The organism is Gordonia sp. NPDC062954 (genome assembly GCF_044543825.1).
In the GTDB taxonomy this organism is placed as follows: domain Bacteria; phylum Actinomycetota; class Actinomycetes; order Mycobacteriales; family Mycobacteriaceae; genus Gordonia; species Gordonia tangerina.
This window is the reverse complement of the sequence record NZ_JBITWL010000014.1, coordinates 56,316-113,986: the sequence shown is the minus strand read 5'-3', so window position 1 is coordinate 113,986 and position 57,671 is coordinate 56,316. Positions and strand designations below refer to the sequence as shown.

The window sequence follows — 57,671 nt, the reverse complement described above, 5'->3', positions numbered from 1 at the left end:
GCTACCTCGTGGCCACCCTCGTCGCGCTCGGGCGCATGGACGAGGCCGAGCGCGAGCTCGAGATCGCAGGTGACGGATGGCGGCCCGAGCACCCGGACCCGCAGGGCAATCCCGAGGTGATCGGGGCGATGATGCTCGGCTACGCGGAACTCGCCTTTGCCCGTGGCGACCACCAGGTTGCCGGTGAAATCTATTGCAGAGCAGCATTTCTCATCAAAAACAATCATCCGCTGGGTGCGCAGGATCCGGGGATGGTGCTGCTGTTGGGCACCGCGGTGGTCGGTATGGTCCGGGCCGGAGATGCCGCAGCCGCCGAGGAGTTCGTGGAACTCCTCGGCGACGGCATCAACCAGATGTTCGGCGCTGCGGGATGGCAGGATCAACCACAGGCCGGCGTGACCGCGATGGCTGCCGGGTATCTGCTGTGTGAAACCGGGCGGGCGGTTCCGGATGGGGCATGGCTACTCGCATTGGCGATGAGACTCGGTGCGCGCCAAGACTATCCGTCTCTTTACCAGGTGTACTCGACGATGGATGTGATCTCGGGCCGGACCTCCGGGGAGTGGCAGGCGCTCGTGGCCCGGGGTCGGACACTATCGCGGCGCCAGGCGGTGGACGAGGTCCGTTCCATCCTGGCGCCGCAACGTCGGTGATCGGGGGTTCGGTCAGGTGTTGCGCATGTAGGCGCGGACCGCGAGCGGGGCGAACACCAGGGTGATCACCGCCGCACCGAGCAGCGCCCACACCACATGGATGCCCACGTGGCCGTCCGCGGTCAGTTCCCGGACCGCGGTGACCAGGTGGCTGACCGGATTCACCTTCACGAAGCCCTGCAGCCAGCCGGGCATGGTGTCCACCGGCACGAAGGCATTCGACATGAACGTCAACGGAAACATGATGAGCATCGAGATGCCCTGCACCGCAGACGCCTTGCTCATCAGGCAGCCCATCAGGGCGAAGATCCACGAGACGGCGAAGCTGCAGATCATCACCAGAACCGCGGAGGCCACCACACCCCAGAAGTCGGGGCGCCAGCCCATGATGACGCCCATGATGATGGTGAGCACACTGGCGATCAGGTAGCGGATCACGTCGGCACCCAGCGCGCCCGCGAGCGGACTGATACGCGCGATCGGCAACGAGCGGAAGCGGTCGAAGACGCCCTTGTCCATGTCTTCGCGAAGCTGGGTTCCGGTCACGATCGAGGTCATCACCACCGTCTGCACCATGATGCCCGGGATGATGACCGGCAGGTAGGAGGTCACGTCACCGCTGATGGCCCCGCCGAAGATGTAGGTGAACATCAGCGTGAAGATGATGGGCTGGATGGTGACGTCGAAGAGTTGCTCCGGGTTGTGCCGGATCTTGAGCACCCCGCGGTAGGCCATGGACAACGACTGGCGGATCGTCTCGGCCAGTGACACCGATGTTTTCGCCTGCGGCCGAGCGAATGTGGTGGTGATCGCCGGGGATGTCCCGGATTCGATGGTGGTGGTCATCAGGCGAGCTCCTTGCGTTTTGCGGCGGACTCCGCGTCATCGGCGGGTTTGCCGGTGATGGTGAGAAAGACCTCGTCGAGACTGGGCTTCTGCACGGTGATCTCGTCGATGTCGATGCCGCGCTCGCGCAGCGCGATCAGCACATCGGGGACGAGGTCGGATCGGGTCAGGCCCGCCGATATGCGCGCGGCCTCGGGGCTGAGGATGGGCGTCTCGCCGAGCACCGATGCCACGATCTCGCAGGCGGAAGCCGCGTCTGCGCGGTCACTCGGAACGAGTTGCAGAGTGTTGGCGCCCACTGATCGCTTGAGTTCGTCGGCGGTGCCGTCGGCGATCACCACTCCATGGTCGATCACTGCGATGCGGTCTGCGAGCTGGTCGGCTTCGTCGAGGTACTGGGTGGTCAGCAGCACGGTCGACCCCTGGCTGACCAGGTTGCGGATGGTGGACCACATCTGGGCGCGGGTGCGCGGATCTAGTCCGGTGGTCGGCTCGTCGAGGAACAGCAGTGGGGGAGTGTCGATCAGACTTGCCGCGAGATCGAGTCGGCGACGCATGCCTCCGGAGAAGTTCTTCAGTGGCCGATTCGCGGCTTCGGTCAGGGAGAACTCTTCGAGCAGCTCGTCGGCGCGAGCGCGCGCGGCGGGGCGTGCGAAGCCCAGCAGGCGGGCGAAGAGGACGAGATTCTGTGCGGCGGTGAGATCTTCGTCGACCGAAGCGTACTGGCCGGTGACACCGACCAGGGAACGGACGGCGACGGCGTCGTCGACGACGTCGTAGCCGAAGACCTTCGCCGAGCCGGCGTCGGGGCGCAGCAAGGTGGCGAGCATGCTGACCGTGGTCGTCTTGCCGGCCCCGTTGGGCCCGAGCACGCCGTACACCGAGCCGGTGGGTACCGCCAGATCCACTCCGTTGACGGCGCGAGTTGCTCCGAAATGTTTGACCAGTCCGCGGGCGTCGATCGCCAGGCCGGTCGAGGTCGAGGTTGTCATGCCGACGAGAGTGCCCGCCGGCTCTTTCGTGCGACTTGCGTCGGCTTGCACGCCGGTCACGGCATGGTGGCGCCTGCTGTCGTGAGCTGTCGGGAAGCCGCGCTGCGCTGGGCGATGAAGGCCACGCCGAACAACATCATCGGGACCAACAGGTAGCCGAACCGACCCACCGGTGCGAGGAGGAAGAAGCAGGTGAATCCGGCTGCGGCGAAGGTGGCCGCCGAGGAGAACGAGCGCGGCGGACGCCTCAGCACACAGACCGCCAAGATGATCGCGCAGGCCACGAGCAGGATCATGTCGGCGTTGCGTCCGGCGGAGCCGAAGGAGGCCAACAAGACCCCGGGCATGGGGCTGTGTGCCGGTGTCGGGATGGGGCCGCGACCGGTCGGGAATTCGAGGACCTGGGCGATCGTGTCGGACACCGACAGGAAGGCCGGCAGTCCGAACACCGCGGTCGCCGTCGCGAACCATCCGGCGAATCTGAGGGTCACCGCGCGCGGAAAGCGAGTCACCAGCAGGGCGATGACGATCGGCACGCTCAGCAGCGCCACCCATTTGATGGCGACGGCGGCTGCGATGGCGATGGCGCCCATGCGTGGGCGTCGGGTGGCCACCGCAGCCAGCCCGAACAGCAGCAGGCCTGCCAGCGGCAGATCCACTCCGCTCGCACACATCTCCAGTGCGATGGTGGGCGACGCGATCAGCAGCACGGCGACGTGGCTCGCGCTTCGCGAGTCGACCCGGAGAAGGCGGATCGATCCCCAGATGCCCGCGATGGCGATGGCGGCACACCAGATCCTGGGGTCGCCGACGACCTGCCATGCGCTCTGTGGGTCCAGCCCGCTCCGGGTCAACACTGCTGCGGGCAGGCCGAACACGGCCATCACCGGCAGGTAGGGGTTGACGTCGGTCACCGAGGTCGCGTCGTGGACGTACGGGATGCCGTGGGTGAGCAGCAGGTTTCCCGAGCGGGAGACCACGGCGATCTCGTCCTGCATCTGATGATGACCGGTCAACAGTGTGACGAAGGGCACCAGGATGGCTCCGGTGACCGCGGCAACACGCGCCAGTCGTACCCGGGGTACCCGCATCGAGGCGGGCATCATCGAGAGTCCCGCAGCGGTGCCGTAGCCGATTGCGGCCGAATGCGCCCAGGTGATGTGGCTGTCCAGCCCGGAGACCCGGAACAGTATGTAGGCGGTCACCCCGAAGGCGAGATAGGCCAGTGCTTCGGGGCGGTGTCGGGCGGTTCGTCGCAGGAACTCGCCGCATCGGGGCCGGTGACGCCCGTCGGCCACCGATTCGATTGTTTCGGCCCGGTCCGGCCGGATGTCGTCCGCCACGTGAATCCCCCAGGGTTTACTCTGGGGTACCACTTAGTTGTACCTAGCAACAACCGCTGTTGGTCGAACGTTCACCGATGGGGAGGCCATGACCGCAACGGCGCAGGAGGACGTCACCACTGAGCGGTCGGCACCGGCCGGCCTGTGGTTTCGCCTGAATCCGACGCTGACCAGGGTTCGGGGATACCTGTCGCAGCCTCGCTGGTGGCTCGAGATCGCCCTCATCTGGGTGATCTATCAGACGTACTCGTTCGTGCGGAACCTCGGCGGCAAGGATTCCGCGCCTGCCTTCGCCAACGGAACGGCCATCGAGGACCTCGAGAAGCGCCTGTTCATCGGTATCGAGCAGCCGGTGAACCACTGGGTCAACGAGAATCGCTGGATCGCCGATCTCAGTGCGCTGCACTATCACACGCTGCATTGGTGGGTGACCATCGGCGTGGCGGTGTGGCTCTATTGGACCAACCGGCCGGGCTATCGGCGGGCGTCGCTTGTGCTCGCGTTGACCACCCTGATCGCGTTGGCCGGGTTCTATCTCATCCCGACCGCGCCGCCGCGCATGTACGACGGGTACCACGATGTGATGGCGCAGACGGCGACCTGGGGCTGGTGGGAGACATCGGGTTCGCCGGGGCCCGAGTCGATGACCAATCAGTTCGCGGCCATGCCGTCACTGCATTGCGGGTGGGCCATCTGGGCGGGTCTGATGATCGTGCTCTATGCACGACGGCCCTGGGTGCGGGTGCTCGGCGCCGTGTATCCGTTCACCACTTTCTTCGTCGTGGTGGGAACCGCGAACCACTACATCCTCGACATCGTCGCGGTGGCGGCGGTGATCGCGGTGGCGATGGTGATCGTCTACGCGCCCTGGCGTCAGGCGGCCGGCGCCGTACTGCGCAGGCCGGCGCCGGCGGACGCGCCGGCCCCGAACGCCCCGTCGGCCCCATCCATCCCGGCCGGCAGGTCAGAGGCGTAGCGGATCACCGCGCGCACCGGCCCGAGTCGGCGTTCGGTGGTCATGATCGCCCCGGCGAGTTGGTCGGGGTCATCGACGTCGGCGACGAGGGCCACCGTATGTCCGTTGTTGCCGAGCATGAACGGGACGACGGCAGAGTACTGACTGCCGACCACGCCGAAGGGGATGTCGTGGGCGAAGAGGGCTCGAGCGTGGTCGAGGACGGCCGGATCGTCGTCGACGACCACCAGTGCTACATCGGGACTGCGTGTGTTCTTCCTCATGATCCAAGGATGATGCCGCAGGTTGGAGACCAACTCTGCCGTTGCTGTGAGGTGGCTGTGGATGCCTCGGTGGCCTGTGGATGACGTCGCGGCGACGCCGGTGGATGGGGCTAGGTTTCCGGTCCATGGGACGCAACCGGAAATCAACACCGCATGGTTCGAATTCTGGTCCATAACTGGCGGCGCATCGGGGAGGGCGCAGCTCCCGCCGGACACACACCACAGCGGCCGGTGCCGAGACATCGTCTCGACACCGGCCGCCGTGGTATGGACCGGTACTGCGCCCGGTCAGCTGTGGTATGGCTCGGCGCTGAGCAGCGTCACCTTGACGACGGCGCCGCTGGGCACGGTGTACTCGCGTGTCTCGCCGACCTTGGCGTCGATCAGTGCAGCGCCCAGCGGGGAGCTCGGCGAGTAGGTCTCGATGGAGCCGTCCTTGGCGCTCTCCTCGCGGGTGGCGATCAGGAAGGTCTCGGTGTCGCTCTCGTCACCGTCGTAGTAGACCTTGACCACCGAACCCGGCAGCGCGACGCCCGACTGGGTCGGTGCCTCGCCGACCTTGGCGTTGTTCAGCAGTTCCTGGAGCTGGCGGATACGTGCTTCCTGCTGGCCCTGCTCTTCACGGGCCGCGTGGTACCCACCGTTCTCCTTGAGGTCGCCTTCTTCGCGACGCTCGTTGATCTCGGCAGCAATGACCGGTCGGTTGGCGATCAAGGAATCCAGCTCGCCCTTGAGGCGGTCATGCGACTCCTGGGTCAGCCACGTCACCTGTGTGTCGGTCATCGGTTACTCCTTTGTGTTGTCCGCGCCCTCAGCACATTTTTGACCTGGGCATATGGACTGCTCTAAATGCAGCAACACGACCCCTCGCGGAGCCGTGTATTTACCGAGGATACCAGTCGTTGAGAGCTAAAGCACATCCGAAGTTTGCGAACGTGCCTCGTTCAGCGCTTGCTGATAGCTCGGTTCGCGCTTCTTCAACCACCCCACGACGAGATAGGTCAGCGGCATGATGATGATCTCCACCAACGTCTTCCAGACGAATCCGACGATGGTGTAGTTGATGAAATCGCCCCAGGTGGAGATGCCCAGCGCGGTGGCCGCGATCGAACAGAACACCAGCGTGTCGGCGAACTCACCGACCACCGTGGAACCGAGCAGACGTGCCCACAGATGGCGTTCACCTGCCCGTTCCTTCATCTTGACCAGCACGAACGAATTGAGGAATTCCCCGGCGAGATAGCCCGCGAGGCCGGCGAGCAGGAACTGGGGTACCACTCCGGCCACCGTCCGGAACGCTTCCTGCCCCTCGTAGAACTCGGCGGCGGGCAGTTCGATGGTCAACCAGAAGCAGAGTGAGGCGATGGCCAGCACCACGAAGCCGGCCAGGATGGCCCGGCGCATCGCGCGGAAACCGTAGACCTCGCTGATGACGTCGCCGAGCACATACGCCAGTGGGAACAGATAGAACGCGCCGTCGGTGACCAGACCGTCCATCTGGATGGGGCCGAGCGAGACATGCAGCCAGTCGTCGAAGAGAATGACGCCCTTGGTGCCGGTGATGTTGCTGATCAGCATCACGCCGACGAACATCGCCAGCAGGTAGGCGTAGTACGGGCTCGACAGGGTGGCGAACACCGCCCGGTCGCGGAGCTTCTGCGTCACGGTGTCGAATCCGTGAGGTAGGCGGGTACATCCGCGGTGCAACCGAATACCTCGCCGATGACCGGTGGTTTGGAGGTGGTGACCTCGGTTCGCATCCCGACCTGAGTCTGCGTCCCACCCGGGATCAGGATCTCGCGGCGACCGGTCTCGTCACCATCGATCGAGCGACCACGCACCACGCACGCCACGGGACTTCCCGGATCGGCGCGGGTCACCGTGAACTGGACCGCGACCGTGGACTCGTCGATGAGGTCGTATCCGGTGGCCTCACCGGACACGTCGGGCGTGGCGAACCGCGAGTAGCCGAGGATCGCGAGGCCGACGCCGGCGGCCACCACCAGCACCGAGAGTGCGATGAACCAGTTCCGCCGACTCCGTGCCGACTGCGCTGCCGGATAGGTGGCGCGCGGCCCACTACGAGGGGGCTCGGCGTCACCTGTGCCGGTGCCCCCGTCTGAACTGTTCACGCGTCAATACCTACCATGGGAGGAGTAACGATCCGAAGGTGAGGAAGCGTGACCGAATCTCACACAGGTGGACCCCACGCTGGTCTGCGTCTGATGGCGGTGCATGCGCACCCGGACGACGAATCGAGCAAGGGTGCCGCCACGTCCGCCAAGTACGCGGCGGAGGGACATGAGGTGCTCGTCGTCACCCTCACCGGCGGTGAGCGCGGCGACATCTTGAACCCGGCGATGGATCGCCCGGGCATCAAGGAACGGATGAGCGAGGTCCGCCAGGAGGAGATGGCGAACGCGGCAGCCGCGCTCGGCGTGGCACAGACCTGGCTGGGCTTTGTCGATTCCGGCCTGCCCGAGGGTGACCCACTGCCGCCGGTGCCGGCGGGTTCATTCGCCGACATCGACATCGAGGAGCCGATCGAGGCGCTCGTCCGCGCGGTGCGAGAGTTCCGGCCGCACGTGATGATCACCTATGACGAGCACGGCGGCTATCCGCATCCCGATCACATCCGCGATCATGAGGTCTCGGTCGCGGCCTACGAGCGCGCCGGCGATCCCGACGCCTACCCGGATGCCGGAGAACCGTGGACCGTCTCGAAGCTCTACTACACGCACGGTTTCATCAAAGACCGCATGGTCTTGTTCTCCGACGAGTTCGAACGCCACGGCCAAGAGAGCCCGTTCAAAGAATGGCTCGAGCGGTGGGAGCGCGACCCGAGTCGCGGCGACCTGATGGGTCGGGTGACCACGCAGGTGGAGTGCGCCAAGTACTTCCCGCAGCGTGACGATGCCCTACGTGCCCACGCGACCCAGATCGATCCGAACGGGGTGTTCTTCGCCGTTCCGCTGGAATGGCAGCAGCGGCTGTGGCCCACCGAGGAGTTCGAGCTGGCGCGGACGCGGGTGAAGACGTCGATCCCGGAGACCGACCTGTTCGCCGGAATCGAGGAGCCGTGAGCGTCCTGGACCCGATGACGTTGACCGCCGGTGTCCAGTTGCTGGCGGCCCAGGAACCCGAGGGACCCGAGTTCGGCAAGGCCTCGCCGCTCGGATTGTTGGTCATCATCGTTCTGCTGGTGGCCACGGCCTTCCTGATCAGGTCGATGAACACGCAGCTCAAGAAATTGCCCAAGAAGTTCGATGCCGACCACCCGGAACCGGATCAGGCGTTCGACGACGGCACTGACTCCGTGGATCCGGACGAGGGCGCCGGGAGCGAGGGCGCCGGCAGAACCGGGCGTCGGCCGGACACAACAGATGGGGTGCAGGCCGATGAGCGAAGGAAAGCCGACACCTAACCTGCTCGGCAGTTCGACCAGTCCGTACCTGCGCCAGCACGCCGACAACCCGGTCGCCTGGCAGGAGTGGGGCGACGATGCGCTGGCGGAGGCGGCACGACGCGATGTGCCGATCCTGCTGTCGGTCGGTTATGCCGCGTGCCATTGGTGTCACGTGATGGCGCATGAGTCGTTCGAGGACGACGTCATTGCCGCGCAGATGAACTCCGATTTCGTCTGCATCAAGGTCGACCGGGAGGAACGGCCCGACATCGACGCGATCTACATGAACGCGACGGTGGCGATGACCGGCCAAGGCGGCTGGCCGATGACGTGCTTCCTCACGCCGAGCGGTGAGCCGTTCTATTGCGGCACCTACTTCCCGTCGACCGCGCGCGGCGGCATGCCGTCCTTCCCGCAGATAATGAGTGCGGTCAGCGAGGCCTGGGTCCAGCGTCGCGACGAGATCGCCGAGATGGGACGCAAGGTTCGCGATCATCTGCACGCCAACAGTGCCGCCTTACCCGTCGCCGATCTGGATGTCGACGATCGCCTGGTCGACCATGTCGTCGCGACCACGCTCGACGACGAGGATCGCGCGGCCGGTGGATTCGGTGGGGCACCGAAGTTCCCCCCGTCGGCGTTGCTCGAGGGACTGCTGCGCGCTTCGGAACGTGACGGCGATCGCGCCGCTGTGGATGCGGTCGGCCGGACGTGTGCGGCGATGGCGCGCGGCGGTATCTACGATCAACTCGCCGGCGGATTTGCTCGCTATTCGGTCGACAATGACTGGGTGGTGCCGCATTTCGAGAAGATGCTGTACGACAACGCGCAACTCATCCGGGTCTACGCCCACCTCGCGCGTCGGACCGGCGACGTACTCGCGCGGCGGGTCACCGAAGAGACCATCGAGTTCCTCCGTCGCGATCTCGCGGTGGGCGGTGGCTTCGCCTCTTCGCTGGACGCCGATGCCGACGGGGTGGAGGGCTCCACCTACGTGTGGTCCCCGCAGCAGCTCGCCGACGTGCTCGGCGCCGACGACGGACTCTGGGCGGCAGAGGTTTTCGGCGTCACCGAGACGGGAACGTTCGAACACGGGACGTCGACGCTGCGGTTGCCCGATGACGTCGACGATCTCGACCGGCTCGCGTCGGTGCGGGCCCGGCTGTTGGCCGCGCGTGCGCAGCGGCCGCAACCGGCCCGCGACGACAAGGTCGTCACCGCATGGAATGCGATGGCCGTCACGGCGCTCGCCGAGGCGGGGGCCACGTTCGGCCGCGCGGACTGGATCGACCTCGGCGCCTGGTGTGCGCGGGCGCTGCTCGACACCCACCTCGTCGACGGCACCCTGCGGCGCTCCTCTCTCGACGGGCATGTCGGCGCACCGGTGGCGGCTCTCGACGATCACGCGGCGCTCGTCACCGCTCTGCTGACCTTGCATCAGGTCACCGGTCAGACAACCTGGCGTGACGAGGGTTTGGCGGTTCTCGATGCGGCGATCGAACTGTTCGCCGACGTTGCCGAACCGGGTGCCTGGTACGACGCGGCAGGCCATGACCTGGTCGCCCGTCCGCGCGATCCCGTCGATGGTGCGACTCCGGCAGGCGCCTCCCTCATCGCCGAGGCGTTGCTGGCTGCTTCTGCGCTCGCGAAGTTCGGTCCGGCCAGTCGCTATGCCGAACTGCTCGATCAGACACTCGCGCGCTCGACCGTGCTGTTGGCGAAGGTGCCCCGATCGGCAGGGCATTGGCTGGCCACCGCGGTCGCCCGGCTGCATGGTCCGCTGCAGATCGCGGTGGCCCAGTCCGACGACAGTTCCGGCGATCTCGCCGCGGCCGCACGCATCGCCGCGCCGGGTGGGGCCATCGTGGTAGCGGGAAAACGGGATTCGATACCGCTGCTGGATGGCCGTGGTCCGGTCAATGGTGCTGACGCCGCATATGTCTGCCGCGGAACGGTGTGTGACCTCCCGGTCACCGACCGAGATGCCCTGGCCGCCAAGCTCTGACCGCGTCATGGATGAGGCAAGGGTATTCCGGGTACGAACCGCCGAAGCCGATGATGCCCGGGCCGTCGTCGAGTTGTGGGGCGGCGTCGCAGCCGAAGGTCGCTGGATTCTGCGCGAAGCTCCGCTCGACATCGACGCGACGATGGGCGAGTTCCGGCATGCGCTCGCCTCGGAAAGTGCACATCCGGTGGTGGCGGTGACCTCGACCGGCCGAATCATCGGTAGTGCCATCGGCTTCGATCAGCATCCCGCACCGATCACATTCGGAATGCATGTGGCGATCGATCAGCGTCGGCATGGAGTGGGGACCGCGCTGTTGCAGTCAGTGCTGGCCTGGGCAGGCGAACGTGGATCGCACAAGGTGGTGCTGGAGGTGTGGCCGCACAACCATGCGGCGATCGCGCTGTACGAACGACACGGATTCGTCCGGGAAGGTCTGCGTCCCGCGCAGTACCGTCGTCGCAACGGTGAGCTCTGGGATGCGCTCGAGATGGGTTTACATCTGGTGTAGTGCTGTGCGGTGTCGTCCGAGCGGACCATTGTCCGGCCCCGGGAGCGCACAGTATCGTGGCAGGATGTCCCGGGCCGCGCGGCACCATCGGGGTCCCATCAGGGCGACATCTTCGGTGATCTGGGTGCTGGTCGTGCTCGTCTGCGCGGGTTCGATGGGCGCGCAACCTGTCACCGGGAATGCGGCGCCACCGATTCGGATGGTGGCCCTGGGTAATTCGTACATCTCCGGCCAGGGTGCGGATGACTACCGATCGGTGCCGGCCGACACGTCGTCGTACCGATCGGGTACCATCGGCCCGAACAACTACTGTTTCCGGAGCCGTCACGCGGCCGTCGAGATCGTCGCGGATCGGCTGGGAGCGCAGCTGACCAATGCGACATGCGCGGCCGCCGAGCCGCGACACGTCGATCAGATCGCGCAGTTCGACGAGGGACGTCAGATCGACCATCTGGAGCGGGCCGCCGACATCGTCGTGATGCAGGTCATCGGCAATCCGGAGTTTCTGAATGTGGTTGCGTGCGTACAGCTCGGCGAATGTGATGCGCGGACAGTCGAGCGGTCGATGGCCGTCCTCGATGGCGAACAACGGCGGCATGAGCAACGAATCCATCGCGAGGTGAGGGCACGGGCACCGCAGGCGCGGATCTATATTCTCAGCGCCCCGCAGGTGGTGCCGCGGCCGGGACAGGAGTATCACGCTCGGTGCGGTTGGTTCATGTCGGATCGGGAAGTGGTGCTGTTGAACGCATTCATCGACAAGATCGACGAGATCTCACGCACCAATGCGCAACTTTTCGGCGCGACATTCGTCGACCTCGACGGCGCCGACTCGCCGTGGCGCGCGCAGCGGCACGATCTGTGCAGCGCCCAACCATGGGTGTGGGGGCCGCGACTGCATGCGCCCCAGTACGAGCCGGACAGTCTGTCGTTGCGCAACTGGTCGTTGGGCAGCTATCACCCGACAAGGGCGGGACAATCGGCTACCGCCACAGTCCTGTTCGATGCCATCGGTTTACGAGAGCCCACCGGCTCGTGAGCTGACGGTCCGGGTCGAGCTGATGGTGGGGGGCCCGAGCTGAATGTTGGGCCCCACGTGCGACTCAGTGGTCACAACGCGGCGTGGGTGGCGGCCGCACCTTCGGGGCCCACCAGCGTGCACAGCCGGCGATCGCTGCCGAGTTGCATCAACATCGCCGCGCCGGCCGGCCGTAGATCAATGGCCGAGCCCTGCCCGATCGGCCAGCCCAGGAAGCGACAGACGAAGGATCGGGAGAAATGGCCGTGGGAGACGACGACAACGTCGCCGTCGGTGAGACGCTGCTCGACGAGGTCCACGGCCCCGTCGACCCGGCGGGTCATGTCCTGCACCGATTCACCGCGCGGGCCACCGGCGGTCCAGATCGTCCACTCCGGATCGCCGTCGGCGTGGATCTGCGCGCGAGTCAGTCCTTCGTAGTCGCCGTAGTCCCACTCGGCGAACCGGTCGTCGACCTCGTCGACGGTGAGACCGGCCAGTTCGGCGGTCCGCCGTGCCCGGGTGCGCGGGGAGGCGAACACGTAAGGGTCGGTCAACCCGAGCCGGTCGGTGATCCCGGCCAGCGCGCGGGCGTCTTGTTCGCCACGCGCGGTCAGGTCGATGTCGGTGCGACCGGTATGGCGGTCGGTCAGCGACCATTCGGTCTGTCCGTGCCGGATGAGCAGGACGCGGCGGTTGATCTGCGACGATGCGCTGGTGCTGTGGTCGGTCACGAGGACGAGCGTACGGCCTCCGCCAACTGATCCACCGCCCAATCGATTTCCTCGCGGGTGATCACCAGCGGCGGAGCGAGTCGTAGCGTCGACCCGTGGGTGTCCTTGGCCAGCACGCCACGCTCGGCCAGTCGCAGACAGACGTCCTTCCCGCTGCCGAGGGAGGGCTCGACATCGATGCCGGCCCACAACCCCAGTCCGCGCACCGCGACCACACCGCTGCCGACGAGTTCGCCCAGTCGGGCGTGCAGGTGTGCGCCCAGTTCGGCCGCCCGGTGTTGCCAGGTCCCGTCGGCGAGCATGTCGACCACGGTATGGCCCACCGCTGCCGCCAGCGGGTTACCGCCAAAGGTCGATCCGTGCTCGCCAGGGTGCAGCACACCCAGGACGCCGGCGTCGGCGATGACCGCCGACACCGGCAGGATGCCGCCGCCGAGCGCCTTGCCCAGGGTGTAGACGTCGGGTTCGACATTCCAGTGCGCGCAGGCGAAGGTGGTGCCGGTGCGGCCGAGTCCGGACTGGATCTCGTCGGCGATCATCAGCACATTCTGACTGGTGCACAAGTCTCGCACACGCGGTAGATAATCCTCTGGCGGCACGATGATGCCGGCCTCGCCTTGGATCGGTTCGAGGAGCACCGCCACCGTGTTCTGATCGATGGCGGCCGCGACCGCGTCCGCGTCACCGTAGGGGACCTGTACGAAACCTGGTGTGAAGGGACCGAATCCGGTGCGTGCCTCGGGATCGTCGCTGAAGCTGACGATGCTGATGGTTCGGCCGTGGAAGTTGCCGCCGGCAACGATGACCGTGGCGGCACCGTCGGCGACGCCCTTGACGTCGTATCCCCACTTTCTGGCGACCTTGATCGCGGACTCCACGGCCTCGGCGCCGGTGTTCATCGGCAACACCATGTCCTTGCCGCACAGGGTCGCCAGCGCTGCGCAGAACGGCTCGAGTCCCGCAGAGCGGAAAGCGCGGCTGGTGAGGGTGACCCGCCCGATCTGATCGAGAGCGGCCGCGACGATCCGCGGATGGCGATGCCCGAAGTTCACCGCAGAGTAGGCGCCGAGACAATCGAGGTAGCGGCGTCCGTCGACGTCGGTGATCCAGGCGCCCTCGGCGGATGCGGCGGTCACCGGCAATGGCGAATAGTTGTGCGCCACATGTGGTTCACTCGCGGACACCACGTTCACCTCCCTGTCGGAGCCCCTCAATTCTAGGGTGCAGCACTTGACTCCGCCGCCACCTTTGAGCAGTTCGGACATGTCGACGAGCACCGGTTCGAAACCGGTCGTTCGCAGTGCGTGTGCGAGTGCCGGTGCCGCATCGGTCATCACGACTCGGCGACCATCGGAGACGAAGTTCAGACCCAGTGCGAACGCGTCGGCGTCGGCGGCGATGATCGCGGTGGGGAACAGTGCGGCGAGCACCGCTTGCGAGGCAGGCGAGAAGGCGGGCGGGTAATAGGCGATCAGATCGTCATCGAGCACACCGAGTGCGGTGTCGAGGTGATAGAAGCGTGGGTCGACGAGTTCGAGTGTGATGACCGGTATCCCGGTCAGCGTGGCCACCTCGGCGTGGGTGGCGGGGTCGGTGCGGAATCCGGCGCCCGCAAGGATGCGGTCGCCGACCACCAGGAAGTCGCCCTCGCCTTCCTGGACGCCGGTGGTGCGGTGTACCGGTCCGAGGCCGTTGGCGGCGAACCAGTCGGCATAGTGATCACCTTCTGCCGCCCGCTCGTCGAACGCGAAGCGCGCGGCGATCGTCGCACCCGCGACGCTGAGACCGCCGTTGGCCGCGTAGACCATGTCGGGCAGGCCGGGTTGGGGATCGACCCCGAGCACGGTGTGCCCGAGTGACTCGTAGACCTCGCGAAGGTGGCGCCACTGCGAGATTGCGCGGTCGGTGTCCACCGGCACCGTGGGGTCCATCCAGGGGTTGATCGCGTAGTCGACAGTGAAATGGATCGGCGGGGTCATCGCATAGGTGCGCACCCGGGGAAACCGGGTGGTCGCGGACACGGCGGCAGGGCTCGTGATCGTCATGAATCGACGCTAGCCTGGGTCGATGATGCAAACAATCGTCGAATCTTGCTGCTCTATGCAATAGAGTGTGCATCATCTGTCGTGAAACGGAGATGTGTTGCGTGAACTCGATGAGTTGGATGAGAAGGTGCTCGCCTGCCTGACCCGCGACGCCCGGGCCACCTACGCGCAGATCGGTGACGTGGTGGGACTGTCGGCGCCGGCGGTGAAGCGACGGGTGGATCGTCTCGTCGAGGATGGTGTGGTCAAGGGATTCACCATAGTGATCGATCCATATGCGATGCAGTGGACCACCGAGGCGTATGTGCAGGTCTCGTGTCGCGGCAACATCTCGCCGCAGGCGCTCAAGGATGCGTGGGAGCCGATTCCCGAGGTGGTCAGCGCCGCCACCATCACCGGTCAGGCAGACGCGATCCTGCGGGTGCGCGCCCGAGACGTCCGTCATCTCGAGCAGGCGCTCGAGCGGATCCGTAGTGCCGGTCCCGTGGATCATTCCGAGTCGATCATCGTGCTGAGTCAGCTGATCGACCGAGGTCATCCGTGACTGCGATTGGTCGTCATCTGGCGTCGTGCTAGCCTGGTCGCCGTGATGAACACCGCACGCGTCTATTGGCGCTTTATCGAGGCTCCGGGTGGGGCCGCGATGAAGCGCTGAATCGCCGCGCGCGTAACACCCGGAGCCCCGAGCAGCGACCGTCAGGTTGCTGCTTTTGTCATTTCCAGGCCTCCGGTGACGTACGAACAACCAGGGGCCACCCGATACGACCGGGCCTGACCCCGAAAGGCATGACGTGACCACCATCTCGGACTTGACCGCCGCCGAATCCACCTCGGACCGCCGGATCAAGTCGTTCCGCTCCATCCCGTCTCCGGACACCATCCGCACCGAATTGCCGCTGACGTCGCGTCGTGCGCTGACCGTGCAGCGTGACCGCGAGGAGGTCGCCGACATCCTCGCCGGCCGCGACGACCGCCTGCTGGTGGTGGTTGGTCCCTGCTCCGTACACGACCCGATCGCGGCCATCGACTACGCACGGCGACTGGCGCCGTTGGCCGCCGACCACGCGGACCGACTGAAGATCGTCATGCGGGTCTACTTCGAGAAGCCGCGCACCACCGTCGGCTGGAAGGGCCTCATCAACGATCCCGGGATGGACGGTTCGTTCGACGTCGAGCGTGGCCTGCGCACCGCGCGCTCGCTGCTGCTCGACATCATCGACCTCGGTCTGCCCGTCGGGTGTGAGTTCCTCGAGCCGACCAGCCCGCAGTACATCGCCGACGCGGTGGCCTGGGGTGCGATCGGCGCCCGCACAACCGAGTCACAAGTGCACCGGCAGCTGGCCTCGGGCCTGTCGATGCCGATCGGCTTCAAGAACGGCACCGACGGCAACGTGCAGGTGGCCATCGACGGCGTCAAGGCGGCAGCCGCCCAGCACGTCTTCTTCGGTGTCGACGACTTCGGACACGGTGCGGTCGTCGAGACGGCGGGCAACGACGAGTGCCATGTGATCTTGCGTGGTGGCACGACCGGACCCAATCACGATCCCGAGTCGGTCGCGTCTGCGGTCGCCGCGCTGGCGAAGGCCGGTCTGCCCGAACGGATCATGATCGACTGCTCGCATGCGAACTCGGGCAAGGACCACATCCGCCAGGCCGAGGTCGCCGAGGAGATCGCCACCGCCATCCGTGCGACCCGGACGTCGGGCGCACCGGTGACGATCAGCGGTGTGATGTTGGAGAGCTTCCTCGAGCCTGGCGCGCAATCCCCGGACGACGAACAGTTGACCTATGGGCAGTCGGTGACCGACAAGTGCATGGGCTGGGAGGCCAGCGCCGCCGTGCTAGCGACGCTGGCCCGTAGCTGAGCGACCTCGGCAGGTGAGTGCCCCGACTCATGGTGGTCGGGGGAGTCACAGGGTGATCGCAGCCGTCAGCTCGCCCGCGTCCTGTCGGCGCGAGTTGGCTGAGCAGCCCGAACAGCAGACCCGAGTTGCCACACCTCGCGGGTCTCGGTCACCTGGTAGGCGGTCTGCACATCGGCCGGCGCGGTGATCTCGACCTTGTTGGTGACGCCGGCGTCTCGCGCCACGGTCAGCATGCGGTCGAGCTGCACCGCCTGATCGGCGGCGGCCCTTGCGATAGCGGGCGATCCAGAGCGCCAGCCCGCGGGTGTCGGCAGGCAGGACGCCGGGCCGTCAGACGATGTCGACCTCGGGGCGTCCCGTCTCGATGGTGACCACTGCCCGGGTGTGCAGACGCTCGGCCGGGCTGCCGATCGAGTCGGCCACCCGGAATTCGGCGTCCCAACGGTCACGCTGCAGCCGGTTGAGGACATAGCCACGCTGGGCGTTGCCGAAGCGCACGTGGGGTGATGCGGCCTTCAAGGCGCGGTCGGAATCGTGGCTATCGCGGCCATCGGCCCCCGATGCGATCGATGTGCCGGCCAACTCGACACCGATGGTGGGGGATTCGTCGCGATAGCTGGTGCGGAGGTCGGTCACCACGTTGCGGTGGATGTCGCCGACGACGGACACCAGATCGGTCACGCCGCGCTCTCTTGCACCGTCGAGTATACGGGCCCGGCATGCCTCATATCCGCTCCAACCGTCCATGCTGACCGCGCGCCGACCGTCGAGGGTGCGGGCGAGGTCGGCGATCGGTGTCTGATGGGCAAGCACGTTCCAACGGGCCTCGCTGCGTGCGAATCCGTCGAGCAGCCAGCGTTCCTGGATGGGACCCAGGATGGAACGACGCGGGTCGGCAGTGGCGGCGTCCTGCGGGGCGTCGACGTCGCCGTTGACCTGGTCACTGCGATGGCTGCGGGTGTCGAGCACACTGAACTCGGCGAGGGTTCCGAAGCGCAGGCGACGGTGGGCGCGGATGTCGGCGCCGTACGGACGGTGGGCCAGGCGGACCGGTGTGTGTTCCCACCATGCTCGCAGGCCGTGGGCGCGGCGGACGAGGAAGTCGGGGACAGTCATGCCGTCTTCGGGTATGTCCGCCGCCCAGTTGTTGTCGACCTCGTGGTCGTCGAAAGTGGTGACGAATGGGCTGGTCCGATGGATCTGCTGGAGGTGCGGGTCGAGTTTGTAGAGGGCGTATCGATCGCGGTAGTCGTCGAGATCGAGACATTCACGTGCCGCGGATTCGGGCATGGCCGTGGTGTGACGACGACCGCCGCCGCGATTAATGGGTTTCTCGTAGATGTAGTCGCCGAGGTGGAACACCACGTCGGGGGCGTGTGTGGCCATGTCGGCGTAGGCGACGTAGTAGCCGTCGGCCCACGACTGGCAGGAGGCGAGCGCGAAGGTCATCGGTGCGTCCGTACCGGCGGCGTGTGCGGTGACGGTTCGACCGACCGCAGATCGCTCGCCGAGAGCGGCGAATCGATAGAAGTACTCCCGACCCGGCTCCAGCCCCCGGACGTCGACGTGCACGGCGTGGCCGTTCTCCGCGGTGGCCGGAGCGTGTCCGTGGCGCACCGGTCGCGTCATCGCCTCGTCGGCGGCCACTTCCCAGGCCACCTCGATCGGACGGGCGCCCATCCCGCCGCCGCGGGCCAGTGGTCGCGGGGCGAGGCGTGTCCACAGCACGACGCCATCGGGCAGCGGATCGCCAGACGCCACCCCGAGGGCGAACAGGGGGCTGTCTGGTGCCGACGCACCAGTCGACGAGGCGGTGTCACCGAGGATGCCGGGCGTGAATGCGAGAGCGGCGACGGCCCCGCTCCAGCTCAGGAATCGACGGCGGGTCATGCCGATTCGGAGAGTGCGGTCTCCGCAGAGTTCGATGTCCGGCACGCCGCTGGGCATGGCGCCACCCGATCAGGCGCGGCTGGACGGGGTGCGACGGACACCTGGCCGGCGGGTGATGGATCGGTGAAGACGAGTTGGGGAAGGGTCGGCGGCCCGAGGCTCAGGCGGCCAGCACCAGCCAGACGGCGATGTAGTGGAGTGCCGCGGCGACGGCGGTGCAGGCGTGGAACACCTCGTGATGGCCGAATGTGGATGGCCACGGGTTGGGCCAGCGGGCCGCGTAGAGGATGCCGCCGACGGTGTAGAACACGCCACCGGCGGCGAGCAGGATGATCACCGCCCAACCGGCCTCGGTGACCAGGGCGGGTGCGACCACCACGATCACCCAGCCGAGCAGGACATACAGCGACACGCCGAGCCATCGGGGGGCTGCCGGCCACGCGAGTTTGAGCGCGACGCCGGCAACTGCGCCCAGCCACACAATGCCCAGGACCCACCAGCGCACATCTGCGGGCAGTGCCATCGCGCAGAACGGCGTGTAGGTGCCGGCGATGAACAGGAAGATCATCGAGTGGTCGGCGCGTTTCATTCGGACCCTCGCCCGTGGCGTGCGCCAGGGGATGCGGTGATAGCTCGCGCTGACCGCGAACACACCGAAGGTGGTGAGCGCGTAAATCGCACATGTCATGGCGGCGAAGGGGCCGCGCATGATCACGGCGCCGACGACCACGGCGAACCCGGCGCAGATGGCGGCCATAGCCGCGTACTGATGGATCACGCCCCGCATCCGCGGCGGGACGGGTGCCGAGGTCTCATGCGCCAGGAAGGTCACGGAACCTACGGTACCGTAACTTTTGGAGCGGATAAGATCAGGCAGCGATGAAACTTCTTCCCGATCGGCTCCGACGTCCCATGCTCAGCGTGTACGAGCGTCGGCTCATCCAGCTGATGGACACCTCCCGGTTGCCCCGTCATGTCGCGATCATCTGCGACGGAAATCGGCGGTGGGCGCGCGAGGCCGGATTCGAGGACGTCAGCCACGGTCACCGGGTCGGTGCGCAGCGCATCGCCGAAATGCTGTCCTGGTGTGCTGGGCTCGACATCTCCACGGTCACCATCTACCTGTTGTCCACAGAGAATCTGCAGCGGACGTCGGACGAACTCGACGCGTTGATGGAAATCGTGCCCGACATCGTCGACGAGATTTCCGGACCGGACGGCAACTGGTGTGTGCGGATCGTCGGCAATCTGGCGGGGCTGCCCGAGCCGGTCGCCGAGCGGCTGCGTCGGGCGTCGGAGCGCACTGTCGATCGAGTTGGTATGAACGTCAACGTCGCAGTCGGCTATGGCGGCCGCCAGGAGATCGTCGACGCCGTGCAGTCGTTGCTGGCCGACCGTCTCGCTGCGGGCGCGACCGGGGAACAGATGATCGATGCGGTGACGGTCGATGCGATCGACGAGCACCTCTACACCAAGGGGCAACCGGATCCCGACCTGGTGATTCGCACTTCGGGTGAACAGCGACTATCCGGATTCCTGCTGTGGCAGAGCGCCTATTCGGAGATCTGGTTCACCGACGCGTACTGGCCCGAGTTCCGTCGGGTCGACTTTCTTCGGGCACTGCGTGACTATGCGGCACGGAGTCGTCGTTTCGGCAAGTGACCCGCGGATTCGGTCCGATAGGTGACCGCGATTCGGCCGAGGCGTCAGCGCGGGTAGGTGACGATGATCTGTCCGGTGCGCGCGTTGCGCCAGGTGATGGTGCGGTCGGTGTGCATGGTCGGTATCCACGGCCCGTCATGTTTGCGGTCGTGGTCGGGGCGGCACAGGGGTGCGAGGTTGAAGGCCACGGTCCAGCCACCGGCCACCGGGTCAGCATGGCAGAACTTGAGCAGGTGGTCGAGTTCGCATTCCTCGGACGGTCTGCCGCAGTACGGGTAGCGGCAGCGTCGGTCGAGTTGGATGATCTCCGCCCGCAACGCGGCTGACGGCCTGTAGGTCAGTGCCCCCGGTGGTGGGGCGGCGAACCCACCGTGCCCGGTCAGGTCGATCGGTGGGGCCGGTGTGCGGTTGCCGAAGATGATCAGTCCGCTGGCGGTGCGGGTTTCACTCGGTCGGGCGGTGATGGTGGTGGCGTGTGGTGCGATTCGTGCGGCGTGGGCGGGATCGATGGCGCCGTAGCCCATCAGGCGGGTCGGGTCGAGACCGGTCGGGTCGCGCAGCAGGGTCAGGCCGGGGACGATGAGGTCGGAGTCGGAGTCGGTGTCGTCGGCTGGTTCCGCGTCGGCGACGTCGGTGTCGTGTTCGGCGGGTGGTGCGGTGATGAAGTCTCGTCGGGGTTGCAGGGAGGGTGCGACGTCAGCGGTGTCGACGTCATCGGTTCCGATGTCGGATTGTTCGCTCTCGACCTCGACCTCGACCTCGATGTCGCTGTCGTCGTCGATGTCGGCGAGGGTGATCGGCTGTTCTTCGGCCGCATCCGGCCCACCCACCGCGGGTTCGTCGGCGGTCTCGACGGCTGCGTCGGTGTCGTCCGCCGTGCTGGTGTCGACCGAGGAGTCGCGGACATCGTCGGTGACCGAACTCGGGGTGGCGGGCGTGGCCTGCCCCGGGTTGCTGGTGCGGGTTGGTGTGGCGGGGCAGGTGTCGTCGCCGCAGTGGCAGCGCAGTTTTGCGCCGGGAGCTTTGATGATCTCGGCGAACGCGGCGACGCGTTGGGCTTTGATGCTGCGCCCATCACGACGACACACCCGTCGTCCGATGAGGGCGCTGATGCGGTCGCGCAGGTGCACGCCGTGTTCGGCGGGGATGCAGGCATCGACGGTCATGTGCCCGAACGCTTCGTTACCGATCGTCACATCCCCGAACAGGTCGGTGATGTCCTCCCGGGTCTCGGCGGCTCGATCGGGGTCGAGGCTGATGATGATGGCGTCGAGATCATCTCGCAGGGCGGTGTCGGTGGTGGGTCGGCTGGCCAGATCGAGCACCACATCGTCGAAATCCCACGGCTCATCGCCGTCGTCGGGATCGTCGGTGGCGGAAGGGTCGGTCTCGGCCGCAGCATCACCAGCATCATCGGAGCCCTCCTCGTCGGTGTCGGCCACGTCGGTGCCGTCATCGTCGGTGCCGGCGTCGAGGTCGGCTTCGGGGTCGTCGAGGTCGAGGGTGAGTTCTGAGTCGACATCCTTGCTGTCGGTGTCGTCGGTGTCGGCGTTGTCGGAGAGTTCGCCCAATCGTGCCCGCAGGTCGCCGGTGGGCCCGGTGGCGGCGCCGCGGATGGCCACACCCAGCCGGTGGGGGCTCAGGTCGCCGGCGCGGAAGGCATCACGGATCTTGGGGTGCTCGTCGAGGAGTTCGTCGAGGTGGATCCATTCGCTGGCTTTGGTTCGGGAAATGCCCAACTGCAGTGAGATTTCGCCTTTCGCGGCTTTGTCGGCGGCGTTGCGGATGCGGTTCGGGACATAATCGTTGTATCCGGCCAGGCGCTCGTTGTAGGTGGATTCACCGATCTGACGCGCGATCTGCATCGCCAGGGCCTGGGCTTGATTACTCAGCCGCAACAGGTCGCGACCATACTGCGCCAACTCGTCCAGACTGCTGCTGGCCAGCAGAGCGTCGTCGGCGGCACGATCGGTGAAGGTGAACACAAGACACTCCTTTCGGCGACAACAGCGAGATCGGGATGGGTTGGTGGGGAATCGAACTGCTATCAGACTATCGGGTGGGTCCGACAACTTTGGGGTGGTGCGGGTGGGCTGTGGATGGACTTGTTCGGTGAGCTGCTGGGTTCAGGATACCGGTGGGGTCCGACAACTTTTCGTGCGTGAGAGTGGTTGCGGTGGTGGCCCCTTCGTGACGCGGCCTCGCACGCTCGGACGCTCCTCAGGGATCAGGGCGCTTCGCTTGTTCGTTGTTGCGCTCTTTGCGATTCATGGCTGGGGCTTACTCTCCGATTCTCTAGTGATCGGGAAGCGTTGGTGGGTAATCGAACTGGTATCAGAGTATCGGGTGGGTATGACAACTTTCGGGTGCTGCGGGTGGGGTGTGGATGGACTTGTTCGGTGGGTGTTGCGTTCAGGATAGCGACGGGGTCCGACAAGTATTCGTGCGTGAGAGTGGTTGCGTGGGTGGACCCTTCGTGAGCGCCTCGCAGGCTCGGACGCTCCTCGGGGATCAGGGGTGGCGCGGCCTCGCAGGCCGGGTTGCTGCTCGGGGGTGGTGTGATTCGTTTGTTCTGTGCGGCGAGTTCTCGTGGTCGGTGATGGGTGTGGATGGACTCCATGGATTCCAGAAAAGGGGAAACACCAACGGCATACGGATTCATAGGTATTCGGTGACCAATGACACCAGCGCCCGGACGTCGGCTTGATACGACGACGCAGGGGGAGTGCCGAAGCCGACCACCAGGCCCGATGGCGAGCTGTCGTCGATGCTTGTGTCCGGATGGCGATACTGCGACATCTTCGCCAGAGCGAACCGTCGGCGAAGTGCCGCATCGAATACCGTGTCCTCGTCGTGGGAAGGGAGTGGGATCACTGCGTGGAGCCCGGCGGCGATCCCCGGGATCGTCACGCCCGCATGGGCCAATGCATCGGTGAGGACATCTCGCCGACGCCGGTAGTACTGGCGGCTGCGGCGGATGTGCCGATCGTAGGCGCCGGAATCGATGAGCTCGGCCAAGACGAGTTGATCGATGATGCTGGCGTCGGGTTCCCGGCGGCCTTTCGTCGCGCGTACCACCTCGACCAGACGAGGTGGCAGGACCAGCCAGGCGATGCGCACCGCCGGTGAGATGCTTTTGCTGACCGAACCGGTGTAGATCACCACGTCGGGGTTGAGGGCCTGCAGGGCGCCCACCGGCTCTCGGTCGTAGCGGAGTTCGCCGTCGTAGTCGTCCTCGACGACCAGCGCGTCATGATCGCCCGCCCACTCGATGACTCGGGCACGGCGCGACGGGGACAGGGGCACCCCGGTCGGGTACTGATGGCTCGGGGTCAGCAGCACCGCCGACGCCTCGTCGGATAGTCGGTCGACCGCGGCGCCGTCGCCGTCGACCGGAACTGGCATGGTCGCCGTTCCGCCACGTTCGACGGCCGCGCGGTGAAACGGCAACCCATGGCTCTCCACCGCGAGGACATCACCGAATACGGTGCGCGACAGCAACTCCAGCGCGCGCAGAACCGATGTCGTCAACACGATGTGGGCGGGGTCGGTCCGCACCCCGCGGGCGCGCGCCAGGTATCCGGCCAAGGAGTTGCGAAGCCGTTCGCTGCCTTGTGGATCGCCGGGTCCGAATGTCCGGTCCGGGGCGTCGGACAACACACGACGCGTCGCGGCGATCCAGTCCGCACGCGGGAACAGCGACGGATTGGGTTGGCCGAGCCCGAAATCGTGGTCGATGGTGGACGTCTGACGCACACTGCGCGTGGGTGCCGAGACCCCGGGGCGTGGGGTGTCGGCGACTCGGGTGCCCGACCCCTGGCGGGCCACCAGCCACCCCTCGGCGATCAGTTCCTGATAGACGGCGGCCACCGTCCCGCGCGCGAGCCCGACGTCGGCGGCCAGCGACCGATACGGAGGCAGCAGGGTTCCTGGTCCCAATCGGCCGTCGCTGATCGCTTCACGAAGCGCGGAGGCCAGCGAGTGGCGACGGCGTGCGCCTCGTCCGCGGGTGCTGCCCGCCGGGTCGGGCTGCAGATCCAGGTAGAGATCGACGCCCAGATGTTGCGCGATCCGCTCCCACGGATCTGGATTGACACTCTTGTCCACCCTTGAATTGAACCAGTTTTCTGGTGCAATCCACTCCTACTGTGGAAGTCGATACCACATCGAGGAGAGGGGCGGTCATGAAGGTGATCGTGTTGGGTGCGAGCGGTGAGATCGGCAGTGAGGTGGTCAATCGCCTGCGTGCGCAGGGGATTGAGGTGACCGCGGCGCATCGGTCGACAGGTGTCGATGCCTACGAGGGCACTGGACTCAGTGAAGCGTTCAGTGGCGCCGACGTGGTTGTCGACTGCGTGAACGTGACGACGACAAGCGCGGACACCGCGATCGACTTCTTCGGCACGGTTGCTCGCAACGTCTCGACCGCTGCGCTGTCCGCCGGCGTGGGGCGGGTCGTGTGCTTGTCGATCATCAATGCCGCTGACCCGGCGGTCAACGCCAAGTTCGGCTATTACCAGGGCAAGGCTGCGCAGGAGAAGGTCTACCGCGAGTCGCTGCCCGCCGATGTTCTGACGATCGTGCGCTCGGCCCAATGGTACGAGTTGGCGCGGCAGATGATGAGCACTCTGCGGTTGGGTCCGGTTGCCGCCGTGCCCCATATGCGTTGCCGGCCACTGTCGGCGGCCGACGCCGCTGCGGCGCTGGTCGGTGCGGTGACCACCGCGCCGGAAGGTGACGTCGAGGTGGCCGGCCCACACGTGCTCGACCTCGCTGACATCGGCAAGGCCATCGCTCGCCGATCGGGGTCGCCACGCTGGGTGGTGGGCATCCGCTTCGGCGGCACTGCGATTCGGAACGGTGGTCTCGTCCCCGAGCGTCCCGACGTGGTCACCACCACAACGCTGGACCAGTGGTTGGATGCGGAGTACGCGGCATGAGCGCGCCGACCGCCGCGCCGCATGACACTCGGCGGATGTGGATTCCGCGGACAAACCCCACGGTGTACAAGGCTCTGGTGGCGTTGCAGCGTGCCTCGGCCGAGGGGCTGGCGCCGCGCCTGGCCGAACTGATCAGGATTCGGGTGTCGCAGATCAATGGCTGCGCCTACTGCCTGCACATGCACCTGTCGGATGCCCGGTCGGCCGAGGTGGAGCCGGAGGCGGTGGGGATGGTGGCCCTGTGGGCCGACGCGCCGCACCTCTTTACCGATCGGGAGCGGGCCGCGCTCGATCTGGCCGAGCACGTGACCCAGGTGGGCGACGATGGCGTTCCGGATGATGTGTTCGAGCGTGCCGCAGCACTTTTCGATGAGGTCGAACTCGGGCAGGTGATCGCCGCCATCGTCATGATCAACGCGTGGAACCGGATTGCTGTCGCCGGGCGCTACCCTGCGGGGCTGGATGAACGCAGAATGCCTTGAGCGTCAAGGTTGTCGGCCAGGATCACAGCTTTCGCAGGCGGACCCTGTTGATCGAGTGGTCGGCGTCCTTGCGTAGCACCAGTGTGGCGCGCGGTCGGGTGGGCAGGATGTTCTCGATCAGGTTGGGCTGGTTGATCGAGGTCCACAGGTCGCGCGCCGCGATGGTCGCCTGCTCGTCGGTCAGGGACGAGTAATAATGAAAGTGCGACTGTGGGTCTGCGAATGCGGTGGTGCGCATCTGCAGGAAGCGTGAGATATACCACTGCTCGATGTCGGAGGTCTTGGCATCGACGTAGATCGAGAAGTCGAACAGGTCGGACACCATCAGGGTGGGTCCGGTCTGCAAGACGTTGAGCCCCTCCAGGATCAGGATGTCCGGTTGCCGCACATAATGCCTCACGTCCGGGACGATGTCGTAGGCAATGTGTGAGTAGACCGGGGCGGTCACCTCGCGTGCGCCGGACTTGACCTCGGTGACGAAACGTAGCAACGCGCGTCGGTCATAGGACTCGGGAAAACCCTTGCGGTGCATGATTCCCCGACGTTCCAACTCGGCGGTCGGCAGAAGGAATCCATCCGTGGTGACCAGGTCGACCTTCGGGTGCGACTCCCACCGCGCGAGCAGGGCGGCCAGCACGCGGGCGGTGGTGGACTTACCCACCGCGACGCTGCCGGCGATGCCGATCACGAATGGCACCTGCCGGTTGGTCTGGCGTTCGCCGAGAAAGGTGGACGTGGCCGCGAACAGTCGTTGGCGTGCCGCGATCTGTAGGTGGATCAGACGTGACAGCGGGAGATACACATCGGCGACCTCGTCGAGGTCGACCTGTTCGCCGAGGCCCACCAGCTGTTGCAGCTCGGCGTTGGTCAACACCATGGGCATGGATTCGCGGAGTTCACGCCACTGCCGACGGTCGAGCTCCAGATACAGACTGGGATCGCGCCCGGTCGTGTCGCGTGCCATGGTCCTACAGCTTAGGGCGGACGGAATCGCGCACCACCGGTAGCCTCCGGTCATGACAACTGCCGCGTCCGCACCGATCACGGACTACCTGCGCTTGGGGCTGGCCTTCGACAGGCTGGAAGAGGGTTTTGTGGACGCCTACACCGGCGACCCGGCGCTGCGGGCCGAGGTGGCCGCCGCTCCCGCGCCCGACCCGGCCGTACTAGCCGATCGGGCGCGCGGACTTTCGTCAGAGCTGCCCGCCGAGCTTGGCCCCGCGCGAGTGGAATTCCTGCGTGCGCACCTCGCGGCGCTGGAATGCTCGGCGCGCAAGTTCGCAGGTGAGGAGATCGCGTTCGTCGACGAGGTGCGTGCCTACTTCGACGTGGACATCGACCTCGGCGATCAGCAGGCATACCGAGATGCCCACGCGGCGATGGCCGCCGAACTCGGTGTTCCGGGTGCGTCGGGGGTAGCGCTGGCTGAGGCCTATGCGGCCTACAAGCGATCCGACGAGATCCCGCCGGACCGTGTCGACGAGTGCGTGCGCGCCTTTGCCGGTGCGCTGCGCGAACGGGTGCGGTCCACTCATCCCTTGCCGGATAGCGAGATCGTCGAGTTCGAGGTCGTCACCGACAAGCCGTGGTCGGGGTTCAATTACTACCTCGGCGATTACCGGTCGCGGGTCGCCATCAACCTCGACCTCACGCAGTACATGTCGACGTTGCCGCACCTCATCGCGCATGAGGCGTACCCCGGACATCACACCGAGCACTGCCGCAAAGAGGAGATCCTGGTGGGCGGTGGGCAGCAGGAGCAGACCCTGTTCGTGGTCAACACCCCGCAGTGCCTGATGGCCGAGGGCCTCGCCGACCACGCCCTGCACGCGGCGATCGGCCCGGACTGGGGTCAGTGGGCGCAGGAGATCTACGCCGATCTCGGACTGCGGTTCGACGGTGCCCGTGCTGTGCGGATGGCGCGCGCGTCGGCGGGCTTGGTGGGGGTCCGTCAGGACGCTGCGCTGTTGCTGCACGACCGTCGGGCAGATCAGGACACTGTCGCCGAGTTCCTGCAGCAATGGCTGCTCGCGCCGCCCGAGCGAGCGCGTCAGATGCTGAGATTCCTGACCTCCCCGCTGTGGCGCGCCTACATCTCTACCTATGTCGAGGGGTACCGCCTGCTGGGTGAGTGGCTCGATGCCGCACCCGAAACGCAGCGGTTGGAACGCTTCGGTCGCCTGCTCGACGAACCGCTCACCCCGGCATTGCTGAGAGCCGAACTCCAGGACCCGAGGCCGGGACAATAGACTTGTCTGCCATGAGCCTGAATTCGATGTCCCTGGCCGAACTCGACCCGGATGTGGCTGCGGCGATGAACGGCGAGTTGAGCCGGCAGCGGGACACCCTCGAGATGATCGCGTCCGAGAATTTCGTGCCGCGCGCGGTGCTCCAGGCCCAGGGCAGCGTGCTCACCAACAAGTACGCCGAGGGGTACCCGGGGCGTCGTTACTACGGTGGCTGCGAGTACGTCGACGTCGTCGAGGACATCGCTCGCGACCGGGCCAAAGAGCTGTTCGGCGCCGACTTCGCCAACGTCCAGCCACACTCGGGTGCACAGGCCAACGCCGCCGTACTGATGGCGCTGATGACCCCGGGCGAGAAGATGCTCGGTCTCGACCTGGCACACGGCGGGCATCTCACCCACGGCATGCGGCTGAACTTCTCGGGCAAGCTCTACGAGATCGAGTCCTATGGCGTCAGCAAAGAGGACTTCCGCATCGACATGGATGAGGTCCGCAAGATCGCGCTCGCGGGCAAGCCGAAAGTGATCTGCGCCGGCTGGTCGGCATATCCGCGCACGCTGGACTTCGAGGCGTTCCGGTCCATCGCCGACGAGGTCGGCGCCTACCTGTGGACCGACATGGCGCACTTCGCCGGCCTCGTCGCCGCCGGGCTGCACCCGTCGCCGGTGCCGTACTCGGACGTCGTCTCGTCCACCGTGCACAAGACGCTCGGCGGGCCGCGCTCGGGCATCATCCTGGCCAAGCAGGAGTGGGCCAAGAAGCTCAACTCGGCGGTGTTCCCCGGGCAGCAGGGCGGGCCGCTGATGCACGCCATCGCGGGCAAGGCCGTCGCGCTCAAGATCGCCGGAACCGACGAATTCGTCGAGCGGCAGCAGCGCACGCTCTCGGGGGCGAAGATCCTGGCCGACCGGCTCACCGGCTCCGACGTTGCCGACGCGGGCATCTCGGTGCTCACCGGGGGCACCGACGTCCACCTCGTGCTGGTGGATCTGCGTAACAGCCGGCTCGACGGTCAGCAGGCCGAAGACCTGCTGCACCAGGTCGGCATCACGGTCAACCGGAACGCGGTGCCCTTCGATCCGCGGCCGCCGATGGTGACTTCGGGTCTGCGGATCGGGACACCGGCGCTGGCCACCCGCGGTTTCGGGGACACGGAGTTCACCGAGGTCGCCGACATCATCGCGACCGCACTGGCGGCCGGTACCGATGCCGACGTCTCCGCCCTGCGTGGGCGTGTGTCGCGCTTGGCGCTGGACTTCCCGCTCTACGACGGACTCGAGGACTGGGGGCTGATGAGCCGCGGGTGAATCCCACCTGACGTCGCAGCGCCGACGGCGCTGCGCCCCCGGACCCAGGGTGGCCAGACTGCGGGGCGGTTCTCTATTGTTGCTCCGGTGAATGCATTGACCACCGATGAGCTGATCATCGCGCTCTCCAAGGCGCTGCCGGAGATCGCCGAGGACCATCAGGCGGCTGCCAGTCCCTGGAAACCGCACGACTGGGTGCCGTGGGACCAGGGCCGCAACTTCGCCTTCCTCGGTGGTGAGGACTGGGATTCGACGCAGTCGACGATCTCCGACGAGGCCCGCGCGGGTGTCCTGGCACTGCTGCTGACCAAGGACAACCTGCCGTCCTACCACCGGGTGCTGGCCATGCACTTCCCGGCGTTCTCCGACTGGCGTCAGTTGGTGGGCGTGTGGACCGCCGAGGACAACCGGCACGCCATCGTGCTGCGCGACTTCCTTGTCGTTACCCGCGCCATCGACCCGGTCGATGCCGAGGAGCGACGCCGCATACACGTGACCGCCGGCTACCGTCAGCGTCCCGAATCGATCGAGAATCTGGGACCGCTCGACGTGCTCGCGCTGATGGCGGTGCATGAGAACCAATGCGTGGGCTACATCGAGAAGCTCCGTGCTGCGGTCACCGACGACGTGTTCGGACAGATTCTCGACAAGATCGCTGCCGACGACGCCGTGCAGGCCGCCACGTTCGGCGCCTTCCTCAACGCCGGACTCGTCGCCGATCCGGCCGCCACGGTGGTCGCCGTCGACCAGGCGCTGGCCCGGTTGGAGACCGAGCCCATCGGCTCCGACATCGCCGACTTCGACGCCGAGCGCGCACTCATCGCCGGTTACGAGGATGCCGAGAGCCGCACTCGCGTCGCAGCCGCCATCGTCGACGCATGCAAGCTCGCGTCGGTCGCAGGCCTCGACGGCGAGGCAGAAGAGGCTCGACGTCGCGTTCTGGATCGCGCCGGTGTAACCAGCGCGACGTAGCCGCCAGGCAACGTGCGTTAACGCATAATTCACGCCGACACACCCCTGTCCGCCGCGCCGGGCAGGGGTGTTTCGGCGTACGTTGGCCAGTGACGGACCGCGGGGAAGCGGTTCGTCCGGGAGGTTCGATTCGTGGTTTGCACCAGCAACGCGAGAGGGCCGGCCCCGGTCCTCGTCCACCTTGGCTGACCAGCCAAGACGGGCAAGAACCCGCCGGTCGTCGCAACTGGTTTGTGCGGGGCCCGCACAAACGTAGGAGCCCTACGTGACCACACGCACCTACGTCCTCGACACCTCCGTCCTGCTCTCCGATCCCTGGGCGGTCACGCGTTTCGCCGAACACCATGTGGTCTTGCCGCTGGTCGTCATCGGCGAACTCGAGGGCAAACGTCACCACCATGAACTCGGCTGGTTCGCTCGCGAGGCACTCCGGTTGCTCGACGACCTCCGACTCGAGCACGGCCGCCTCGACATTCCGCTCCCGATCGGTGACGAGGGCGGCACGCTGCAGGTGGAGCTCAACCACACCGATCCGGCGGTGCTCCCGGCAGGTTTCCGAACCGAGACCAACGACTCCCGAATCCTCGCCTGCGCGTTGAATCTTCGCGCCGAAGGCAGTGACGTCACGCTGGTCTCCAAGGACACCCCGCTGCGCGTCAAGGCCGGCGCCGTCGGTCTTGCCGCCGACGAGTACCACGCACAGGACGTGGTGGTGTCCGGATGGTCCGGGATGACCGAGTTGGACGTCGAGAGCACGAGTATCGACACCCTGTTCGCCGAGGGCGTCGTGGACATCGACGAAGCGCGAGAGTTGCCATGCCACACCGGTATTCGGCTGCTCGGCCATTCGTCCAGCGCGCTCGGTCGGGTCAATGCGGACAAGCGGGTGCAGCTTGTCCGCGGCGACCGTGAGGCCTTTGGTCTACATGGCCGGTCGGCAGAACAGCGTGTGGCCCTCGACCTCCTGCTCGACGACAGCGTCGGGATCGTGTCGCTCGGCGGCAAGGCGGGCACCGGCAAATCGGCGCTGGCGCTGTGCGCTGGACTCGAGGCAGTTCTGGAACGCCGTACCCAGCGAAAGGTGGTCGTCTTCCGGCCCTTGTACGCGGTCGGCGGCCAACAGTTGGGATACCTGCCCGGCGGTGAGGCGGAGAAGATGGGGCCCTGGGCGCAGGCTGTCTTCGACACCCTCGAAGGTCTCGCATCGCCCGAGGTGATCGAGGAGGTGTTGAGCCGCGGCATGCTCGAGGTGCTTCCGCTCACCCACATCCGCGGCCGTTCGTTGCACGACTCCTTCGTGATCGTCGACGAGGCGCAATCGCTGGAACGCAACGTGCTGCTGACTGTGCTCTCACGGCTCGGAGCCGGCTCGCGCGTGGTGCTCACGCACGATGTCGCCCAACGCGACAACCTTCGGGTCGGCCGCCACGACGGCGTCGCGGCGGTCATCGAGAAACTGAAGGGCCACCCGCTGTTCGCGCACGTCACACTGACTCGCAGTGAGCGCTCGCCGATCGCGGCCTTGGTGACCGACATGCTCGAGGAGTTCGCCCCCGGCGCATAGCCGGGCCCCTTTCGCCAACCGCGCACTCGTCGCGTTCACGCGCATGCTCCGACATGCGCGTGAACGTGGTGGGTGCGCGGTTGGCGTCTATACCGCGTCCACGAACGATCGGGTTCAGCAGTGATCCGATCACAATCGCACCGTGACCGGCACGAGACTCACAAGCTCGCACTCGCTGGCACACTGGTGTGGTGCTGAAGTTACTGATGAGACGAATGAGGTTTCTGGGACTTCTGGTGATCGCGGTCGTCGCCGCCGTTGCCGGAGGTGCCGGTAGCGCACTCGCCGCACCCGCAACAACGACACCGTCGACGACGCCGGCCGCGCCGTCGGGATCGCCGATTCCCGAGACCGGTATCCCGATGCTCGACGAGGTATTGAACACCCTCGCCGGCAACCTCGGGCTCGGGGGCACCGGGAGTTCCGAGGTCGACAGCAGTCAGATGATCGTCGTCACCGCGCCGGAGGCCAGTGACACCACGGCGACCCTGACCGCCTTCGAACGTGGCACCGACGACGCGTGGAAACCGGTCATCGGCCCCACGAAGGCCTTCCTCGGATCGCTCGGGATAGGTGAACCCGAGGACAACGTCTATCGCACACCAGAGGGCACCTTCGACCTGGACCAGGCCTTCGGTCGACTGCCGAACCCGGGCACGAAGATGCCCTACAAGCAGGTCGATCGGCAGGACTGGTGGGACTCGAACATGAAGTCGCCCACCTACAACACGATGGTGCGACAGGTGCAGAGTCCCGGCGGCGACAGTGAGAACCTCTACGACTCCGGGCCGGTGTACGACTATGCGGTCAACATCGCGCACAACCCGCAGCGGATTCCGGGTAAGGCGTCGGCGATGTTCCTGCACGTGACCAACAACCAGCCGACCATGGGGTGCATCGCCATCGACAAGGATCTGATGCGCAAGGTGTTGACCTGGCTCGATCCGGCCAAGCACCCGAAGATCGCGATCGGGGTGAATCAGGCCGGACCGTCGGGATCTGCGTCGTCGGGATCGGAGGCATCCGACCCTCAGACGCCCGAATCGTCGGCTCCCGAATCGTCGACACCCCAGTCGGCGGTGCCGGAGTCGTCGTCGCCGAGCACGTCGGCGATGCCCGGCGCGGATTCCCTGACCCAATTGCTCAATCAGCTCGTCAGCTTGCTGCCGTCGCTGTCGCAGACCACCGCGGGCGGCTGAGCCTCCGCACACCAGAGGCGGGGATCGGCGATCGGCCGGTCCCCGTTTCGCTGGGCGCACTCAGAGCGCCACCAACGTCCCGGTTCGGTCAGGGTCGCGAACGCTTGAGTTCGAAGCCGCAGAATTCACCACCGGTGACCATGTCGATCTGCCGGCGGGCCTGCTCGATCACCGGGGTGTCAGGGTCGAGCACCGAGAGGTACTGCTCGTGTGCGGCCAGTGACCGCACCGCGAGATCGATCTGATCGGCCACGTCGACCCTGTGCGTGGCGGCGGGGCCGTTTTCGAAGAGCCACCGCGGCCGCTCGACGTCGAGGCTGTCGTAGGCATCGAGCACGGCGGCGGAAAACTCCATGTGATCGCGCTGATTGGGCATCCCCGGAGCCCACTCGGGTCCGCCATAGAGCGACAGGACCACGTCGGGATGCACGCGACAGATGGTGTCGCGCACACGGTCGCGGAGTTCGGCGGTATTGCGGATCTCGCTGTCGGGGAAGCCCCAGAACTCCACCTCGTCGACCCCGACGATGGCGGCGGAAGTGCGCTGCTCGTTTTCCCGGACGGGCCCGGCCGTGGCCGGGTCCATGCCCTCGATGCCTGCCTCGCCGCTCGACGCCAGTGCGTAGATGACGCGTTTGCCTGACGCGGTCCATCGTGCGACGGCCGCGGCCATCCCATACTCGGGGTCATCGGGATGGGCGACCAGCACGAGTGCGGTCTGCCAGTTCTCGGGGAATTGCTCCACGACAGTGCTCAGCGTTCGCGATCGAGGTTGGCCATCTTCAGCACGTCGAGGCGTGCGTCGAGTTCTGCTTCCGACAGCTTGTCGCCGATCAGGCCGCGGTCGACCACGGTCTGGCGAATCGTCTTGCCCTCCTTGAGTGCCTGTTTGGCAACTGCGGCCGCCTCCTCGTACCCGATCGCACTGTTGAGCGGGGTCACGATGGACGGCGAACTCTCCGCGAGGGTGCGCAACCGCTCCTCGTTGGCCACCAGTCCGCTGATGCAGCGGTCGGCGAACAGGCGAGACACGTTGGCCAGCAACTTCAGCGACTCGAGTACGTTGCGGGCCATCATCGGGATGTACACGTTCAACTCGAAGGCGCCGTTGCCGCCACCCCAGGTCACCGCGGCATCGTTGCCGATCACCTGTGCGGCCACCTGGGTGACCGCCTCGGGGAGAACAGGATTGACCTTGCCGGGCATGATGGAGCTTCCGGGCTGCAGGTCGGGGAGCAGGATCTCACCGAGTCCGGTGAGCGGGCCCGATCCCATCCAGCGGACGTCGTTGGCGATCTTGGTGAGGGAGACGGCGACGGTCTTCAGCGCTCCGGACAGTTCGACGAGGCCGTCGCGCGCTGCCTGCGCCTCGAAGTTGTCGGTGGCCAGCGAGAGGGCGTCGACGTCGGTCAGCCGGCGCAGTTCGGTGACGACCTTGGTGCCGAAGGCCTCCGGGGCGTTGAGCCCGGTGCCGACGGCGGTGCCGCCGATGGGCAGTTCACCGACATGTGGCAGGGTCGCGGTGACCCGCTCGATGCCGGCCTCCACCTGGCGCGCGTAACCGCCGAACTCCTGGCCGAGGGTCACTGGTACCGCATCCATCAGGTGCGTCCGGCCGCTCTTGACCACCTCGCGCCACTGTGTGGACTTGTCGAGCAGGGCCAGGCGAAGATGATCGAGTGCCGGGACGAGGTCGGTGACAACGGCTTCGGTTGCCGCGACGTGGGTTGCCGTGGGGAAGGTGTCGTTCGACGACTGCGACATGTTCACGTGGTCATTCGGATGCACCTCGACACCGTTGGCCTTGGCGATCGAGGCGATGACCTCGTTGGAGTTCATGTTGGAGCTGGTGCCCGATCCCGTCTGGAACACGTCGATGGGGAACTGGTCGTCGTGCGCTCCTTCGGCGATCTCCTTGGCGGCCGCGATGATCGCGTCGGCCTGTGCCGCGTCCAGCAGTCCGAGATCCTTGTTCACCTGGGCGCACGCCGCCTTGAGCAAGCCCATCGCGCGAATCTGGGTGCGCTCCAACGGTCGATGGCTGATCGGGAAGTTCTCCACTGCCCGCTGGGTCTGTGCGCGCCAGAGCGCATCGATCGGGACCTTGACCTCGCCCATCGTGTCGTGCTCGATGCGGTACTGCTGTTCGGTCATTCGTGTTCCTCCAGCTTCATCGGCGGTGATAACCACGGTACTCACCCCATACGTCCGGGCCATGGATGGTGTTGTGAGATCCGCCGTACTTTCGGGTCGTCAGTTGACACAAAAGTACGGCGCAACAGTCGGCGGATTGGGGATGCCGACGGACGTTATGCACAGCGGCGCTGCGGACGGGGATATCGGCGGGTGAGTCGCTCAGAGTTCGGGGGTGATTGATCCGACCTGCGCTCCCGCCCTGTCGCAACTCGACGACTTTCTTGTCGAGCAAGACGGCGTTGTCGCGCGGCACCAGGTGACGGCGCGCGGGTACACCGCCGCGTTCATCCGTCGCAAAGTGCGTTGTCGGGAATGGGCTCGGGTGTATCCGGGCGTCTACGTCAACCACACCGGGCCGCTGACGTGGCGCCAGCGAGCCTGGTGTGCAGTCCTCGACGTTCACCCTGCTGCGCTGAGCCACCGCTCGGCACTGAATTCCGACGGCACACCCGACTCCGGTCCTATCCACATCGTCGTGGATCGCTCACGTCGGGTGACACGGCGTCCCGGCGTCGTCGTCCACTACGGGACTCAACTCGAAGCAAAGGTGATGTGGGAAACGCATCCTCCGCGCATGCGAGTGGAGCAGGCGGTCCTCGACGTCGCCGCTGAAGCGCGGTCGGAGACTGACGTCATCGCATGTCTGGCGGACGCCGTCAACTCCCGGAAGACGACTGCGGACCGTCTGATAGGCGCGATTTGGGGTCGGCCACGGATGCGCCGTCGAGAGTTTGTGGCGGGCGTTCTCGACGATGTGGCCAACGGGACGTGCTCGGTCCTCGAGCATGGATATCTGGTGGCTGTCGAACGCAGGCATGGACTGCCCGAGCCGGCGCGACAGGCCGCGACCACAGTCGGTCGCCGTGGGTTCCGCGATGTCGACTATGTGGAGTGGGGGTTGGTGATCGAACTCGATGGTCGTGCGGCCCATGACGACTCACGGAACCGAGATCTCGACCTGCAGCGGGACCTTGATGCCGCCGTCGATGCTCAACGCCAGACGCTTCGCGTCGGTTGGGGGCAGGTGTTCGACCGCCCTTGTCAGACGGCTCGCCAGATCGGACAGGTATTGCGTGCCCGTGGGTGGGATGGCGCGGTGACTCCATGTACGTCGTGCCCGACTGCGTCGTAGATCGATATCGCCGTACTTTGAGGCCACATGTCGACACCGATCTACGGCACTGTCCTCACGACCGGACGCGAACCCCCAGCGGCACGGTGACCGCGCCACCCGGATCGGTGAAGAAGTCGTTGCCCTTGTCGTCGACGACGATGAACGCGGGGAAGTTCTCCACCTCGATCTTCCACACGGCTTCCATACCGAGCTCGGGGTACTCGATGACCTCCTGGCTCTTGATGCAGTCGAGTGCCAGGCGGGCGGCCGGGCCGCCGATCGAGCCCAGGTAGAACCCGCCGTGCGAACCGCAGGCCTGGGTGACCTGCTTGGACCGATTCCCCTTGGCGAGCATCACCATCGAGCCGCCGGCGGCCTGGAACTGCTCCACGTAGGAGTCCATGCGGCCGGCAGTGGTGGGACCGAACGAACCCGACGCCATCCCCTCCGGGGTCTTCGCGGGGCCGGCGTAGTAGACGGGATGGTCGCGCAGGTAGTCGGGCATCGGTTCGCCGGCGTCGAGGCGTTCTTTGATCTTGGCGTGCGCGATGTCGCGGGCGACCACGAGCGGGCCCGTCAGCGACAGCCGGGTCTTGACCGGGTGCTTGGACAGTTCGGCCAGGATCTCGGGCATCGGGCGGTTGAGATCGATCTCGACCGCCTCGCCGCCCTCGATGTCCTCGGTGACGCCGACGGCGGGCATGTACTTGGCGGGGTCGGTCTCGAGTTGCTCGAGGAACACACCGTCGGCGGTGATCTTGCCGAGCGCCTGCCGGTCGGCCGAACACGAGACCGCGATGGCCACCGGACAGGAAGCGCCGTGGCGCGGCAGGCGGACCACCCGGACGTCGTGGCAGAAGTACTTGCCGCCGAATTGGGCGCCGATCCCGAAGGACTGGGTGAGCTTGAAGACCTCGTCTTCCAACTCGGTGTCACGGAACCCGTGCGCCGACATAGAGCCTTCCGTCGGCAACGCATCGAGATAGTGGGCCGACGCGTATTTCGCTGTCTTCAAGGCGAATTCGGCCGACGTCCCGCCGATCACCACCGCCAGGTGATACGGCGGGCAGGCGGCGGTGCCCAGCGACCGGATCTTTTCGTCGAGGAACTCCAGCATTCGCTTGGGATTCAGGATGGCCTTGGTCTCCTGGAACAGGAACGACTTGTTGGCCGACCCGCCGCCCTTGGCCATGAACAGGAACTTGTACTCCGGTCCCTTCGGCCCCTGCTCGGTGGCGTAGATCTCCACCTGCGCAGGCAGATTGGTGCCGGTGTTCTTCTCGTCGTAGGTCGTCAGCGGCGCCAGCTGCGAGTACCGCAGATTGAGCTTCGTGTAGGCGTCGAAGACACCACGCGAGATGGCCTCGGCGTCGTCGGCGCCGGTCAGCACACCCTCTGACTTCTTGCCCATAACGATCGCGGTACCGGTGTCCTGGCACATCGGTAGGACACCTCCGGCGGAGATGTTGACGTTCTTGAGCAGGTCGAGCGCGACGAAGCGATCGTTGCCCGACGCCTCCGGGTCGTCGATGATCTTGCGCAGCTGCGCGAGGTGCGCCGGCCGCAGGTAGTGGCTGATGTCGTGCATCGCCTCGGCGGTCAGCTTCGTGATGGCCTCGGGTGTCACCTTCAGGAAGCGTTGACCGTCCACCTCGATCGTCGACACACCTTCGGTGGTGATCAATCGATAGGGCGTGTCGTCGGCGCCCGTGGGCAGCAGGTCGCTGTAGCGGAACTCAGGAGTGGGGGCTGTACTCACCCGCGAATCGTATCGTGGCCGGTCAGCGGCGGTGATCGGCTGCCGTGCCGACGGTGTCCTGAGTCACAGGTGCCCGAGGCCACGGCCGGCGACCGGGCCCGCGCGCAGCTCCGGCTGCACCGGACCTACACGTCCAGGCGCGCGTACTCGCGGAGCTTGGTGACCTGATGCACGGCTTCGATGCGGCGAATGGTGCCCGACTTGGAGCGCATCACCAGCGAGCGGGTGGTGGCGCCATTCGGGCGGTACGTGACGCCGCGCAGCATGTCGCCGTTGGTGACGCCGGTCGCGCAGAAGAAGGAGTTCTCGCCGCGGACCAGGATGTCGTTGGTGAGCACGCGGTCCAGATCGTGGCCGGCGTCGATGGCCTTCTGGCGCTCGGCGTCGTCACGCGGCCAGAGCTTGCCTTGGATCTCGCCACCCATGCACTTCATCGCGACGGCGGTGATGATGCCCTCGGGGGTGCCGCCGACGCCCATCAGCATGTCGACGGTGCTGTAGTTGTCCGCTGCAGCGATCGCGCCGGCGACGTCGCCGTCGGAGATCAGCCGGATCTTGGCGCCGGCCTGACGGATCTCACCGATCAGATCGGCGTGGCGGGGTCGGTCGAGCACCACCACGGTCAAATCGGCGATGTCGATGCCCTTGGCCTTGGCGACCGAATTGATGTTCCACTCGACGGACTCTTCGATGTTGATGGCGCCCTTGGCCTCCGGGCCGACGGCGATCTTGTCCATGTAGAACACCGCAGATGGGTCATACATCGTGCCGCGCTCGCTGACCGCGATGACGGCAATCGAGTTCGGTCGGCCCTCGGCCATCAGGGTGGTGCCATCGATCGGGTCCACCGCGACGTCGCATTCCGGGCCCTGACCGTTGCCGACTTCCTCGCCGTTGAACAGCATCGGCGCCTCGTCCTTCTCGCCCTCGCCGATCACGACGACACCGCGCATTGAAACGGTCGAGAGAAGTTCGCGCATCGCGTCGACGGCCGCCCCGTCGCCCTTCTTCTTCTCACCGCGGCCCACCCACCGGCCGGCCGCGAGCGCGGCGGCTTCGGTGACCCGCACCAATTCCATCGCGAGGTTACGGTCGGGGGCCTGGGGGGAAGGGGACATGTCGGACTCCTCGGCGTGGCGGCGGTGACACTTCGACAACAAAGCGATTGTCCTCATCCTTGCATGTCACACCCGGCGTTTGAGCAGCCACCCCGCCTGGTTTACTGGCCGTCATGGCCGACAAACCCCGTATCCTGCACAGCAGCAAGGACATGATCTGGTCCTTGATCCCGCTGCTGATCATCTGCGCGATCGTGGCGGTCGCGTCCGGGAACTGCTCGGTGGGGTTGACGGGTCAGGCCTCCGACGACCAGACACCTGAGTTCGATGTGTCGAACGCACTGCAGGCCGACGCGCGTGATCTGCCGTTCCCGATCCGTCTGCCCGACACCCCCGACGGTTGGAAGCCGAACTCCGGTTCGACCCTTCCGGTGGGCGGGACGACGGTGAGCAACGTCGGCTGGATCTCAGATGTGGGCGCCTACGTGCAGCTGAGCCAGACGAACGCCGCCGAGGACGATCTGGTGGTGTTCCTCGGCGACGGAGAGGCGCTCGGTACGGGTACCCGCACCGAAGGCGGTCGCGAGTGGGTGACCTATGCCAACGGGGACAAGAAGTTCTGGATCACCGACCTCGGTGACGTTCGAATCGCCGTGCTGTCGCGTGGGCCCGACGAGGACATGTCCGAACTCGCCCGCGGCGTACTGGCCAAGCAACCGTTGCCGACGAGCTGACGCAGGGGATCAGTCCTCGGGTTCGCCCTCGCTGAGTGCGACCTCGATCCGTTCGCGAGCACCGGCCAGATGCTCCTCACATCGCTTTGCCAACGCCTCCCCGCGCTCCCAGAGCGCCAACGACGCGTCGAGGTCGAGCCCGCCGTGTTCGAGTGCCGCGACGACTTCGGCGAGCTCGTCACGGGCTGCCTCGTAACCCAGCTCCGAGACCGGCGTCTGGTCATCGGGCGTATCTGAACTCTGCGGACTCATGTGTTCGTCATCCCTTCTTCGCGTTCGTCGACTCCGCCTGCCGTGGCGCTTGGGCGGCGGCCACCTGCGCGGCGGCCGACCCGTCGGAGACCCGGATGCGTAGTTGTGCACCGGCCGGCATCTCGGCGACCGACCCGACGACATGCGCGGGCGAGACGTCGGTGCGCTGGACCACCGCATACCCGCGGGCCAGCGTCTGTGCCGGACCCAGGGTGGCCAATCGTGCGGAAAGATGATCACGGCGGCGATCCTCGGCATCGATGTGCCGGCGGATGTCGCGGCGGAGGTCACGACGCATCCGATCGATGGTCTCCGCGTGCGCGTCGAGCATGGTCAGTGGCCGCGCCAGGACCGGACGGGCGCGCAATCCGTCGACCACGTGCTGTTCGCGGCGCACCCAGTTGCGCAGTGCGTGTGCGCTGCGCCGACGCAGCTCGTCGATCCCCTCGAGTTCGGCGCCGACATCGGGCACCACCCGCTTGGCCGCATCAGTCGGCGTCGCCGCGCGCAGGTCGGCAACCAGATCGAGCAGCGGGGTGTCGGGTTCGTGACCGATGGCGCTGATCACCGGTGTCCGGCAGGCGGCCACCGCCCGCAACAGTGCCTCATCGGAGAACGGCAGCAGATCCTCCACGCTGCCGCCGCCGCGGGCGATGATGATGACCTCCACGTCCGGTTCGGCGTCGAGCTCGCTGAGATGTGTCAGTATTCGCGGAACGGCCGTCGGCCCCTGGACCGGCGCGTCGCGTACCACGAATCGGACAGCATCCCACCGATCGGCGGCCACCGTCATCACGTCACGTTGCGCTGCGCTGGCCCGACCGCTGATCAATCCGATCGACCGCGGCAGGAACGGCAGTGGGCGCTTGAGCCGCGCATCGAACAGTCCTTCCGCGGTCAGCAGCTGGCGTAGACGTTCGATCCGGAGCAGGAGTTCACCGATCCCCACCGGCCGGATGTCGGTGACACGCAGGGAGACGGTTCCGCGACCGGTGAAGTATGTCGGCCGTCCCAGCATGACGACCCGACTGCCCTCGGTGAGGGGAACTTCGGTGCGGTACAAGAGGTCTGGGCTGCAGGTCACCGAGATCGAGATGTCTGCCGCGGGGTCACGCAACGTCAGGAAGGCGACCCGGGTGCCCGGACGCCGGTTGATCTGGGTGACCTGGCCCTCGACCCAGATCTGCCCGAGGCGGTGAATCCAGTCGGCGATTTTCGTGTTGACGGTCCGGACCGGCCACGGGTTCTCGGCCGAATTCGCGTCGGTCACAAGTCGGCGGGCGTCACGTCGACGGCTGCCGCTTGCTGTTCTGTGCGGCGATCCGGTTGTCGATCATGGTGACGAACGGCGCCCGGGACTTGGTGGCCCGTTCGTAGGCGACCAGGGCCTCGAGTTCGTCGACGCCGACCCCGCGCAGTTTGGCACGCAGCTGCGCCAGGGTGAGGTTGTCGTACTCGATGTACTCGACGATCTCGGGCACCTCGCCGGCGCCGGTCGTCTCGACTGCGCCATCCGACGTCCCGTCGCCGTCGCGACCGACCAGATCCTCCGGCGGGGCACTGTAGAGCGCGAAACGACCGGCGGACGCGTCCGGACCGGCGGTCTGCTCGGCATCGGTCACAGCCGCGGTCACCGACTTCTCCGCGGCCTGTGATGCCGACTTCGTGGCCGCAGTCTTCTTCGCCGCAGTCTTCTTCGCCGCGGTCTTCTTGGTCGCGGTCGTCTTTGTCGCAGCCTTCCTGGGTTCCGGCTTCTTCTTCGGTGGGGCGGCACTCTCGATCGGGGTGCGAGCGGCCTCGGTGTCCGCTTCGGCATCGTCGTCCTCGTCGAAGCGCGCCCACTCGGGCTCCTCGACCGGACGGTCGAAGAGCATCTCCAGGGCGAGGTCGCCCTTGATCGCGAGTTCGGCGATGTTCTGCTGCATCCGCATGCCGGCCTGCACGGTCTGGCTCACCGCCGTCATGGGCAATGTGACAACCAGTGTGGGCAGTTTGCGGGTCTCCTCGATCGCGGTGACGACGAGTCCGGCGGCGATGCGGGCCGGATAGGGTGCGCGAACCATGCCCATACTCTGCCATTCCCGGTGGTACGGGTCCACCGGCGCCAGTCGGTCGCGTCGGGGACCGAACCGACCCGGACCGACCCCGTACCCTGGGAGGCATGTCTGAACGCAAACGTGTCCTGCTGGCCGAACCGCGCGGCTACTGCGCCGGGGTGGACCGTGCCGTGGAGACCGTCGAGCGTGCGCTCGACAAGCACGGTGCGCCGGTGTACGTGCGCAAGGAGATCGTGCACAACCGGCACGTGGTGGAGACCCTCAGCGAGCGCGGCGCGATCTTCGTCGGCGAGACGGACGAGGTGCCCGAAGGGGCGCTTGTGGTGTTCTCCGCGCACGGCGTGTCCCCGGAGGTGCACCGCACCGCCGCCGAACGCAGCCTGAAAACGATCGACGCCACCTGTCCGCTGGTGACCAAGGTCCACCAGGAGGCCAAGCGGTTCGCCCGCGACGATTACGACATACTGCTCATCGGGCACGAGGGTCATGAAGAGGTGGAGGGCACCGCGGGAGAGGCGCCGCAACACGTGCAGCTCGTGGACGGCCCCGACAGTGTCGACAACGTGACGGTGCGCGACGAGTCGAAGATCGTTTGGCTGTCGCAGACCACGCTGTCGGTCGACGAGACGATGGAGACGGTCAACCGGCTGCGTGAGAAGTTCCCGCTGCTCAACGACCCGCCCAGCGACGACATCTGCTATGCCACGCAGAACCGGCAGGTCGCGGTCAAGGCGATGGCGCCGCGCTGCGACCTGGTGATCGTCGTCGGCTCGAAGAACTCGTCGAACTCGGTCCGTCTGGTCGAGGTGGCGTTGCAGGCAGGCGCGAGCGCCGCACATCTCGTCGACTACGCCCGCGACATCGACCTCGACTGGCTCGACGGTGTGGACACGGTCGGGATCACATCGGGCGCGTCGGTGCCGGAGGTGCTGGTGCGTGGCGTGATCGACCTGTTGGCCGAGCACGGTTTCGACTCCGTGGAATCGGTCACCACCGCCAACGAGACGGTCACCTTCGCGCTGCCGCGTGAATTGCGCCCCGCCCGCACCGCGCGATAGGGCCCGCGGCAACGCTCGGCGTGTCGGTCAGAACTCGTCGGGATCGAGACGTGTGACACGGCGATGGGGTAGCGCGATCGCCAGCACCGCGGCGATCAGTGCGGCACACACCCCGGTTCCGATCATCGCCACGTTGCGCGCGGTGTGATCCGGGGGTGCCTCCGGTGTGGGGGCGGCAATGGCCCTCGGCTGGGCCGCGTCCGGCGTGTCGCGGGGAATCTGATTCGTCAGCGCCGCGACGGGGTCGAGGACCCCGTAGCCGATCGCGGTGTCGTGGCCGGTCCCCGGTCCATGAGCGGTTCGCACAATGCGTGCCATGACCTCCTTCGCGCTGAGCTCGGGATAGCGCGAGCGGACCAACGCCACGGTGCCGGCCACATAGGGCGTGGCGAAGCTCGTTCCGCCGATGGGAACCGGCCCGTCGCGACCCTGTTGCGCATCGACCAGTTTCGAGGAGCCGCGCGTGCTGTCGAGGCTGACGATGTCGGTGCCGGGTGCGGCCACCGCCACCCACGGTCCGTGCAGGCTGAAGCCACTGGGGGCTCCGGTGCCTGCGTCCACCGATCCGACCGCGAGCACATACGGGGTGAACCAGGCCGGACTGGCGACGGTGCTCACCGATCCCCAGCCGGTGCCACCTGGTGTCGGTTCCGCATTCTGCTGCTGGCAGCCGGAGTTCTGCGACAGGTTGCCTGCCGCCACGACCACCACCACGTCGCGGTCGTAGGCGTATTTCACCGCGGCGCCCAGGGATGCGTCGTTGAGCCGGTCGCCGGCGGGTGCGCATGCGACCTCGGAGATGTTGATCACCGTGGCCCCGAGGTCGACGGCGCGGACCACCGCATTTGCCAGGGTGCGCACCGATCCGTAGCCCGAGCCGACCGTGGGGTCCGTGTCGTCGGCGCTGCGGCGGTCTTTGGCCGAGTAGGCACCGCTGGACTGTCGGATCGAGATGAGTGACGACTCGGGGGCGACCCCCGCGAAGGCGTCGCGGCTGCTCGGCCGTGCGGCGATGATCCCGGCCACGAGGGTGCCGTGCGCGTCGCAGTCGGCCAGGCCGGTGCCCGACGACACGTAGTCACCGCCGCCGGCAACCCGGCCCAAGCGCGGATGAGGTGTGACGCCGGTGTCGATCACCGCCACCTTCTGGCCCTTGCCCCGGCTGAAGCGCCACGCCTCGGGAAGGTTCATCATCTTCTGTGCCGCAGTTGGTTTGGAGATGTCGTGGCTGCCCGTTACCAACGGTTTGGCGCACAGCGTGCGCTGTTCGGTCGGCTCCGGTGGCGCAACCGGGGCCGAACGCACGAGGGCTGAGGAGTTCACCGTCGGTGGTGTGATCGCGCCAGCGGGTGCACCCGACAGCGTGAGGGTGAGTACGACGGTCGAGATCATCGCTGCGGCGACCGCCACGTGCCGCTGTCGAACCCGGCCTCCGAAGGTCCTGAAATGCGCGCTACTGCGCACGTCAGATCTCCCGGATGATCCGGTACAGATCGAGAATCCACAGCAGCAGCGGCACAATGATCGCGACCAGTAGATATTCGGCGATCTCCGCGGCGCGCCGCATGACCGGTGAGAACTCCTGATTCGGTGCCACCACGCCGAGCACGAGCGCCGCGACCATGATGCCCATCGCGACCACGAAGGCGGTGATGGGCCAGCCGCCTGCGCCGAATGCCAGACCGGTGGTCAGTCCGAGGATCGCGAGTGCCCCCGAGCCGATCAGAAAGGCGGCCTGCGCCAGATCGCTGTGTGAGCGTCCCCGCAGGCACAGGACCACCGCGACGATCGCCGCGTAGGCGGCCGATTTCGGCGCGAACCCGGATAGGGGGGCGGCCGCGAGGAAGGCCGAGACCGCCGTGACCAGCGACGTGCCGGCAACGATCCCGGTGAGGTAGGCATTGGCCACGAACGACCGTCGCTCCAGGGCATCGGCCTTGGGCAGCGCCATCGCGCCGATCGCGCCGATACCTTCGATCGCCGGTTTCGGCTCGACATCCTCGACGTCGATCGGCGCGCCCGCGGTCGGTACCGGAGGTAATGGCAATTTGGCCAGCACAATGGTCAACCGCGGCGCCAACGCCACCAGCAGCAAGCCGACGGCGGCGAGAACGGCAGCGACATCGCTGATGTCGGCGTCGAGGAGTAGGGCGGCGGTACAGCCGGCCCCGGTCAGCAACGCCGCGGTGGTGACCGCGCTGTGGACAGCGGCGCCGACTGCGGTGAGTCGATACGAGATCACGGTCGCGACCAGAGTCAGCGCGCAGCCGAAGGTCAGGTGTGCGGCGCCGTAGTTGCCCGGCGTCACCAACATGCCGGTGACGAACACGAGTGGCGTTGCGGCGGCGACAAGCACTGTGGCGCTGAGTTCGTCACGGTAATAGCGCGCGACGATACTGCCCGCGGTGATCAGGCCGATGCCGGCCAGCGCGCTCAATGCGGCCACCCACACCGCCCCGCTGGTGGATCGGTAGGCGCCGAGGGCGACGGCCGCCGCGATCGCCGCGAGCACGGCGACGGTGTAGCCCGCGATCCGGGCGGACGTGGCCGACCAACTGGCGAAGCGAGATTCATTCAAACGAGCGACAGCGTCGACCACGTCGTCGAACAGCGCGGGCGCCTCGCCGGTGCGGGTCGAACGCAGAACCAGCAGGTCACCGTCGCGCACTCCGGACTCTGAGAGACAGCGGTTCGGGGCGATCGGTTCCTGTCCGACCAGGGCCAGCGTCCAGCGCTGCTGACGGTCATGCGGGCGGTCGTCCCCGCCGTCCGGGTCGTCGGGATCCCGACGTGCCGGATTGCGTGACTCTATCTGTGCGATGAGGTCGGGGATGAGTCCCGCGATTGGCATCGCCGCAGGTAAAGCCACATCCAGCTGTGTATTGCCGCCCAGGATCGACACCCGGACCAGTTCCGGTTCGATACCTGAATCGGTGCGTCCGCCTCCGGTCGGCCCGAAGCTCGGCGCGTGCGACATCCTCGTGTGCGCATCCAGAGTCGACATCTGGTGGATCCTCCCCGCCCGGTTCGCGGTTACCATGCGAACCGCGTCAATTGTGTACCAGTGGCGCCCGAGTGCACGAACTCGGGCAGCCGGATCGGGGTCGGGGGGAGATCGCGTGGTGACGACTACGGAGGGGTTCGTCCGCCGTCCGCGGATCACGCCGCCACGGATGCCGGGCGGCGAACTCAATCTGCAGCCGCCGCCGGATGTGCCGCGGGTGGTGCCGGGCAACATGCTGCTCAAACTGCTGCCGGTGGTGATGGTGGTCGCCGTCGTCGGGATGATCGCGCTGATGTTCGTCACCGGCGGACGCAACATCCTGTCCAACCCGCTGTTCATGATGTTTCCGCTGATGATGCTGATGTCGATGTTCGGCATGTTCGCTGCCGGCGGGCGCGGTGGCGGCAAGCGTGCAGCGGAATTGAACGAAGAACGCAAGGACTACTTCCGCTATCTGGGCCAGACCCGGCAACAGGTACTCGAGACGGTGACCGCCCAGCGGGCCGCGGCGACCTGGAGTCACCCGGACCCGACATCGTTGCTCGATGTGATCGGGACGCGGCGGATGTGGGAACGACGCCCCACCGACAGCGATTTCGCCCGGGCCCGGATCGGTCTGGGCACGCAGCGACTCGCGACCCGGCTGATGCCGCCGGAGACGGGCCCGCTCGAGGACATCGAACCGGTGTCGATGGTGGCACTGCGGCGCTTCTCCCGGACGTACTCGTCGGTGCATCGTCTGCCGACGACGGTGTCGTTGCGCGGATTCCCGGCAGTCAACATCGAGGGCGCGCGGCAGGAGACCCGAGATCTGGTGCGCGCGATGATCGTCGAGTTGTGCGCGTTCCACGGACCTGACCACCTGCATGTCGCGATCATCACCGGCGATCCGGCCGGCGAGGCGTGGGACTGGGCCAAATGGCTTCCACACGTGGGACATCCGACGCTGCGCGACGGGGTGGGCGCCATGCGGATGATCTATCCGACGCTGGCGGATTTCGAGAACTCCATGGCCACCGATCTACTCGAGCGAGGACGCTTCAGCCGTTCTGCCCCGCCGACCCCCGGCCGCGCACACCTGGTGGTGGTGCTCGACGACGGTCATGTCGCCGGCGATGAGCGGTTGATCAACGATGCCGGCATGGAGGGGGTCACCGTCCTCGACCTCACCGCACCCCCGGACGGGCTGGCCGCCCGGCGCGGGCTGCAGCTGGTGGTCCGCAACGCAAAGGTGTCCGCGCGCAGTGCGGCCGGCGTCGAGGAGATCGCCGACATGGACTCGCTGAGCATTCCGGAGGCGGAGACGCTGGCGCGCCGGATGGCGCGGTACCGGTTGGCCACCGCGGCGGCGTTGGCCAACCTGGAGAGCGAGGCCACCTCCAGCGATCCCGGATTGCCCGCGCTGCTCGGCATCCACGACGCCACGCGGTTCGATCCGGCGGTCGGCTGGCGAGGTCGTACCGGCCGCGACCGTCTGCGGGTGCCGATCGGGATCACGCCCGATGGGGTACCGGTCGATCTCGACATCAAGGAGAGCGCACACGGTGGCATGGGTCCGCACGGATTGTGTATCGGTGCAACCGGTTCCGGTAAATCCGAGTTCCTGCGCACGCTGGTGCTCGCGATGCTCGCCACGCATTCACCGTCGGAGTTGAACTTCGTCCTCGTCGACTTCAAAGGCGGCGCCACATTCCTGGGGCTCGAGTCGGCGCCGCACGTCGCGGCGATCATCACCAACCTCGAGCAGGAACTGTCGATGGTCGACCGCATGAAGGATGCGCTGTCGGGTGAGATGAACCGCCGCCAGGAACTGCTGCGGTCGGCGGGCAATTTCGCCAACGTCAGCGAGTACGAGCGGGCCCGCGCGTCAGGGGTTCGGCTCGAACCGTTACCCGCCCTGTTCATCGTCGTCGACGAGTTCTCCGAACTACTGGCCCAGAAGCCCGATTTCGCCGAACTCTTCGTCGCGATCGGACGGCTGGGTCGTTCGTTGCACATCCATCTGCTGCTCGCCTCCCAGCGCCTCGAGGAGGGCAAGCTCCGCGGCCTGGACAGTCACCTCTCGTACCGCATTGGTCTGAAAACCTTCTCCGCCAACGAATCCCGCTCCGTGTTGGGTGTGCCAGACGCGTATCACCTGCCCAGTGTGCCGGGATCGGGCTATCTCAAGTGTGATTCGGCCGAGCCGGTGCGTTTCAACACCTCTTACGTGTCGGGCCCCTATCACCCGCCGCTCGCCGCCGACGGTGTCATCGACGACGGGCCGGTGTACAACGGCCCGCGGGGGCGCATGAAGGTCTTCACCGCGCTGCCGGTGCCGCTCGACGACGGTGCCACCAGTGCCTCGGTGCTGGATCAGGCGCAGGCACTGCTGGACGAAGAGCCGCCGGCAGAACCCGACACCCCGTCCTACGACGATCCGGCGGCCGCCTCCGTGCCCACGTTGCTCGATACGCTGGTCGCCCGGATGACCGGACACGGCCCGCCGGCACACGAGGTCTGGCTCAAGCCGCTCGACGAATCGCCGACGGTCGATCATCTCGTCGGACGTCGGGATTGGTCGACGCCCGGGGGAGCCGGCAACCTGCGGCTCGCGGTGGGTCACGTCGACCGTCCGTACGATCAGCGCCGCGACATGCAGGTACTCGATCTCACCGGAGCCGCGGGCAACGTCGCGGTCGTGGGTGGACCGCAGTCGGGTAAGTCGACCGCGGTGCGCACGATCATCATGTCCGCCGCCGCCACCCACACCCCCGAACAGGTGCAGTTCTACTGCCTGGACTTCGGTGGCGGCAGCCTGTCGACGATCGCGGGGCTGCCGCACGTCGGCTCGGTCGCCTCGCGGGGGGACATGGATGCGGTGCGCCGCACGGTCGCCGAGGTCGCCGCGATCGTCCGCAACCGGGAGCTGCTGTTCTCCCGGATGGGTATCGAGTCGATGCGTGACTACCGGGCGCGTCGCGCGGACTGGTTCGCCGGGCGTGGCGCCGACGATCCGCTCGCCGTCGACCGCCACGGTGACGTGTTCCTGGTCATCGACGGTATCGGTGTGCTGCGCAACGAACTCGACTTCCTCGAGGAGCAGGTCACCACGATCGTGTCGCAGGGGCTGTCCTACGGCGTGCACGTCATCGTGACCGCGACCCGCTGGGCCGAGGTCCGCCCCGCCGTCAAGGACCTGATGGGCAGCCGGATCGAATTGAAACTCGGCGACGCGATGGATTCGGAGATGGGTCGGCGTGCGGCTGCGCTGGTGCCGCACAATCGACCCGGCCGCGGCTTGACCCCCGACGAGCTGCACATGCTGATCGCCCTGCCCCGACTCGACGGGGTCAGCGTCGCCGAGACGCTGCCGGCGGGTGTGCAGGATGCGGTCGACAAGCTGGCCGCCGCCTACCGCGGCCGGGAGGCGATGGCCGTGCGCAAGCTCGGCGCGCAGATCGCCCAACGCGACGTCGACTCGCTCGTGGCCGACGCGGGTCTCGAATTGGTGGCCAACCAGGTCGCGGTGGGTGTCGGTGAACTGGAGCTCGCGCCTGTGGTGCTGGACTTCACCACCCAGCCGCACTTCATGGTGTTCTCCGATGTGGAGCACGGCAAGACGACCCTGTTGCGCAACATCGTCGGCGGTCTGGTGCGCAACTCGACGCCCGACGAGGTCAAGATCGTCTTCGTCGACTACCGCCGCACCATGCTCGGCATCATCGACAGTGACCACCTCGGTGGCTACGCGAGCTCGGCCAACAAGGCCGGTCCGATGATGACGCAGTTGGCGGAGATACTGACCGCCCGGCTCCCACCGGAGGATGTGACGCCGCAACAGTTGCGGGACCGCTCCTACTACACGGGGGCCGATGTCTACCTCGTCGTCGACGACTACGACATGGTGGCCACGGCGTCGGGCAATCCGCTGTTCCCGATCGTCGAACTCGCCGCGCACGCGCGCGACATCGGATTCCACATCATCCTCGCGCGTCGCTCGGGCGGAGTGGGACGGGCGATGTTCGATCCGCTCATCGGTCGGCTGAAGGACCTGTCTTGCGACATGCTGCTCATGAGTGGCGACCGGGACGAGGGCTACATCACCGGTCGGGTGCGGATGCAACAACTCATCCCGGGCCGCGGCGAACTCGTCTCCCGGACGCGTCCCCAGGAGATGATCCAGGTCGGCTACGTCGAACCCCAGGAGTGATGGTTGGTGACCGCCGCTGCGCGCCCGACCGTGGTCGATCTCGCCTACGGCGATCTCCGGCTGTCCGACGGTCGTCGCGCCGACGTCGGTGAGCTGCTCGAGGCGGTCGACTCCGCAACGGTGGTGATCGGCGGATCGCGGATCTTCGCCGAGCAGGCATGGCGGGACGTCTGGGCGCAGCTGGGGCTACCCGATCGCGGCCCGGACGGTCCGGTGCCGATGGTCGTCGGACATCCGAGCACGTGGGGCAGCCTGCGGACCGCCGCGTTGGCGCGCTCGCTGCCTCCGATGCCGGCGCCCGTCGAACTTGTTGCGCGTGCGGTCCTGATCGCCCGCAGCCACTGCGACGGCGCGATGCAGCGCTGCGCGGTGGTAGAGACCACGCACGTGCCGGCGCCACCGCACGATCCCGCCCGATCGGTCGTCGTGAACTGGGATGTCGCGCGGATGCGGCGGACCGTCAACGGCTGGTCGGTCGAGGCCACCGATGTGCTCACCCCCGACGCCGATGACATAGCGCAGCGGACCGAGTCGATCGTCGACGACTCGGTCGAGGCGGTCTTCGTCGATGGAGCCGACCCGGCTGAGCGGGATCGCGCACGTGAGGTCGTCGGCACGCACGCCCTGGCCGGCCGCGTGGTCGACGTCGATCGTGCCCTCATCGGCCGATACGGGTGGCGGACCGGTCGTCCGCAGTCCGAAACCGGTCGATACGGCACCGCCGGGCCGATCGCCCCGGAGCCGGTCGCCGGTGGCGCTGATCGAGCCTCACGACGTGCGGTGTGGGCCTCGGGTGTCGTCGCGCTGGTGATCGCGATCGTTGCGGTCGCGGTCGGGGTGGTGCAGGTGGGCCCCGACGATCCCGCGGAGAACACGGTGGCCCTGGGGCGGACCACGATCGTCGTGCCGGCCGACTGGCGGCGCAGCGACCTGGAGTCCTCCGACGGACAGGCCGGCGTGCAGACCACACGCACGGTGTTCGCCGACCCGGACACCGGCCGGCGCCTGCTGGTGGTGCAGAGCGAGGTCCGCTCGGATTCGACGCTGGACTCGGTGGCCCGCAGCCTGGGAAATCGTATCCGGCAGCGCGGTGACGATGTGGTGACCGAGTTCTCGCCGTCGACACGTTTCATGGGTCGCGATGTGATCAGCTATCGGGAAACGCCGGCGTCGGGCAGCACCATCCGCTGGTACGTCCAGGTCGCCGACGGTCTGCAGGTCTCGGTCGGCTGTCAGGACGGCAGTGCCGGTGAATCGGTCGATGCCGAGTGTTCCCGGGCGGTCTCGACGATCAGAATCGAGCCCTCGACGTAGCCCACCACCTGGGGCGGTGGAGCGTTTTGACCCTGACCTGCGCGGTCGCGTAACCTGGATCGCTGGTGCATGGCATCTGGGTCCCCGTGAGGGATGTGGATAGTCGAGGCCCGGGTCCCCACTGGTCGCCGGGAGCAACCTCTGCCATCGTGCCCGACCAGCACCCACATCGACAGAGTTGAGGACAACTGTGCCTACCTACACCCCGAAGGCCGGTGACATCACGCGTGCGTGGCATGTCATCGACGCCACCGACGTGGTGCTCGGCCGCCTCGCCGTGCAGAGCGCGAACCTGCTCCGCGGCAAGCACAAGGCGACCTATGCGCCCCATGTCGATGGTGGTGACTACGTCATCATCATCAACGCCGAGAAGGTCGTGCTGACCAGCAACAAGGCCGACCGCAAGCTGAACTACCGCCACTCCGGGCATCCGGGTGGGCTCAAGGTCCAGACGACTGCCGAGCTCCTGGAGACCCACCCCGAGCGCGTGGTCGAGAAGGCGATCAAGGGCATGCTGCCTTCCACCAAGCTGGGTCGCGCGATGGCCGGAAAGCTGAAGGTGTACGCCGGACCGAACCATCCCCACGAGGCACAGCGCCCCGTGTCCTTCGAGATCAAGCAGGTGGCCCAGTGAGCAACGAGAACATCAACGAACCGGCCGTCGAGATCGACGACGAGGTGCAGGCCGCTGCTGCCGACACCGGCGTCGAGGCAGTGGAGCAGGCCGCCGACGACTACGACACCGATGTCGCCGTCGCTGTGAGCGACGACGTGCGTGAGACGGTCGTCCTCGATCGCCCCATCCAGACCGTCGGCCGCCGCAAGGAAGCCGTGGTGCGGGTGCGTCTCGTGCCGGGCACCGGCGAGTTCAACCTGAACGGCCGGACCCTCGAGAACTACTTCCCCAACAAGGTGCACCAGCAGCTCATCAAGGCTCCGCTGGTCACCGTCGAGCGCACCGAGTCGTTCGACATCTTCGCCAAGCTCGTCGGTGGTGGCCCCTCGGGCCAGGCCGGTGCGCTGCGTCTGGGCATCGCCCGCGCGCTGATCGAGGTCACCCCCGAGGATCGTCCGGCACTGAAGAAGGCCGGCTTCCTCACCCGTGACCCGCGCGCCGTGGAGCGCAAGAAGTACGGCCTCAAGAAGGCCCGCAAGGCGTCGCAGTACTCCAAGCGCTGAGAGTGGCACGCCTTTTCGGTACCGACGGCGTCCGGGGCCTGGCCAACGACGAGCTCACCCCAGAGCTCGCGTTGCGCCTGGCCTCGGCCGCCGCGGTCGTTTTCGAACACCAGTCCACCACCGACGTCCGGCCGCGGGCGGTCGTCGGTCGTGATCCCCGTGCATCCGGTGAGATGCTGGAGGCCGCTGTCTGTGCGGGCCTCGCTGCCACCGGAGTGGACGCGATCCGCGTCGGTGTCGTGCCGACGCCGGCTGTCGCGTTCCTCACCGCCGACTACGGCGCCGACTTCGGTGTGATGATCTCCGCATCGCACAATCCGATGCCCGACAACGGCATCAAATTCTTCTCGGGTGGCGGTCACAAACTCGCCGATGCGGTCGAAGACCGGATCGAGGCGGCGATGGCCGATGACGAGTTCGCCCGCCCGATCGGCGCGGCCGTCGGCCGGATCATCGACGCCGCCGACGCCGGTGACCGGTACCTGCGTCATCTGACCGCCGCCATCGACCAGCGTCTCGACGGCCTCACCGTGGTCGTCGACTGTGCGCACGGTGCGGCCTCGGATATCGCGCCGAGTGCGTACGCCGCCGCCGGCGCCCGGGTCATTGCGATCCACGCCGAACCCGACGGTCTCAACATCAACGACGGCTGCGGTTCCACCCACATGGGCAAGCTGCAGGCAGCGGTTCTCGAGCACGGCGCCGACCTCGGTTTGGCCCACGACGGCGACGCCGATCGCTGTCTCGCGGTGGACGCATCCGGCCAGATCGTCGACGGCGATGCGATCATGGCGGTCCTTGCGACCGCTCTGCGCGACCGGGATCGGCTGCATGACAACGTGCTCGTCGCGACGGTGATGAGCAATCTGGGTCTGCACATCGCCATGCGCGATGCGGGTATCACCTTGCGCACCACCGCTGTCGGTGATCGGTATGTGCTCGAAGAGCTGCGTCGCGGCGGGTATTCGCTGGGCGGCGAGCAGTCCGGTCACATCGTCATCCCCGCTTCTGGAACCACCGGCGACGGAGTCCTCACAGGCCTGCTGCTGATGGAGCAGATCGCGGCGACGGGGCGTCGCCTCGACGAACTCGCCGCGATCATGACCGTGCTGCCCCAAGAGCTGATCAATGTACGGGTCGCCGACAAACACATGGTGGCACGGTCGGAGAAGGTCCGACAGTCGGTGGTCGACGCCGAGACCGAGCTCGGTGGGGACGGCCGGGTGCTGCTGCGCCCGTCCGGCACCGAGCAGTTGGTGCGGGTGATGGTCGAGGCACCGACGGCGGACGCGGCGCAGACCGTGGCCCGGCGCATCGCCGCGGTGGTGGAGGCTGCGGGCACATGACCCGCCCACAGGCGGTGCTGTTCGACTTCTCCGGCACGCTCTTCCGCTTCGAGGCGCGCGACGAATGGTTCGCGGAGCTGCACGACGCCGACGGCAACGCGCTGCATCTGGACACCCAGGCGGAACTGATCCGCCGGATGACGCAGCCGGTGGGGATTCCCGCCGCGTTGGCCGATGAGGACCGGATCGCCTGGGAACAGCGTGATCTTGATCCGGCCCAACACCGCAAGGCCTACCTGTCGATGCTGCGCGCATCCGGTCTCAGCGTGGCCGATCACGCTGAACAGCTGTATGCGCGAGTACTCGACCCGCACTCGTGGCGGATCTTCGACGACACCTGCGCCGTGCTCAAAGGTGTGCGTGCGGCCGGCATCCGGGTCGGCGTGGTGAGCAACATCGCCTTCGACCTGCGTGAGGTGCTCGCGCTGCACGGCATCGAGGACCTGGTCGAGCAGTATGCGCTGTCATACGAGGTCGGCGCGATCAAGCCGAACCCGGAGATCTTCCACGCTGCGCTCGACCCGCTGGGGATCGAGCCGGCGGCTGCACTGATGGTCGGCGACAGTGAGCACGCCGACGGGGGAGCACGCGCCATCGGATGCGACTTCGCTCTGGTGCACGACGTGCCACCGGCGCAACGGTCGACCGCTCTGATCGACGCAGTGCGAGCCCGCGGCGTGGACCTGTCGCGCTGATTTCTCGGTGTCCCCACGGAACCTGATCGGGTCGTCGCGCGTCTAAGTGGTGCTGTTCGTAAATTCGTCCGGGGTATTCATCGAACGCCGAAGACCCCCGACGAATTTGCGGACAGGGCCACTAAGGTCTGAGAGAACACGAGGCGAGGGGGTCGGGATGGTCGATGTGCCGACATCGGTCGATGTCGACGAGATCAGCGGCGTGATCGCGTTCTATCGATCCGCGGCCGACGTGGTCGATGCCGCCGCGACAGATCTGGCCGGTCATGATCTGGGCAACTGGGCGGTGGGCGAGGAGTATCACGAACTCGGGGAGCGCTACCGCGAGATGGGTCGCCTCATCTCCGAGCGGCTCGGTGCGCAGGCCCGCGCGGCCGACCGCCTGGCCGAGGCGCTGCACGAGGCGATGACGGCGTTGGTGGCGACCGACACCGAGATCGGCGCGACCGAGATCGCCGATCCGATCGCGCGCAGAGGCCGCCGATGACGCGATCGCCCGATTCCCTGCCCGCCCTGCGGGACCACGCCGTCGGCGGACTCGAGCACCTCGGTGAACTGCTGGAATTGGCGGCCGGCCTAGGTGCCGCAGTGGCCGGCACCGAGGCGATACAGCGGCCGTTCCGGCAGGTCGGTGGGGTGGACCCGGCCCTGATGGCGGCGGAGGGCAGGCGGCTGTCGGCGGCACATCGGTCGGTCGCCGAGCGGCTGCATCGACTTCCCGAGCAGCAGGTCCGCCTGGACCGCGGGTGGACCGGCGAGACCGGCTCGCGCGCGGTGATCGCGGTGATCGAGCATCAACGCCGAGCTGAGGCCGACCTCCATGTGTTGCGGACGCTGGCCGAGGCGACCGCCGCTGCGGCGGCGGGAATCGACCAATTGTTGCGGACCTGGTACCTCACCGTCGCGCGGTTGTCGGTGCCGCTGGCCGCCGGTGTCCCGATCGGCGAGGTGCCTGGGGCGCTGGCGAGCGGACGCCTGCGCGTCGACCTGGTCGTCGACGACATCGTCTCGCGTGTCGGCCTGTACTTCACCACAGCGGAGGCGACGATCACCGGGATCGACGAGATCGTTGAGCACCTCGATCGCGCGACCGAGGACCTGGCGGCAGACGCCTATCCGGGTGACACGGACCAGCCGAGCGGTGCGGTTTCTGTCGCGCGTGCGTCAGTACCGAACGCTCCCACCGGTACAGACACTGCCGCGTCGACCGACCGCGATACCCCCGACCGCGATACCCCCGACCGCGATACCGACGTGCCGCTGCGGTTGCGGTCGTCGACTACGCCGACGCTCGAGGACGATCCCGAGCAGCCTCATCAGGTCCCGTCGGCGACGACAGAGGAAGCCGCCTCGCACCCGTCGCCCGTGGCCACCGGCGCCCCGGCACTCGAGTCCCCGCCCGCAGATTTCGCACCTGCAGAGTCCACGGCTCCGCCATCTCCGGCACTCGAGTCCCCGCCCCCTGCCTCTCCGCCGTCGAGTTCGTCACCGGCGCATCCCTCATCCGGTGGCGAACTCGCGCTGGCCGGTGAGCAGTGATGGCCGACGCTGGGCAGGCGCGATGAATTTGGCCGATCAGATCGAGGCGATCGCACGGCGGGCCACCGCTCGCGTGGTCGCCGCCTCCAACGAATTCTCTGCCACGCAACGTCGGCTCGACGCGGCATGCGCCGAGCACCGCGCGGCGACCGCGACAGCCGACGAGCGGTTGCGCGGCGAGCTGCATCGGGAGTCCGAGGTCGCCGAGACGGCCATACCCCGGATACTGCTGCCCGCCGACCAGGCCGCCGCGAGTCCGCACACCCCGGTCCCCGACGAATCGGTCTCGGGCGAATAGGCTGTCGGTGTGCCGGCAACCAAACCAGGACCGTCCAGTTCAGCACCGCGTCGTCCGCTGCCATCGGGCTCGCCGGGCAAGCTGATGTCGGAGTTGGGGCGTCGCGGCCCCTACCGTGTGCTGCGCGGTGATCTCGGGATCGTGGGTATGCGCGGGCAGGTGTTCTCGCCCGACAGCGGGCGCCGATTGCCGGCGATCGCGGTCGGACACACCTGGATGGCCGACAGCCAGCGCTATCGAGACCTGCTCTACCACTTCGCTTCCTGGGGTTTCGTGACGGTCGCCCCCGACGCCAACAGCGGATTCTTCGCCTCCGACATCGGTCTGGCCGCTGATCTGCGGGCCGCACTCGACATCGTCTCGCATGTGCCACTCGGGCACGGTGCGGTGACCGTCGATCCCGATCGTCTGGGCCTGGTGGGGCACGGTTTCGGAGCGTCGGCCGCGGTGCTGGCCGCATCGGATCAGGCGTTGCGCGGACACCGGGCGCCGGAGTTGGGCGGTGTGGTCGCGGCGTTCCCGGCGCCGACCACGTCGGCGCTGCTGCCCGCGGCGGCTCTTGTCCGTGCGCCGGGCCTGATCATCGCCGGTGCGGGTGAGCTCGACACGATGGATGCGAACGCACTTCCGCTGGCGCAGGCCTACGGCGCAGATGTGGTCTTGCGCACCGTGCCTCGGGGTGCGCCTCGCGACCTGCTCGAGCGCCGCACGATCAAGTCCTTCGTCGGTATGAACGGATCCGACCGAGCGCTCCACGCCATGATTCGCGCCGCTGGCACCGGATTTCTCCTGCACAGCGTGGCCGGGGAGAAGGGGTTCGGCGGATTCGCCGACGCCGACGGTGCGGTGGGCAAGTTGAGTGCTGTCGACCTCACGGATCCGCCCGTGCAGGCAGTCGACGCGGTGTCCCACCTCCTCGGCGCCAAACCACGGAAGCGGCGGCTCAAGAAGCGTTGA

Annotated in this window: 54 protein-coding genes (1 of these 54 only partly in view); 30 read left to right on the top strand and 24 right to left on the bottom strand. The window is 66.9% G+C overall.

Annotated features, from left to right (window positions below):
• On the top strand, positions 1 to 653 hold the end of the coding sequence (locus ACIGKQ_RS14910) for a BTAD domain-containing putative transcriptional regulator (protein WP_396574267.1). 2,629 nt of this gene lie to the left of the window's left edge; 653 of the gene's 3,282 nt are visible here — the last part of the coding sequence; its start codon lies beyond the left edge, outside the window; the stop codon is at positions 651 to 653.
• Positions 654 to 665: 12 nt separating this feature from the next.
• Here the strand turns inward: ACIGKQ_RS14910 and ACIGKQ_RS14905 are convergent, their stop codons facing one another.
• Genes ACIGKQ_RS14905 through ACIGKQ_RS14895 form a run of 3 tightly spaced genes read right to left on the bottom strand, consistent with a single transcriptional unit; the run spans position 666 to position 3,834 of the window.
• Positions 666 to 1,499, bottom strand: coding sequence for an ABC transporter permease (locus tag ACIGKQ_RS14905; RefSeq protein ID WP_396574265.1), 834 nt, complete (start codon positions 1,497 to 1,499; stop codon positions 666 to 668).
• On the bottom strand, positions 1,499 to 2,491 hold the full coding sequence (locus ACIGKQ_RS14900) for an ATP-binding cassette domain-containing protein (protein WP_396574263.1): 993 nt from the start codon (positions 2,489 to 2,491) through the stop codon (positions 1,499 to 1,501). Before ACIGKQ_RS14900 ends, ACIGKQ_RS14905 begins: the two co-directional genes overlap by 1 nt.
• Positions 2,492 to 2,547: 56 nt before the next feature.
• Positions 2,548 to 3,834, bottom strand: coding sequence for a hypothetical protein (locus ACIGKQ_RS14895; protein WP_396574261.1), 1,287 nt, complete (start codon positions 3,832 to 3,834; stop codon positions 2,548 to 2,550).
• Between the two features lie 88 nt (positions 3,835 to 3,922).
• On the opposite strand from ACIGKQ_RS14895, the gene ACIGKQ_RS14890 reads away from it, so the two are divergent.
• Positions 3,923 to 4,810: a phosphatase PAP2 family protein gene (locus ACIGKQ_RS14890; RefSeq protein ID WP_396574259.1), complete on the top strand. Its 888-nt coding sequence runs from the start codon at positions 3,923 to 3,925 to the stop codon at positions 4,808 to 4,810.
• Here ACIGKQ_RS14890 and ACIGKQ_RS14885 read toward each other — a convergent pair.
• From ACIGKQ_RS14885 to ACIGKQ_RS14870, 4 genes are all read right to left on the bottom strand, one after another.
• Positions 4,708 to 5,073 carry a hypothetical protein gene (locus ACIGKQ_RS14885; RefSeq protein WP_396574257.1) on the bottom strand — a complete coding sequence of 122 codons (366 nt, stop codon included), beginning with the start codon at positions 5,071 to 5,073 and terminating at the stop codon, positions 4,708 to 4,710. The two genes, ACIGKQ_RS14890 and ACIGKQ_RS14885, sit on opposite strands and share 103 nt — an antisense overlap.
• A gap of 288 nt (positions 5,074 to 5,361) precedes the next feature.
• Positions 5,362 to 5,856, bottom strand: a complete 495-nt coding sequence (gene greA / locus ACIGKQ_RS14880; RefSeq protein WP_160903146.1) for a transcription elongation factor GreA — start codon at positions 5,854 to 5,856, stop codon at positions 5,362 to 5,364.
• 126 nt (positions 5,857 to 5,982) lie between these two features.
• Positions 5,983 to 6,738, bottom strand: coding sequence for a queuosine precursor transporter (locus tag ACIGKQ_RS14875; RefSeq protein ID WP_235723653.1), 756 nt, complete (start codon positions 6,736 to 6,738; stop codon positions 5,983 to 5,985).
• A complete protein-coding gene (locus ACIGKQ_RS14870; RefSeq protein ID WP_235723654.1) occupies positions 6,735 to 7,205 on the bottom strand; it encodes a DUF4307 domain-containing protein in 471 nt (156 codons plus the stop codon). Before ACIGKQ_RS14870 ends, ACIGKQ_RS14875 begins: the two co-directional genes overlap by 4 nt.
• 48 nt (positions 7,206 to 7,253) lie before the next feature.
• On the opposite strand from ACIGKQ_RS14870, the gene mca reads away from it, so the two are divergent.
• From mca to ACIGKQ_RS14845, 5 genes are all read left to right on the top strand, one after another.
• On the top strand, positions 7,254 to 8,156 hold the full coding sequence (mca, locus tag ACIGKQ_RS14865) for a mycothiol conjugate amidase Mca (RefSeq protein ID WP_266059623.1): 903 nt from the start codon (positions 7,254 to 7,256) through the stop codon (positions 8,154 to 8,156).
• A gap of 14 nt (positions 8,157 to 8,170) precedes the next feature.
• Entirely contained in the window at positions 8,171 to 8,497 is a 327-nt protein-coding gene (locus ACIGKQ_RS14860; RefSeq protein WP_266059895.1) for a hypothetical protein, read from the top strand.
• Positions 8,472 to 10,484, top strand: coding sequence for a thioredoxin domain-containing protein (locus tag ACIGKQ_RS14855; RefSeq protein WP_235723656.1), 2,013 nt, complete (start codon positions 8,472 to 8,474; stop codon positions 10,482 to 10,484). Before ACIGKQ_RS14860 ends, ACIGKQ_RS14855 begins: the two co-directional genes overlap by 26 nt.
• 7 nt (positions 10,485 to 10,491) lie before the next feature.
• A complete protein-coding gene (locus tag ACIGKQ_RS14850) occupies positions 10,492 to 10,995 on the top strand; it encodes a GNAT family N-acetyltransferase (protein WP_235723657.1) in 504 nt (167 codons plus the stop codon).
• Positions 10,996 to 11,059: 64 nt separating this feature from the next.
• Complete coding sequence (locus tag ACIGKQ_RS14845) at positions 11,060 to 12,034, top strand: hypothetical protein (protein ID WP_396574253.1); 975 nt, start codon at positions 11,060 to 11,062, stop codon at positions 12,032 to 12,034.
• A gap of 71 nt (positions 12,035 to 12,105) precedes the next feature.
• On the opposite strand, the gene ACIGKQ_RS14840 is transcribed toward ACIGKQ_RS14845, so the two are convergent.
• Positions 12,106 to 12,747, bottom strand: coding sequence for a histidine phosphatase family protein (locus ACIGKQ_RS14840; protein WP_235723659.1), 642 nt, complete (start codon positions 12,745 to 12,747; stop codon positions 12,106 to 12,108).
• Complete coding sequence (gene rocD / locus ACIGKQ_RS14835) at positions 12,744 to 14,792, bottom strand: ornithine--oxo-acid transaminase (protein ID WP_396574251.1); 2,049 nt, start codon at positions 14,790 to 14,792, stop codon at positions 12,744 to 12,746. Before rocD ends, ACIGKQ_RS14840 begins: the two co-directional genes overlap by 4 nt.
• Positions 14,793 to 14,889: 97 nt before the next feature.
• On the opposite strand from rocD, the gene ACIGKQ_RS14830 reads away from it, so the two are divergent.
• Together ACIGKQ_RS14830 and ACIGKQ_RS14825 are read left to right on the top strand one after the other, a co-directional pair.
• Positions 14,890 to 15,336, top strand: coding sequence for an Lrp/AsnC family transcriptional regulator (locus ACIGKQ_RS14830; protein ID WP_266059616.1), 447 nt, complete (start codon positions 14,890 to 14,892; stop codon positions 15,334 to 15,336).
• Between the two features lie 247 nt (positions 15,337 to 15,583).
• Entirely contained in the window at positions 15,584 to 16,657 is a 1,074-nt protein-coding gene (locus ACIGKQ_RS14825; RefSeq protein WP_266059614.1) for a 3-deoxy-7-phosphoheptulonate synthase, read from the top strand.
• 65 nt (positions 16,658 to 16,722) lie between these two features.
• Here the strand turns inward: ACIGKQ_RS14825 and ACIGKQ_RS14820 are convergent, their stop codons facing one another.
• The 3 genes from ACIGKQ_RS14820 to ACIGKQ_RS14810 form a co-directional block, all read right to left on the bottom strand.
• Positions 16,723 to 16,905 carry a hypothetical protein gene (locus ACIGKQ_RS14820; RefSeq protein ID WP_235723662.1) on the bottom strand — a complete coding sequence of 61 codons (183 nt, stop codon included), beginning with the start codon at positions 16,903 to 16,905 and terminating at the stop codon, positions 16,723 to 16,725.
• An 82-nt stretch (positions 16,906 to 16,987) separates the two neighbouring features.
• A complete protein-coding gene (locus tag ACIGKQ_RS14815; protein WP_396574249.1) occupies positions 16,988 to 18,604 on the bottom strand; it encodes an alkaline phosphatase D family protein in 1,617 nt (538 codons plus the stop codon).
• A 103-nt stretch (positions 18,605 to 18,707) separates the two neighbouring features.
• Complete coding sequence (locus ACIGKQ_RS14810) at positions 18,708 to 19,334, bottom strand: hemolysin III family protein (protein ID WP_235723752.1); 627 nt, start codon at positions 19,332 to 19,334, stop codon at positions 18,708 to 18,710.
• Between the two features lie 92 nt (positions 19,335 to 19,426).
• Here ACIGKQ_RS14810 and ACIGKQ_RS14805 point away from each other — a divergent pair, with 92 nt between their 5' ends.
• Positions 19,427 to 20,209, top strand: coding sequence for an isoprenyl transferase (locus ACIGKQ_RS14805; protein WP_235723664.1), 783 nt, complete (start codon positions 19,427 to 19,429; stop codon positions 20,207 to 20,209).
• A 44-nt stretch (positions 20,210 to 20,253) separates the two neighbouring features.
• On the opposite strand, the gene ACIGKQ_RS14800 is transcribed toward ACIGKQ_RS14805, so the two are convergent.
• Together ACIGKQ_RS14800 and ACIGKQ_RS14795 are read right to left on the bottom strand one after the other, a co-directional pair.
• Positions 20,254 to 22,194 (bottom strand): hypothetical protein, encoded by a 1,941-nt coding sequence (locus ACIGKQ_RS14800; RefSeq protein ID WP_396574248.1) that lies wholly within the window; start codon positions 22,192 to 22,194, stop codon positions 20,254 to 20,256.
• A 673-nt stretch (positions 22,195 to 22,867) separates the two neighbouring features.
• Positions 22,868 to 24,316 carry a PLP-dependent aminotransferase family protein gene (locus ACIGKQ_RS14795; RefSeq protein WP_396574246.1) on the bottom strand — a complete coding sequence of 483 codons (1,449 nt, stop codon included), beginning with the start codon at positions 24,314 to 24,316 and terminating at the stop codon, positions 22,868 to 22,870.
• Between the two features lie 77 nt (positions 24,317 to 24,393).
• Here ACIGKQ_RS14795 and ACIGKQ_RS14790 point away from each other — a divergent pair, with 77 nt between their 5' ends.
• Positions 24,394 to 25,149: an SDR family oxidoreductase gene (locus ACIGKQ_RS14790; protein ID WP_235723667.1), complete on the top strand. Its 756-nt coding sequence runs from the start codon at positions 24,394 to 24,396 to the stop codon at positions 25,147 to 25,149.
• Positions 25,146 to 25,631, top strand: a complete 486-nt coding sequence (locus ACIGKQ_RS14785; protein WP_235723668.1) for a carboxymuconolactone decarboxylase family protein — start codon at positions 25,146 to 25,148, stop codon at positions 25,629 to 25,631. The genes ACIGKQ_RS14790 and ACIGKQ_RS14785 overlap by 4 nt, the downstream gene beginning before the upstream one ends.
• A 22-nt stretch (positions 25,632 to 25,653) precedes the next feature.
• Here ACIGKQ_RS14785 and coaA read toward each other — a convergent pair whose 3' ends face one another.
• Positions 25,654 to 26,595: a type I pantothenate kinase gene (gene coaA / locus ACIGKQ_RS14780; protein ID WP_266059608.1), complete on the bottom strand. Its 942-nt coding sequence runs from the start codon at positions 26,593 to 26,595 to the stop codon at positions 25,654 to 25,656.
• Between the two features lie 52 nt (positions 26,596 to 26,647).
• Between coaA and ACIGKQ_RS14775 the strand changes: the two genes are divergently transcribed.
• The 5 genes from ACIGKQ_RS14775 (at position 26,648) to ACIGKQ_RS14755 (ending at position 32,919) form a co-directional block, all read left to right on the top strand.
• Complete coding sequence (locus ACIGKQ_RS14775; protein ID WP_396574244.1) at positions 26,648 to 27,880, top strand: DUF885 domain-containing protein; 1,233 nt, start codon at positions 26,648 to 26,650, stop codon at positions 27,878 to 27,880.
• 26 nt (positions 27,881 to 27,906) lie between these two features.
• Positions 27,907 to 29,184 (top strand): serine hydroxymethyltransferase, encoded by a 1,278-nt coding sequence (gene glyA / locus ACIGKQ_RS14770; protein ID WP_235723753.1) that lies wholly within the window; start codon positions 27,907 to 27,909, stop codon positions 29,182 to 29,184.
• Positions 29,185 to 29,271: 87 nt separating this feature from the next.
• The gene (locus ACIGKQ_RS14765) at positions 29,272 to 30,156 is read left to right on the top strand and encodes an acyl-ACP desaturase (RefSeq protein WP_235723671.1); all 885 of its coding nucleotides are present in this window, start codon (positions 29,272 to 29,274) and stop codon (positions 30,154 to 30,156) included.
• A gap of 265 nt (positions 30,157 to 30,421) precedes the next feature.
• Positions 30,422 to 31,720, top strand: a complete 1,299-nt coding sequence (locus tag ACIGKQ_RS14760) for a PhoH family protein (protein ID WP_235723672.1) — start codon at positions 30,422 to 30,424, stop codon at positions 31,718 to 31,720.
• A gap of 215 nt (positions 31,721 to 31,935) precedes the next feature.
• Positions 31,936 to 32,919, top strand: coding sequence for a L,D-transpeptidase (locus ACIGKQ_RS14755; protein WP_396574242.1), 984 nt, complete (start codon positions 31,936 to 31,938; stop codon positions 32,917 to 32,919).
• An 88-nt stretch (positions 32,920 to 33,007) separates the two neighbouring features.
• Here ACIGKQ_RS14755 and ACIGKQ_RS14750 read toward each other — a convergent pair whose 3' ends face one another.
• Positions 33,008 to 33,664 (bottom strand): PIG-L deacetylase family protein, encoded by a 657-nt coding sequence (locus tag ACIGKQ_RS14750; protein ID WP_266059605.1) that lies wholly within the window; start codon positions 33,662 to 33,664, stop codon positions 33,008 to 33,010.
• Positions 33,665 to 33,672: 8 nt separating this feature from the next.
• Positions 33,673 to 35,073, bottom strand: coding sequence for a class II fumarate hydratase (locus ACIGKQ_RS14745; protein WP_396574240.1), 1,401 nt, complete (start codon positions 35,071 to 35,073; stop codon positions 33,673 to 33,675).
• 214 nt (positions 35,074 to 35,287) lie between these two features.
• Here ACIGKQ_RS14745 and ACIGKQ_RS14740 point away from each other — a divergent pair, with 214 nt between their 5' ends.
• Complete coding sequence (locus tag ACIGKQ_RS14740; protein ID WP_396574238.1) at positions 35,288 to 36,247, top strand: hypothetical protein; 960 nt, start codon at positions 35,288 to 35,290, stop codon at positions 36,245 to 36,247.
• Positions 36,248 to 36,302: 55 nt separating this feature from the next.
• On the opposite strand, the gene ACIGKQ_RS14735 is transcribed toward ACIGKQ_RS14740, so the two are convergent.
• Both ACIGKQ_RS14735 and glpX read right to left on the bottom strand, forming a co-directional pair.
• On the bottom strand, positions 36,303 to 37,988 hold the full coding sequence (locus ACIGKQ_RS14735) for a fumarate hydratase (RefSeq protein WP_328714141.1): 1,686 nt from the start codon (positions 37,986 to 37,988) through the stop codon (positions 36,303 to 36,305).
• Between the two features lie 125 nt (positions 37,989 to 38,113).
• Positions 38,114 to 39,106 (bottom strand): class II fructose-bisphosphatase, encoded by a 993-nt coding sequence (gene glpX / locus ACIGKQ_RS14730; protein ID WP_235723677.1) that lies wholly within the window; start codon positions 39,104 to 39,106, stop codon positions 38,114 to 38,116.
• A 113-nt stretch (positions 39,107 to 39,219) separates the two neighbouring features.
• Between glpX and ACIGKQ_RS14725 the strand changes: the two genes are divergently transcribed.
• A complete protein-coding gene (locus ACIGKQ_RS14725; protein WP_287016408.1) occupies positions 39,220 to 39,780 on the top strand; it encodes a DUF4245 domain-containing protein in 561 nt (186 codons plus the stop codon).
• Between the two features lie 9 nt (positions 39,781 to 39,789).
• Here ACIGKQ_RS14725 and ACIGKQ_RS14720 read toward each other — a convergent pair whose 3' ends face one another.
• The 3 genes from ACIGKQ_RS14720 to ACIGKQ_RS14710 are packed head-to-tail and all read right to left on the bottom strand — an operon-like array spanning position 39,790 to position 42,095.
• Positions 39,790 to 40,032 carry an exodeoxyribonuclease VII small subunit gene (locus ACIGKQ_RS14720; RefSeq protein WP_235723679.1) on the bottom strand — a complete coding sequence of 81 codons (243 nt, stop codon included), beginning with the start codon at positions 40,030 to 40,032 and terminating at the stop codon, positions 39,790 to 39,792.
• Between the two features lie 7 nt (positions 40,033 to 40,039).
• Positions 40,040 to 41,302, bottom strand: a complete 1,263-nt coding sequence (gene xseA, locus ACIGKQ_RS14715) for an exodeoxyribonuclease VII large subunit (protein ID WP_287016409.1) — start codon at positions 41,300 to 41,302, stop codon at positions 40,040 to 40,042.
• Positions 41,303 to 41,315: 13 nt separating this feature from the next.
• Entirely contained in the window at positions 41,316 to 42,095 is a 780-nt protein-coding gene (locus ACIGKQ_RS14710; protein ID WP_287016410.1) for a lipid droplet-associated protein, read from the bottom strand.
• Positions 42,096 to 42,193: 98 nt separating this feature from the next.
• Here ACIGKQ_RS14710 and ACIGKQ_RS14705 point away from each other — a divergent pair, with 98 nt between their 5' ends.
• Complete coding sequence (locus ACIGKQ_RS14705) at positions 42,194 to 43,147, top strand: 4-hydroxy-3-methylbut-2-enyl diphosphate reductase (RefSeq protein WP_235723682.1); 954 nt, start codon at positions 42,194 to 42,196, stop codon at positions 43,145 to 43,147.
• 27 nt (positions 43,148 to 43,174) lie between these two features.
• Here ACIGKQ_RS14705 and mycP read toward each other — a convergent pair whose 3' ends face one another.
• Positions 43,175 to 44,539, bottom strand: coding sequence for a type VII secretion-associated serine protease mycosin (gene mycP / locus ACIGKQ_RS14700; RefSeq protein WP_235723754.1), 1,365 nt, complete (start codon positions 44,537 to 44,539; stop codon positions 43,175 to 43,177).
• A gap of 73 nt (positions 44,540 to 44,612) precedes the next feature.
• Complete coding sequence (gene eccD, locus ACIGKQ_RS14695) at positions 44,613 to 46,151, bottom strand: type VII secretion integral membrane protein EccD (RefSeq protein WP_396574234.1); 1,539 nt, start codon at positions 46,149 to 46,151, stop codon at positions 44,613 to 44,615.
• Between the two features lie 115 nt (positions 46,152 to 46,266).
• Here eccD and eccCa point away from each other — a divergent pair, with 115 nt between their 5' ends.
• The 10 genes from eccCa to ACIGKQ_RS14645 all read left to right on the top strand — a co-directional run bounded on the left by eccCa (position 46,267) and on the right by ACIGKQ_RS14645 (position 57,671).
• Positions 46,267 to 50,343, top strand: coding sequence for a type VII secretion protein EccCa (gene eccCa / locus ACIGKQ_RS14690; RefSeq protein ID WP_396574232.1), 4,077 nt, complete (start codon positions 46,267 to 46,269; stop codon positions 50,341 to 50,343).
• A gap of 6 nt (positions 50,344 to 50,349) precedes the next feature.
• Positions 50,350 to 51,657 (top strand): type VII secretion-associated protein, encoded by a 1,308-nt coding sequence (locus tag ACIGKQ_RS14685; protein WP_308203645.1) that lies wholly within the window; start codon positions 50,350 to 50,352, stop codon positions 51,655 to 51,657.
• 190 nt (positions 51,658 to 51,847) lie between these two features.
• Positions 51,848 to 52,291: a 50S ribosomal protein L13 gene (gene rplM / locus ACIGKQ_RS14680; protein WP_235723685.1), complete on the top strand. Its 444-nt coding sequence runs from the start codon at positions 51,848 to 51,850 to the stop codon at positions 52,289 to 52,291.
• Positions 52,288 to 52,836 (top strand): 30S ribosomal protein S9, encoded by a 549-nt coding sequence (rpsI, locus tag ACIGKQ_RS14675; RefSeq protein WP_235723686.1) that lies wholly within the window; start codon positions 52,288 to 52,290, stop codon positions 52,834 to 52,836. The genes rplM and rpsI overlap by 4 nt, the downstream gene beginning before the upstream one ends.
• A gap of 2 nt (positions 52,837 to 52,838) precedes the next feature.
• Entirely contained in the window at positions 52,839 to 54,182 is a 1,344-nt protein-coding gene (glmM, locus tag ACIGKQ_RS14670; protein WP_235723687.1) for a phosphoglucosamine mutase, read from the top strand.
• Positions 54,179 to 54,877 carry an HAD family hydrolase gene (locus ACIGKQ_RS14665; protein ID WP_235723688.1) on the top strand — a complete coding sequence of 233 codons (699 nt, stop codon included), beginning with the start codon at positions 54,179 to 54,181 and terminating at the stop codon, positions 54,875 to 54,877. The genes glmM and ACIGKQ_RS14665 overlap by 4 nt, the downstream gene beginning before the upstream one ends.
• A 157-nt stretch (positions 54,878 to 55,034) precedes the next feature.
• Positions 55,035 to 55,364, top strand: a complete 330-nt coding sequence (locus tag ACIGKQ_RS14660) for a hypothetical protein (protein ID WP_235723689.1) — start codon at positions 55,035 to 55,037, stop codon at positions 55,362 to 55,364.
• A complete protein-coding gene (locus ACIGKQ_RS14655) occupies positions 55,361 to 56,416 on the top strand; it encodes a hypothetical protein (protein ID WP_396574228.1) in 1,056 nt (351 codons plus the stop codon). Before ACIGKQ_RS14660 ends, ACIGKQ_RS14655 begins: the two co-directional genes overlap by 4 nt.
• A 22-nt stretch (positions 56,417 to 56,438) precedes the next feature.
• Entirely contained in the window at positions 56,439 to 56,714 is a 276-nt protein-coding gene (locus ACIGKQ_RS14650; protein ID WP_396574226.1) for a hypothetical protein, read from the top strand.
• Between the two features lie 9 nt (positions 56,715 to 56,723).
• A complete protein-coding gene (locus ACIGKQ_RS14645; protein WP_235723692.1) occupies positions 56,724 to 57,671 on the top strand; it encodes a dienelactone hydrolase family protein in 948 nt (315 codons plus the stop codon).

Coding starts and splice junctions, on each gene's coding strand:
- ACIGKQ_RS14665 (WP_235723688.1), top strand. CDS start 54,179: ATGACCCGCCCACAGGCGGTGCTGTTCGACTTCTCCGGCACGCTCTTC.
- ACIGKQ_RS14745 (WP_396574240.1), bottom strand. CDS start 35,073: ATGACCGAACAGCAGTACCGCATCGAGCACGACACGATGGGCGAGGTC.
- ACIGKQ_RS14890 (WP_396574259.1), top strand. CDS start 3,923: ATGACCGCAACGGCGCAGGAGGACGTCACCACTGAGCGGTCGGCACCG.
- glyA (WP_235723753.1), top strand. CDS start 27,907: ATGTCCCTGGCCGAACTCGACCCGGATGTGGCTGCGGCGATGAACGGC.
- rocD (WP_396574251.1), bottom strand. CDS start 14,792: ATGACGATCACGAGCCCTGCCGCCGTGTCCGCGACCACCCGGTTTCCC.
- ACIGKQ_RS14900 (WP_396574263.1), bottom strand. CDS start 2,491: ATGACAACCTCGACCTCGACCGGCCTGGCGATCGACGCCCGCGGACTG.
- ACIGKQ_RS14755 (WP_396574242.1), top strand. CDS start 31,936: ATGAGGTTTCTGGGACTTCTGGTGATCGCGGTCGTCGCCGCCGTTGCC.
- ACIGKQ_RS14885 (WP_396574257.1), bottom strand. CDS start 5,073: ATGAGGAAGAACACACGCAGTCCCGATGTAGCACTGGTGGTCGTCGAC.
- ACIGKQ_RS14905 (WP_396574265.1), bottom strand. CDS start 1,499: ATGACCACCACCATCGAATCCGGGACATCCCCGGCGATCACCACCACA.
- coaA (WP_266059608.1), bottom strand. CDS start 26,595: ATGGCACGCGACACGACCGGGCGCGATCCCAGTCTGTATCTGGAGCTC.
- ACIGKQ_RS14860 (WP_266059895.1), top strand. CDS start 8,171: ATGACGTTGACCGCCGGTGTCCAGTTGCTGGCGGCCCAGGAACCCGAG.
- ACIGKQ_RS14850 (WP_235723657.1), top strand. CDS start 10,492: ATGGATGAGGCAAGGGTATTCCGGGTACGAACCGCCGAAGCCGATGAT.
- ACIGKQ_RS14650 (WP_396574226.1), top strand. CDS start 56,439: ATGAATTTGGCCGATCAGATCGAGGCGATCGCACGGCGGGCCACCGCT.
- ACIGKQ_RS14785 (WP_235723668.1), top strand. CDS start 25,146: ATGAGCGCGCCGACCGCCGCGCCGCATGACACTCGGCGGATGTGGATT.
- ACIGKQ_RS14775 (WP_396574244.1), top strand. CDS start 26,648: ATGACAACTGCCGCGTCCGCACCGATCACGGACTACCTGCGCTTGGGG.
- glpX (WP_235723677.1), bottom strand. CDS start 39,106: ATGTCCCCTTCCCCCCAGGCCCCCGACCGTAACCTCGCGATGGAATTG.
- ACIGKQ_RS14720 (WP_235723679.1), bottom strand. CDS start 40,032: ATGAGTCCGCAGAGTTCAGATACGCCCGATGACCAGACGCCGGTCTCG.
- ACIGKQ_RS14660 (WP_235723689.1), top strand. CDS start 55,035: ATGGTCGATGTGCCGACATCGGTCGATGTCGACGAGATCAGCGGCGTG.
- greA (WP_160903146.1), bottom strand. CDS start 5,856: ATGACCGACACACAGGTGACGTGGCTGACCCAGGAGTCGCATGACCGC.
- ACIGKQ_RS14705 (WP_235723682.1), top strand. CDS start 42,194: ATGTCTGAACGCAAACGTGTCCTGCTGGCCGAACCGCGCGGCTACTGC.
- ACIGKQ_RS14845 (WP_396574253.1), top strand. CDS start 11,060: ATGTCCCGGGCCGCGCGGCACCATCGGGGTCCCATCAGGGCGACATCT.
- eccD (WP_396574234.1), bottom strand. CDS start 46,151: ATGTCGACTCTGGATGCGCACACGAGGATGTCGCACGCGCCGAGCTTC.
- mycP (WP_235723754.1), bottom strand. CDS start 44,539: ATGATCTCGACCGTCGTACTCACCCTCACGCTGTCGGGTGCACCCGCT.
- ACIGKQ_RS14815 (WP_396574249.1), bottom strand. CDS start 18,604: ATGCCCAGCGGCGTGCCGGACATCGAACTCTGCGGAGACCGCACTCTC.
- ACIGKQ_RS14725 (WP_287016408.1), top strand. CDS start 39,220: ATGGCCGACAAACCCCGTATCCTGCACAGCAGCAAGGACATGATCTGG.
- ACIGKQ_RS14655 (WP_396574228.1), top strand. CDS start 55,361: ATGACGCGATCGCCCGATTCCCTGCCCGCCCTGCGGGACCACGCCGTC.
- ACIGKQ_RS14805 (WP_235723664.1), top strand. CDS start 19,427: ATGAAACTTCTTCCCGATCGGCTCCGACGTCCCATGCTCAGCGTGTAC.
- ACIGKQ_RS14790 (WP_235723667.1), top strand. CDS start 24,394: ATGAAGGTGATCGTGTTGGGTGCGAGCGGTGAGATCGGCAGTGAGGTG.
- ACIGKQ_RS14855 (WP_235723656.1), top strand. CDS start 8,472: ATGAGCGAAGGAAAGCCGACACCTAACCTGCTCGGCAGTTCGACCAGT.
- ACIGKQ_RS14710 (WP_287016410.1), bottom strand. CDS start 42,095: ATGGTTCGCGCACCCTATCCGGCCCGCATCGCCGCCGGACTCGTCGTC.
- ACIGKQ_RS14810 (WP_235723752.1), bottom strand. CDS start 19,334: ATGCGGGGCGTGATCCATCAGTACGCGGCTATGGCCGCCATCTGCGCC.